Here is a 52362-nt window from a genome sequence, read left to right on the forward strand (position 1 = left end):
TTAAGACTCCGGTTTTTCACACCGGCATCCAGGGTTCGACTCCCTGATGAGCTATTGCTTTCATCGTTAAGCATTCAACAATTTCACGGCTCATTGGTCAAGCGGTTAAGACTCCGGTTTTTCACACCGGCATCCAGGGTTCGACTCCCTGATGAGCTATACTGATTAAAAAGGCGATTGCAAAAGCAATTGCCTTTTTTGTACTTTTGGGTATCTATCCCCAAATACCTTTGATACACTGTAAGTGACAAATGATAAGTAGAGGTGAACATAGATGACACGATTGTACGTAACTGACTTAGATCAAACTTTCCTACACGAGGATAAGACGTTTGATGATAATCGTTTTACGACTATTTTGGATAAGTTGGATGCGCAAGGCGACCAATTTGCCATTGCTACTGGGCGAGAAGCGAAGTGGGTGCGCACAAAGTTTGGTGCTTTAGCTGATCGTGTTCATCTGGTGACCAATAACGGTGCTGCATGGCACGTGCGTGGGACGGAAACGACGACATTGCGCACGATTGACCCAGACACACTAACTGAGTTGGAACAAATTTTGGTAGATGTTTCTCCAAAGGACGGTATTATTGCTTTTTCTGCCGACAGTATGTACCGCCTAAATGGGTATGGTGAGCTACGTGCTGACTTGCAAGACTATATGACGCAGGTCTATGGTCAAATTCATATGGTTGATCACTTACGCGACATTCCCCAAGCATTGGCTAGCGTGACGGCGATTTTTGATGTTGTCCATTCAAATGAGGCGATTGCCCGCATTCAAGCGACAACATTGCCTTTGCACCCGACCACGTCAGGGTATGGCGCGGTTGATATTTTAGCAGCAGGTGTCAATAAAGCAACTAGTCTATCGGCGATGATTGCCGAATTACAATTAACGCCTGAAGATTTGACGGTCTTTGGGGATGGTATGAATGATTTTGAAATGATGCAATTGGCGGGCGAAGTATATATTATGCCGAATTCAGATGAACGTCTCTTTGGCCGTGGCTACCGTGAGGCACTATTTGATAATGAGCATGATGGTGTCTTGGCAACGCTGGAAACAATTATTTAACTGATTATAGGAGCGAGCGCAGGTTCGCTCCTTTTTGCTAAACTTGTGCGTAGGGGGAATTAGCTGATGATTAATTATGAAAGTTATCCATTGTTAAATGGCATAATTACGCTATTCTATTCAACAAAGGGCGTGCAATTTGTCTCTTTGGCGGATGACCCGGTTTCTGAATATCAGGTTTGGTATCCAACCGGTCAACCAATGCCGGTAACCAAGCAGCACTATGCCAATCTGGTGGCCGCGTATTTAGCAGGACAGGCCTTACCGCCATATCAGGTGGATTGGCAATCGCATGGCACCGATTTACAACGGCAAGTTTGGCAATATTTGCAAACTATTCCGACGGGTACGACGATGAGTTATCAAGCGTTGGCCACGGCGATTGGGCGACCTAATGCTGTCCGGGCCATTGCCACAGCGGCTGCGAAAAATCCATTACTGATTTTAGGCGCTTGTCATCGCATCGTCCGCCAAGATGGCACATTGGAAAATTATCGGGCCGGTGTGACTTGGAAGCGAAACTTACTCGCATTTGAACACCAACTTCAAAATTCTGCGTTAGATTAATTTTTGAGTGAGGTGACATGATGAAGCAAACAAAATTTGTGGCAACTGATTTGGATGGTACGCTGTTAAAATGATCGGAAACGATTTAATCGGGAGTTATTTGCGCAGATTCTAAAAGAATACGAAGCAACTGGTGGAAAATTCATCGTGGCGAGTGATCGCGATTTAAAACACGTCCAAATGTTATTCCGCGTTTTCTTAGACCGGGTGAATATTGTGGCGGACAACGGCGCAACAATCATGGCTGCTGACGGTCAGATTCAAGAACGGCACATGATGACGCAGGAACAATTAAGCAATCTACCGCACAAAATCGATCACATGCCGACTAAACCCACATGGTGGTATCCTAGTGTTTAGTCCGGATGAGTTATTAGTTGTGCGTGATTACGGGGCCATACCAAGCGGCTTTTTAACGTGTTCCAAAATGCTGAACCCTTAATATAATGCCTTTTGTCTCACTCTCTATTCTGTTGGCGAATTTGGTCTAGTTGGGTGCGCTTATCAACGTTGATATACCCCATTAAGCCGTAGAAAAATAGTTGTTCAAGTTGCTGATCAAGTGTTTTGATATCGATTTCACCCTGAGCAAGAGCGAAGGTTTTTTGGCGATCGTACGACATGAACATATCGATGTATACGCGAATAGCGGCGGTGCTGACGTCAGCATTGAAGAAGCCTTCAGACCGACCTTGTTCGATAATGGTCGTAAAAAAAGTATCTCGGCGTGTGTCAGCAACCGTCCGAATGTGTGAATCATCCATTTCAAGCAAGGTAAGCATTTCTGGTCCGTATGTGGTCGCGATTTTCTTTTGTGCAGTTGCGGTGGTTGTGGCGAAGGCTTTAATTTTGTCTAAAATCGTCAAATCCGGTGATTCTGCAATCGCCATGATACGGTCAAAGAGATTATTTAGTTCATTGTTAGCGATTTCCCGGACAAGGGTATCCTTGCTATCGAAATACTTGTAGAAGGTCACCACTGAAACACCGGCATCAGCTGCGATACTTTTTAAGTCCGTATTGTGAATGCCGTTCTCGCGGAACAAAGCCGTTGCGCTTGCGATTAATTGTTGTTTCGTGAGCGCTTTTTTTGTTTCTCGGTTCATGATGTACCTCCTTGATTTAATTTTAATATACCACAAAAAGTTTAATCATCAATCGGCAGATTAAACTTTTCTTGACGTAGGTATGGGGGGACGGTACACTTATACTTAACTTAATGAAAATATGAATATGAAAGGCCGGAGGAAGAACAATGGCATTTTTGGAATTACAAAATATCCGCAAGTCATACTTTTTGGGTAAAGAAGAGTTCCCAGTTTTGAAGGGAATTGACTTGGAATTTGAATTGGGCGAGTTTGTTTCAATTCTGGGTGAATCAGGTGGTGGTAAGTCGACGCTGATGAATATCATTGGTGGTTTGGATCGTGAATTTGAGGGGCAGGTCACAATTGACGGTCAAGTTTTGGACCATAAAAAGGAAAAGCAACTTGATGCTTACCGCCGGGGCACGATTGGTTACATCTACCAAGCCTACAATTTGATTAGTCATTTGACGGTTTTGGAAAATGTATTGGTTTCATTAGAGATGACGACGTTGAGCCAAAAGGAGAAAGTGGCCCGCGCGACAGAACTGCTGACAAAGGTTGGTTTGCAAGAACAAATTAAGAAGCACCCGAACCAATTGTCAGGTGGACAAAAGCAACGTGTGGCCATCGCCCGTGCGTTGGCTTCTGATCCAAAGGTGATTATTGCCGATGAGCCAACGGGTGCGTTGGATGGTAAGAACACGGCCGAAGTTTTGGAAATTCTAGAAGGCATTGCCAAGGATGGTAAGCTGGTTATTGCTGTAACGCACTCACAAGACGTGGCGAACCACGGGACGCGGATTGTTCACTTAGCCGATGGTCAAATTGATGACGACCAACGTTTGCGTCCGTCATTCGAACTACCGTCTGATGATACGCGTTTGGCTGATCGACCATTGCCAGCGGCAGCGTCATTCCGTAATGCGTTTAAGCACTTAACATATAACTTCTGGCGTAACTCATTGATTATGATTGGAACAGCGATTGGCTTATTTGCGGTGATGTTGTTTACCGGGTTAGGAAATGGGGTTAAGGCCTACATTAATGACCAAGTCAATTCCTTGGCTAATCCAACGGCTGTGACGGTTGCCCGTCATCAAGGTGATAACGGCGGTGTTGGTCAAACTTCTGGGGCCACAGCCGGCGTCGATATGGATAAGACGACGATTTCGGATGACCAAATCAAGAAGATTAAGACCAACAAGTACGTGAAGACGTTGCAAAAGGGTTATCAAGCCGGTAACGTGCAAGCAACGTTAGATGGTAAGGCATACTCACTTGGAACGGTGCAAACGTGGTCAGCAACTTACCAAAAGAAGTTGATCAAGGCTGGTCATGTGCCTGGTAAGAACGAAATCTTGGTCGACAAGAAGACGGTTGCGAAGAAGTTCAATACCAAGAATTGGCAATCAGTCGTTGGTAAGACGATGACGGTTAAGTGGATGACAGTTAAGTCAGACGGGATGACACCAGTTGAAATTAATAAAACATTCAAGGTTGCTGGGGTTATCGATGCCGGCCAAGCCGGTACAGCTAACGTAACAACGGCAGGCACCATTGAAGATGCCTACAAGGAAGCTGGTGCGGATACGCGTGCCTTGTTCGTGACGGTTCGGGTGAAGCATACTGATGATGTGAAGGCCTTCCAAAAGGCAGTTAACAAGATGAAGGATGCAGATGGCAAGCGTTTGTACCAAGCGGTAACGGTTGGTTCAATCTTGGATACGATTAACACGATTGTGTCATTGGCAACGAATGTGTTGGCAGCGATTGCCGCTATCTCACTGATTGTGTCAGCCTTGATGATTATTGTGACGATGTTCATGTCCGTTTCAGAACGCACGAAGGAAATTGGTATCTTGCGTGCCTTAGGTGAAAGCAAGAAGGACGTTCGTAACTTGTTCACGTCAGAATCATTGTTGATTGGTTTGGCAAGCTTCATCTTGGCAGTAATCTTGGCGTTCGGTATTGGCGCTGGTTTGAACAGCGCCCTTTACCAAATTGCGAAGTTTGATATGATTCAAATTTCATTGGGCAATGTCGTGATGACGTTGATCTTAGCTTTGGTCATTTCATTCTTGGCGGCCTTGTTGCCAGCTCGTCGTGCAGCAAAGTTGAACCCAATTGATGCTTTGTCAGCAGATTAATAGTTAACTTTAAAAGCCGCCATTCCCGTTCGTCGTACTGGAAATGGTGGCTTTTAACTGTTACTAGAAAAAGTGACCTAGACCGTGTAAACTTATAAGCGATAAGAACATGATAGAGACGGTTAATTACCGCCTGTACCAATTTAGTATGTCACTTAAAGGGGAGTTAATCATGAGTACAGTTTTGACCCACGCAACCATTTATACCGGGGAACAAGAAAATCCAGTTATCAAGGATGCTTATATTCGTTTTGATAAGCAAATTGAAGCAATGGGACCGATGACCGAGTTGGTTTTGACATCTGCAGATGAAGTTGTCCGGTCCGACCGCAAGGTTATTGTACCTGGTTTTATTGATGTCCACACGCACGGTGCCTATGGATTTGATACCATGGACGGTGTGACAGAAGATATCGTTAAGATGGTACATGGGCAAATTTCAGAGGGAATTACGGCTGTTTTCCCAACAACCATGACTCAATCAGTTGAGAATATCTCAAAGTCGATGATGGCTGTTGATGAGGCGGCTCAACAAGAACCAGCGATTGTTGGTGTACACTTGGAAGGACCATTCATTAACCCACACTTTAAAGGGGCCCAACCAGAAGAACACATTATTGCGCCAAGTATTGACTGGGTGAAGCGATGGCATGAATTGTCAGGTAACCGTGTTCGTTTGATTACGTATGCGCCCGAACAAGCGCCAGACGTTCGGGCCTTCGAAGATTATTTGGCAGATAACAATATCATTGGTTCAGTGGGTCACTCAAATGCAACCCGTGATTTCTTACAGCACAATTCAAAGGCAAGCCACATTACCCACCTATATAATGCACAACGACCAATGTCTCACCGTGAACCAGGAGTTACAGGGCATGCGATGTTAGAAGACAACATTCGTACGGAGTTAATTGTGGATGGTTTCCACGTTTACCCAGATATGGTCAACGTCGCTTACAAGCTTAAGACTGCTAACCGGATTGATTTGATTACTGATTCAATGCGCGCCAAGGGGCTTGGGGATGGTGAATCAGAATTGGGTGGTCAGAAGGTTTGGGTTAAGGACAAGCAAGCCCGTTTGGCTGACGGCACGTTGGCTGGTTCTGTGCTTGAGTTTGATGACGCCTTCCGCAACATCATGGCGTTCACAGGTGCATCGATTGAAGAAGCTATCCAAATGGCCTCAGTTAATCAAGCTGTCGAGTTTGGGCTTGATACAAAGGGAACGTTGCGGATTGGCAAAGATGCTGACTTGAACGTCTTTAGCGCTGATTTGTCAGTGTTGGAAGCCACCTACAGTCTAGGACGTCATTTCTCAAAGTCAGACGCACCGACCGCGGAGGCATAATGTATGGCAGCACCTGTTTACATTCAGATTCATGATGAAATTCATGAAGCTATTGAAGCTGGGCGCTGGGTCCCAGGTGACAAAATCCCAGCTGAACGTGAATTGGCTGAACAATTTGGTGTTTCACGTATGACCTTGCGCCAAGCAGTCATGATGTTAGTTGATGAAGGTATCCTAGAACGTCGTGTTGGATCGGGAACTTACGTCGCAGAAGGTAAAGTGCAGGAACAATTAAACGGTGTGATATCGTTTACTGAAATGATGGTGGCGGCCGGCAAGGTGGCCACGTCACGCACGATTTCCTTCCATATTGGGAAAGCATCTAATTCAGAACAAGAACGACTACAATTGGGTGACGACGATCAAGTGTTACGCATGGAACGTGTGCGTTATGGTAATGACGAACCAATTGCATTTGAAGTGGCCTCAATTCCGGCTAGTCTAGTTGATGGGTTGGCTCGTGAAAGTTTAACCAATTCTTTGTACCGTGCATTGTCGGAGCAACGAGGCTTACGGATTGGTCAGGCGCAACAAACCGTGACAGCAGCTGCCGTTACAGAAAGGGTCGCTGAATATCTTGCTATCAAGCGTGGTGACCCAGTTTTAGTCATGCGCCAATTGACATTTGATACAGCGGGTAAGCCATTTGAGTATGTTCGTACCCAATATGTTGGATCAAGATTTGAGTTCTTTTTGGAAAAATAATCACAAGGAAAACGCCTATATATAGGCGTTTTTTGAGTTAGAATTAAAATTTGCACAAGCCGTTGAAAGGTGTGTAATATATTTTGGTTTTATAAAAGTTTATTTTTTGTAAGTGGAATTGAGAAATGCATAAGTTAAATCCAACGATTGCATTGGCATTATTTTTTGTAGCGATTCCATCATTATGGGCGGTGTAACTGTTGCCGCCGCAACGTTGTTCGTACTTGGTGGCTTGGCAGCCTTAATTTCATCAATGCCTGGTATTCGTTACTGGGGCGACACGGCTGCTCGGCTGACTGGTTGGGCCATTTCAATCGTTATCTTAAGCTTGAATGGTTGCCTAGCAAAGTCTGGCACGATGCCGTTGCAAATTGCTGGGGCGATGCTTGCGGGTATCTTTATTGTTGGTGTTCTTGGCCGGGTCTTGGTTGACGCACTCTCAAAGCAAAATTAAAGCGATGAAGTAGGGAAGAACAACTTGTAACTGTCCTTCCTTTTTGTTAAACTATTGGAAGTGTTGAAAACTGCAGCGGATTGTCCGCAAGCTCGTCAACAATTTACCGACCCGTTTCAATTATGGCGGAGAACACACCAGTACCCGCGCTGCAGCGGTGAAAGTTTGGGTGAATTGCACGAATGTGAGGCAATTCTCTAGAATTCAACAATAATAAAATTCTGGAGGACATTTAGTATGTCACGTTATACTGGACCTAAGTTCCGTGTTTCACGTCGTTTGGGTGTTTCTTTGTCAGGTACTGGTAAGGAAATTGCTCGTCGTAACTACGCCCCTGGAGATCACGGTGCCGGCCGTCGTGCAAAGATCTCTGATTACGGTATGCAATTGGCTGAAAAGCAAAAGGTACGTTTCACGTACGGTTTGACTGAGCGCCAATTCCACAACTTGTTTAACAAGGCTGGTAAGTTCCGTAAGGGTACTCACGGTGAAAACTTCATCGTATTGTTGGAGCGTCGTTTGGACAACATTGTTTACCGTTTGGGCTTGGCCTCAACGCGTCAACAAGCACGTCAATTGGTTAACCACGGCCACATCTTGGTTGATGGTAAGCGTGTTGACATTCCTTCATACGAAGTTACTGTAGGTCAAGAGATCTCAGTTCGTGAGAAGTCACAAAAGAACGTTTACATCCAAGCTTCACTGGAAGCGCAGGCTGGAACGTTGCCATTCGTTGAGTTCAATAAGGACGAGATGAAGGGTTCATTGGTTCGCTTGCCAGAGCGTTCAGAATTGGACCACGATTACAACGAAAACCTTATCGTTGAATACTACAACAAGTTGGGATAATTTTAATTATTTCGGACTTGTTGTTCACAAAGAAGCACAGGGCTTATGCCTTGTGCTTTTTTTGGTGCAGTCGTAAAGAATCATATAGTGGAAACGCTAGCGCACAATGTTGAAATACGTTAAAGTGGTTACTTTATGTGAGGTGTTGAGATGAGTAAATATTATAAAATTGCGATAGCGTTGGCGGTGTCGACCTTTGCAATTTGGACAACCGAATTTGTGCCAGTGGGGATGCTAACTGATATTGCGCAGGACATGCATGTATCAACGGGAATGATTGGTCTGCTGGTTACGGGTTACACGATTGCCCAGGCAATAGGCGCACCCATTGCAACTAGCTTTGTCGGGCGAATTGCACGACGACAATTGTTTGCCGGGCTGATGATGGCCTTTGCAGTGGTGAATTTGTTATCAGCAATCGCACCAACTTATGGCACTTTGCTGGTGACACGGGCTTTAACGGCGGTCGTGCATGGCGTATTTTTTGCTACGGCAGCGGTGTATTTAACCAAGTTAGCGCCAATCGATAAAAAAGGTGAGGCCGCTTCTTGGCTATTCGGTAGTTTGTTTGGGGTGCCGTTTGGGCCCTATTTGGGTGAGGCAGTCGGCTGGCGTGCCACCACGTTTGCCGTCGTTGGTTTGTTAGGTCTACTTGGGTGGTTTGGGGTACTAACGCAAGTACTTAAAACGTCTGCACCAATAGTGGCCGATAATCAACTGGCGGGAATTATTACGGTGATTCGTTATCCGAAAATTTCGTTAACATTATTAATGGCTACACTAGGTTTTGGCTCGTCGTTTGTGCTATACACATATATTCGGCCGTATTTGCACCAGGTGACTGGGGTTAGTACAGCAGGAGTTGTCGGTGTCTTGGTTCTATATGGTGCTTTCGTGACCATCGGAAACGTGATGGGTGGTCGGTTAGCAAATCGACAAGCGCTAGGGTTTGTCACTGGTATTCTGGTTGCACAAATTGTGGTGCAGTTGCTACAGCTGCTACTTTTGCCACGTCAGGGTTGGTATCTGTAGGAAATTGCTTTACTTGGGCTGGTGGCTTGCATGGGGAACGCCTCACTACAAAGCCGTATTATTATGACGACGACCAAGTTAGCGCCGGCGCATACGGATGTCGCATCCGCATTAAACGTGTCAGCGTTGAATTTTGGTATTGCTGGTGGATCGTTTGTTGGTAATGCGGTGATGAACGATGCTGGTGTGCAGATGTTGCCGTTAGTTGGCGCCATAATCGGTACGGTGGCTGTTTTAGTCGTCGTCTTATTAAGCCGTATTAACTAGTTTCTATGAAACGGACATTTCGATTTGAAGCGTCCGTTTTTTCTGATGTTCTAGAATCTTCGCATATTAGGTATATACTAAAATTAGATTTTTTTGCAGGAGGACAAAATTGTGGCAATAGAACCAGTTAAAGCACAGGATGTTTGGAAGGACGTCGGGAAGAGCGTGTCGTTCGTTGTGTTAAAGTTGCGACGAGATAATTTAGCAAATGACCAGGCGGCTATTGCGGAATTTGCAGATCGTTCGCAGGCAATTATCCGTTCAATGCACATCCGCGCAGCTGATGATCAATTGAAGGTGTCGATTGGGTTCAGCCGCACGGCATGGGATTATTTATTCCCAAGTGTACCGGTGCCCAAGCAGTTGGAAACTTATACCACATTGCAGGGACCAAAGTACAACATGCCGGCATCTGAAGGCGATGTCTTTTTGCACGTACGCGCCGTTTCTGAGGCGACGGTTTATGAAGTCGTTCGTCAATTTATGGTCTTTTTAGAGCCAATTGCAACGGTGGTTGATGAAACGAAAGGCTTCCGTTACTTTGAAGGGCGTGCCATTATTGGTTTTATCGATGGGACAGAAGCGCCGGGAGAATATGATGCGGCAGACTATGCCTTGGTCGGGGATGAAGACCCAGAGTATGAGAATGGGTCGTATGCCTTTGCACAAAAGTGGTTACACGATATGGACTTCTGGGGCAAGTTGAAGACTGAAGAACAGGAAAAGGCTGTTGGTCGTCATAAGTTTGATGATTTGGAACTTGAAGATGATGAGAAGTTCCACAACGCACACAATGTTGCCGCCAAAGTTGAAATCGATGGTGAGGAACAAAAGGTTGTGCGGATGAATGTGCCGTTTTCAGATCCGGCCAGCGGTAAAACAGGGACGTACTTTATTGGTTATTCACGGTACTGGTCGGTTACCAAAGCGATGTTACAGCAGATGGTGGATATGTCTGATTATTTGTTAACGTTCTCGACCATTCAGTCTGGTCAATTATTCTTCGTGCCATCACGAGATAAGTTAGCTGAGATCGCAGATGGTGAATTATTTTAATTTCTAACGGTTTTGACGCTTAAGTTGGCAGCAAAACCGTTTTTTTGAGGATAACTGGCTTACAAAACGAGAATCTCTTTATTTTTGTCGTAAAAAATTAAAGGTGAAACAGGTTTTTGTTCGTATGCGATTAGCCGATATGTGGATAACTTGTTCATAAGTATGTGGACTGACTGTGGACAAACTGTGGAAAAAACGCGTTCATAAACTCATCGTTTCCTCATAATTCAATGTGGTTATTAACATGTTATTCACAAACCTGAGGTTTATGAAAAACCCTTTTGTGGAAATGTGGAAAAGTTAAATCCGCAATTTAGCCTATTTTGGTGGATAAATGATGTCGTGTTTGTAAGCGGTTAATGTTGTCACGCCAATAAACCCTAAATGCGATTAAAAAAGGTTAAAGAACCCCAAGTAAACCCTAAAGCCTGTCTTGTTTTTAGAGTTAATGGTCGTTACAGTGATAATCTAGTAGGTAGATAATTCCCGATAGTAAGGAGTTTGGTGAATAGTGGATTCACCAGGGTGATAAAGCATGACACAGATTGGACATATCGTAATTGGCCTTATCGTTGTAGTAGCGGCCATTTACCTGATTATCTTTGTCTCGCAACGATTGACTGCGCGTAAAGTTGCCAAGTTACTTCGCAAGAAAGAAAAACTCGCTGAAATTCCAATGCGTGACCGACTTGTGAAGGGACGTCAATTAAGTTTGACTGGCCAATCTTTGAAACAGTTCCAATTGTTGGAAGGCAAATATGGATATCTAGAAACGACTGGGTTTAAGGATATTGAAGAGCAAGCAAATGCGGTTTTGTTTGAATCACAAGGATTAAACTTTGTGAAGACGGCGCAAGAGCTGAAAGAGTTGCAACAACAAATTCGTGATGCTGAAACGACCATTGAAGTTGTGAAGCAGGGTTTGGCTGACTTAGAAAAGTTAGATGAGGCACACAAAGACGCTCTTAAGGAACTAGAAGGTAAGTACCAAGAGTTGCGTAAGACGCTCCTATCACAGAACTTCAGTTTTGGGCCAGCGATTGATAAGCTAGAAGAAATTCTAGGATCGCTGGAAGATGATTTTGCAGAATTTGCCCGTTTAACTGAGGCAGGTGATCACGCAACGGCGGCCGGAATTTATGAAACGTTGGGGATGGAAACTAGCCAACTAGAACAACGTATTGAACAAATTCCCGCGTTGTATCAATCATTGGATGATACGATTCCTGGTCAACTGGCAGAATTACAAGATGCCTATGACAAGATGGACGCAGAAGGGTTCCAATTTGAAACGAATATTGCTGCTGAACTAGCGGATATTGAAGCACAACGCGTTGCAACGGTTGATGATTTAGCTGAATTAACCTTGAAGAAGGTGAGTGAGTCAATTGCGCAAATGGAAAGCCGTACAGAAGTGTTGTACGAAACTTTCGAAGGTGAAGCAACCGCTGCACAACAGGTTTGGGAAAATAACGAGCAGTTGACAGCATATGTGGTTCACAATAAGCGGCAAAATCATGACTTATATATCGAGCTAGATCGATTGAATCAAGATTTTGTCTTTACCAAGGACGAAGTTGGCCAAGTGCATAGCTGGGAGATGCAATTATCAAATGTTTCGGTTGGTTTGGAAGAACTAAAGGAAGCGATTGCGAAGCATGAAGTTGTCTTTTCAACTTTGGCTGACAAGCAAACGGCGCTTCGTGAAGAATTGGAACGCGTTGAGCATGAGCAGGTTGCCATGTGGCAAGACCTTAAGGAATTGCCAGTTGCTGTACAGCAATCACGCAATCGTGTGACCTTGCTTTCCGATAAAATTCGCCAAATCCAACGGTCATTTGAGCGTCAAGGCTTGCCTGGCTTGCCTAAGGATTACATGGACTTCTTCTTTGCGGTGAACGATGAGCTTGGTCGTTTGAAGCAACAACTTGATTTGTCACGTATCAATGTTGATGATGTTTTGCGTCAACTGAGCATTGTTACAGCTGACTTAGACACATTGCAAGAAAATACAGATAATTTAGTGGAAGCTGCGTCAGTTACGGAACGCTTGGTCCGTAAGGCGCTGTTATATCGGGATAACGCAGAAGTTGTGCAAGCGACGCAACAAGCGCGTTACTACTACGAAACAGATTATGATTACGTGCGAGCCATGACGATACTCGGCAGTGTTTTGGATCAGGTTGAACCTGAGACGACGTCACGGATTATCAATGCCTATCATCAAGAACAGGCAACGTTGCAAGCTGAATTTTCTGAACAAAATTAAAGACAACGTCCGATATGAGACGCCTTGTTACGGCCGTTAACAAAGCGTCTTTGATTTTGGATGAGTTCCTTTTTTATTGTAAGTGCATAGGTAAACGACTACACTTAAAGCAATAAATAAAGCAGGTCTTCGGAGGTAGAAATCATGGAATTTAAGGCAGAACAATTAGCAAGTACGTTAATCATCGGTTCTGACTACGTTGCAGATGTTGCAGGATTTTCAGATAAGGCTGTGAATGCCGGTGTGACGATGATTATTTTAAATGAAACTCGTTTAGAAGGCGTTGAAAAGCAAAACTTGGCGCAATACATTCGGAACATTACGCGTGCAAAGCAAGTTGCCTTCCTGATTGCTGATGATGTGAAGTTGGCTGAAGCAGTTGCCGCAGATGGTGTGTACGTGAGTGATCGTCACCAAGTCGCTGAAATTTCAGCGGCGGCCGTGGCAGCTGACTTGTACACCGGTGTGTCAATCAACAATCGTACGGAATTGTTGGAAGATGTGCCAGCGGGCTTGGACTTTTACAGCGTTAGTCCGGTTTACCCAAGCGCGCACGGTGATGAAACGCAACCAATTGAGCACTTGGCTGGTTTAACGACTGTTGTACAAAACAGCACGTTGCCAGTTGTTGCAATGGGCGGCATTACAGTGGCCCGTCTGAAGGATATTGTGCGCATGGGCGTTCACGGAGCTGCTGCGGTTGATGCTTTTGTGAAGGCTCAAGATTTGGATGCCGTAGTGAAAGCGTTCAATGATACATTTGGCAGCATGACGGTTGACCAAGCATTGGGAAACACCCGCTATGGTTTAGCGATTCCGGGTAAGCACACGAATGCTATCCAAGGTGAATTGCACTAACAAATAATACGAATCTGAAATTAGACCACGCTTTGTTCAAAGTTTGGTCTTTTTTTGTTGGCATAATGAAAACAATATTTGGTATCAAACTAATTATATTTGATATGATGTATATGAAATATATATTTAACAGGGAAATAAAATATGACACATGAATTTTTGCTTGAATTGGCTAAGATGATGGATGATCATTTTGATACAACATCAATTGAACGCCTAGTTAGCTATGAAACAACGGGGATGACGAAATCATCGAAGCTAGTGACATCGGTCATTGGGCTGACTGAATTGCGCGATCCAAATTGGTTGGAAGAAGCGAAGCCAGAATTGGTTGCAGCTGTTCAAGTGTTAAAGAACAGTAAGTAAAAAAGATATTGAGGCGTAAGACGTGAAAAGCCGCCAATCTCCTGATTAAAAATCGGGGGATTGGCGGCTTTTGTGTCGATTAATAATTAATGAGCGACGATAAATAAGAAAATCAAGAAGATAGCTGCCAGAGCGTACATCAGTGGGTGTACCTTGCCAGCTCGTTTAGTGGCAATCATCATGATTGGGTACAAGATAAAGCCAAGGGCGATACCATCTGAAATTGAGTATGTCAGTGGCATGCCAATCACAATTAAGAACGCCGGTGCGGCGATTGCAAAATCATCCCAATTAATATTACGCAAGTTTTCGGCCATCAAAACCCCAACCACAATCAACGCTGGTGCGGTGACTTGTGAGGTAACAACCGACAACAATGGTGAAAATAGTAGGGCGAAAACGAACAAAATACCAGTCGTAACTGACGTCAAACCCGAACGGCCACCAACCGCCATTCCGGCAGAAGACTCAACGTAAGCTGATGTAGGTGACGTTCCCAATACCGCACCAGCTGTCATACCAACGGCGTCAGCCATCAAAGCCTTACCGGCACGAGGCATCTTACCGTCCTTCATGAATCCAGCTTGAGTGGCTAAACCAATCATCGTACCGGCAGTGTCAAAGAATGTCACAATCAGGAACGTCAAGACAACGGTAAACAATTGAAATGTATTGATATCCGTAATGTGGTTAATTGACTCACCAAAGGTTGGGGCCAACGATGGAGCTGACGAAATCAAGTGTGATGGCAGATCAATTAAACCAGAAATAATTCCGACAATTGCCGTAATAATCATCCCAATAAAAATTGCAGCTGGTACGCGCGTGGCAATTAAGATAAAGGTCACGATAATCCCAAAAATTGAGAGCAATGAGGTACCTGAGGTTAGATGCCCTAATGAGACCATTGTTGAGTCATTGGCCACAATCAAGCCAGCGTTTGCTAACCCGATAAAGGCAATGAACAGACCGATTCCAGCGGCGATGGCGACCTTTAAATCTTGTGGAATCATGTTAATGATGGTTTCACGGATTTTAAAGAATGTGAGCAACAAGAAGATAATGGCAGCGACCAAGACCCCGGCCATTGCTGTTTGCCAAGGAACCTTCATTCCGATGACAACAGAATATGCGAAAAATGCATTAACCCCTAAGCCGGGTGCGATAGCAATTGGATAGCGCGCGACTAAGCCCATGAAAATTGTGGCAATGGCTGTGGCGACACCAGTAGCGGTGAAAACAGCGCCCTTGTCCATACCTGCTGCACCCAAAACAGTTGGGTTAACAAACAAAATATAGGCCATTGAAACGAAAGTCGTTAAACCGGCAATAATTTCAGTTCGGAAATTAGTTCCGAGCTCATCAAAGCGGAAGTATTTTGCAACAGAGTTCATCTGTGCCCCCTTTAAATGTAAAAAATAATAAGTTCTTCCTAACGTTTCATAGTTTAGGGGATCAAGTTTCAAACGTCAACCGAAAAACCGAACAAATTACGTTTTGTAAGTTTTAACATACGTAAAAAGCGAACTTTATTTTCCAGTTGATACATTATAAGCAAAATTTTTGGCTTCAGTTACGAAAATTGTTATACTTTAACTGGGTAGCGATATGCCGACAGCAAACAGAGGGGAGCCGACATATGATATATCAAGAAATGTTAACGAAGGTAATTGAAAAATTACAGAGCCAACCCGATCGCGGGTTAACGCAGGAACAGGTGGTACAATCCCGCCAAAAAAATGGGGATAACCAGTTTGTTGAACCGCCGAAAGAGGGTTTGATAAAACGGGTGTTACGCAGTCTAAGCGATATTACAACAATTATTTTGATTATTGCTGCCATCATTTCACTAATTACGACGATCATTCAAGGCCATGGCGATTATTTTGAAAGTTTTCTGATCATTGCGATTGTTGTAATCAACTCCGTCTTATCGATTGTGCAAGAGGGGCGGGCTGAAAAAGCGCTTGATTCATTAAAGGGGTTGGAGCGCGAAGAAGCGAAAGTCCGACGCGACGGTGACATACAATTTATTCCGATGACGGATATCGTGGTCGGGGATATTTTGGTACTTGAGAATGGGGTGAAGATTCCGGCGGACGCCCGCTTGTTGACGACCGCAGATTTACGGGTGGAAGAATCACCACTGACTGGTGAAAGTCATCCGATTGAGAAGGATGAAGACTTTATCACTGACGAGCAAGTGCCGTTGGGTGATCGACGGAACATGGTTTACCGCGGCACAACGATTGTGAATGGACGTGGTGAAGCGTTGGTTGTGGCGACGGGGATGAATACCGAAATGGGTAAAATTGCTAGCTTACTAGGACGTGAAGAGCGCGAAATGACGCCGATGCAGAAGCGTCTGGCTCAATTAGGCCGTCAATTGACTGTCGTCGCAATTATCGCGGCAATTATTGTGATGATTTTGGGAATTATGCAGGGTGATCCGCTGATGGAGCTGTTTATGACGGCTGTATCGTTGGCCGTGGCCGTGGTACCAGAAACCTTGATGGTGATTGTCACGATTACATTAGCGCTAGGTGTGCAACGGATGGCAGATCGGCACGCAATTGTGCGTCGACTACCGGCAGTTGAGACGCTGGGTTCGGCGAGTGTGATTGCCTCGGATAAGACGGGGACTTTAACTCAAAATAAAATGACAGCCCGTCAAGTTTGGGATGCAACAACTGATACCATTATGGCCGTCGATGAGGTTGAGGACTTGCCGGATGCTTTGAAATTTGGGGCATTGTCAACGAACGTTACAGATCAAGACGGCACACTAGCAGGCTTGCCAACTGAGATGGCCTTGGTTGGTGGTGTCGGGGGCTATTCAGCATACGAGGCCTTGCAAGCCGAATATCCGAAGGTCTATGAGATTCCATTTAACTCAACGCGTAAGCGAATGACGACTGTTCATCGGGTGGCTGATGGTTATTTGGCGATTACGAAAGGGGCTTTTGATGTCCTGTTACCCAAGTTGCCAGTCGTGCTGCAAGAGCGTGCAAAAGTTGTTAACCAGGCTTTTGGCGATCAAGCGTTGCGTGTAATTACGGTAGCTGTCGCAAAACTACCGACGTTATCAGCGGAACCAACGGCTGAAGAATTAGAACAAAATTTGCAACTATTGGGCTTGGTTGGGATTATTGATCCGCCGCGTCCTGAATCTGCTCAAGCTGTTGTCGAAGCCCGGGCAGCTGGCATTAAAACAGTGATGATTACTGGGGATCACGTCGCCACAGCGAGTGCTATTGCCAAAGAAATCGGTATTTTATTGCCGACCGACAAGGCGCTGACTGGAGCTGAATTGCATGATATGTCAGATGCCGAATTGGATGACACCGTGCAAGACTACGCCGTTTACGCCCGGGTGACGCCCGAAGACAAGATTCGTATCGTCAAAGCTTGGCAGAAACGTGGCGATATTGTCGCAATGACCGGTGATGGTGTGAATGATGCACCAGCTTTGAATGCTGCTAACGTCGGGATTGCAATGGGACAAACCGGGACTGACGTTGCCCGTGAAGCTGCTGATATTGTTTTGACTGATGATAATTTTGCGACCATCGTGCATGCAGTTGAAGAAGGTCGTGGTATTTATGGCAATATCCGTAAGACAATTAACTTCTTGATGAGTGCCAATATGTCTGAAATTATCGTCATTGTGGTTGCTATGATTCTGGGCTGGGGTAGTCCATTGATGGCCGCCCAACTGTTGTTCATTAATTTGGTGGCCGATGGATTACCAGGCTTTGCGCTTGCTAAGGAACCACCCCACGGTGACGTGATGCGGGATAAGCCGGTTAACCCTCGGGCAAGCGTCTTTGCCCATGGGTTAGGACGCCGTATTGTGTTTAACGCCACTTTGTTTGCGGTGATTACATTAGCAGCACAAGGATATGGTGTTTACACGGACAATAATTCGGCGGGGCACACCATGGCGTTTATCGTCTTGTCGATTTCATCAATCTTGCATGTCTTTAATATTCGCAGTGATGCCTCGATGTTCCGTGTGAAGTTCTCAGCTAACCGTAGTTTGGTGATGATGGCGATTTTGTCACTGGTGTTAACTATTTTGGTTGTAACAGTCCCTGTTACCCAAGACATTTTCCACTTTATGCCGTTGACGGTTGGCCAATGGCTACTGACGATTATTCTATCGATAATTCCGAATGTTATTTGGGAAGTAATCAAGATGAACAATCGTAAAATGCAATAGCAATTAGACGATATATTTCGGTATATCGTCTTTTTATTTTAAATAAGAAAATAGTGTTAACTTAAAAGACGAATAAAAAACATGTGATGACGACTTATTTTGATAAAAGTCGAACTTTGTGTCGCAAAAGCATTGAAAACGAAAATGTTAGTTGATACAATAGTTTTTGTGATAAAACGTTTTTAAATGTTCGTGTTTTCACGCATTTAACGTAAAAGGGAGGCCATCATGGCAGGAATCGTAGTAGTTGGTAGTCAGTGGGGAGATGAAGGAAAGGGTAAGATCACGAACTTCATCGCACAGGAATCAGACATGGTTGTTCGTTACCAAGGTGGAAACAACGCTGGCCACACGATTTACGTGAATGGACAAAAATTTGAATTATCAGCAATTCCATCAGGAATCTTTAACCCAGCTCGGTTGGCGGTGATTGGCAATGGTTCAGTTGTGAACCCCAAGGCGCTATTGGAGGAGTTGCGTGCTATTCAAGATAAGGGTGTGACAACTAATAATCTGCGTATTTCAGACCGCGCGCACGTTATTTTTCCATACCACATTTTAATTGATAAACTAGTGGATGCTAAGAAGGGTGACGGTAAAATTGGAACAACGGGTCGTGGTATTGGGCCAACTTACATGGATAAGGCTGCGCGTACAGGAATTCGTGTCGTGGATTTGCTTGATGAAAACGTGCTCCGCGAACGCTTAACGACCGTCTTGGCTGATAAGAATGAACTTCTTGAGAAGATTTATAACCATGAGCCATTGGATTTGGATAAATTGGTTGCCGAATTCTCGGGTTATGGTGACGCATTACGACCATACATTACAGATACGACGGTCATCGTGAATGAATATTTGGATGCGGATAAGCGAGTGCTTCTTGAAGGAGCGCAAGGCGCAATGTTGGACATTGACCACGGGACGTATCCCTATGTGACATCATCATCACCAGTAGGTGGTGGCGCAACGATTGGTGCTGGTATCGGGCCAACCAAGATTGATCGCGTTGTGGGGGTTGCAAAGGCCTACACATCACGTGTTGGGGATGGCCCATTCCCAACGGAACTGTTTGATGAAGTCGGGGCCACGATTCGTGAAGTTGGCCATGAATATGGTGTTGTGACCAAGCGACCACGTCGAATTGGTTGGTTGGACACGGTGGTGCTGTGTCACGCGGCCCGCATTGGTGGTTTCACACACTTGTCTTTGAATTCATTGGATGTTCTGTCAGGCTTGAAGACGCTGAAGATTGCCGTCGCCTACGAGTTAGATGGTCAACGCATTGAACATTATCCAGCGAGTTTGGCGGATGTCCGTCGCGTGACGCCAATTTATGAAGAGTTACCTGGCTGGGATGAAGACATTACACAAGTTAAGTCACGTGAAGAGTTGCCAGCAAATGCGGAAGCTTACTTGAAGCGCGTGGAAGAATTGATTGGTGTACCACTTTATACTTTTGCGGTTGGCCCATCAAACGAACAAACGATTATTCTATTTGATATCTGGAACGAGGGATAAGTCATGCCAACAATGACGTTACGACGGACTGTTTTAGGAACTGAAGAAATTGCGGCAATGGTGGAACGCGTCGCCGCTGAAATCAACGCCGCAACGGCAGACGTTGAGCGTCCTGTATTTGTGGGCGTGATGAAAGGTGCGTACATCTGGATGGCTGATTTGCTACGAGCAGTTGGTCGCGATGTTGAAACGGACTACATTGATGTGTCGAGTTATGATGGGGATGCGTCGACTGGACGTATTACCATTCAGCGTGATTTGAAAGTCGATTTAACTGGTCGCACGGTCGTTGTCCTCGATGAAGTAATCGATTCAGGATTAACATTGCGCTATCTGAAGCATGATTTCGAAGCGCGTGGGGCTGAACAGGTCTTGATTGCGGTCGCCGTTGATAAGCGTGAAGACGTCTCAGCTGGAGGCGTTACACCAGACTTTATTGGCGCGAGGGTACCTAACGAGTTCCTCGTCGGGTATGGCATGGACTATAACAACCATCATCGTAATTTGCCTTACGTTGCGGTACTTGAATTGTCTGAATAAATTGATAAATTGCCCGGATGAATAGTTAATTCACCCGGGTAGTTTGCTTATTTACAATATTTTCTATATACTAATTAAACTATCAAACACGAATGGAGATGATAAAGATGCCAGTATTTGGATCATTTTCTGTATGCCGAACGAAAGTTAATTCTCAGTTATAACATCGCCGGCTAAAGTCTGTGCGATGTGTACTCTAAAATTGGAGCATAAACATGGACAAACAACTACAACCGCACGAATTCGTCGCAATTAAAGAACAAGTCATCATCCTGAATAAAGCGTTCAATTCAGTTAATGATAAGAATGTAAAATCTGTCGTTCAGGCTGATGTTGTTGAAACAGTTAAAAGTATTTTGCCAGACACTGAAATTGCCACTGATTTCCTGAATCAATTACCTGAAATTGCCACCGCTAAACAGCGTGCCGGACATGCATTTAAGCAGCTAGCGGAATTGGTGACGCCTTTCCCAGAGTTAAGTGCCAATCAACTCGGTAAGCTGTTCAAAAAGGTGAAAAAACTGCCTGAGCCAAAGTGGGAGAACTTAGACCGTCATGAAATGACCTATCTGGGCTGGAACGATAACGGTAGCCAAAAGAAGTACATTGTGGCACCACGTGATGGTAAATTGGTCGGTATATACGGTGACTTTGACCCCAAGCCCTTGAACGGATTGTGTGCAATTTGCCACCAGTTAGGGACCGTCTCAATGTTCTTGTCCAAGGTGAAATCACGTGGCGCAGATGGTAATTATACCAAGCGCGGTAATCTAATTTGCCGTGATAGTTCACTTTGCAACGCACAATTGAGCAGTCTTGATCACTTGGCAAGTTTTGTGGAAACAACGTTGGTTAAGTAAACAAATTACTAATGCAAAATCCGCCTAACCAGTAAATCAGTTAGGGGGATTTTTTCAATGCTAATCTTCAAGATAGATATCAATTGAAAGCTCGCCGGCCAGTGAATTATTACCAGCACGAGTTTCAGCATCAATCTTTTTACCGGCGTCCATCAAACGAGCCACAATATGGTTTTGCCTCCGTGGCACCCACCCGATGTGGTGTTCAGCTGAATCAAGAACCTTGATGGCGTAGTCGTCAAATTGATTTGCCTTATCACGACGTAAAATCAGTGCGGTACCTGGTAACCCAGCAGCGCGGTGGTAGGCCTGGTTTTTCTCTCAGAGATAATAATAGCCGCATACTTGCCACATGAGTTAAGTAAATGCGTTCACCAAATAGGTCATCAACTAAGTCTGTGAGAGCGGTTGAATTCGTTTTCAATTCAATTGGTAATGTTGAACCGCTGTTTAACGGATTTAATTCAAATTTTTCAGTCATGCTGGACCCATCCCATTTGAGCTAAATCTGTCAGCAATTGACTACGTTTCGCCATTAGTCGCGTGGTTTGTTGCTGAATACGCAAGACCTGTTCAGTGATGTAGTGATCGTCCTGAAAGGCGTCGGCCAAATACATTGGAAAACTGGACATGATGTGATCAATTTCGGCTTGTAAAGTATCAATTTTACTAGCGAGGTGGTCGCCTTGCTCCTGTAGATCTTCGATAGGCATGACAACTTCATGTTGCTCCGCCGCTTGGCTATTCAGTTGCACGATTTCTAAGAGAAGCGCCAGATCTTGCAACTGGCCGGCTTTATAGGTCGTGATGGCAGCTTGAAACCATTCTCTTTCAACTGCTGTTTGGTCGGGATTGAGATCTGGGTGCAACAGACGAACGAGTTCCCGATAAATCATTTTTAAGCTTTGGGTATCTTTTGCGGAAAGTAGCTTGGCATCCCAAATGGGTTGTGCTCGGCGCAATCGGTCGGCCAGTTCTTGACGTTTAACAAATTAATTTCAATTTCTATGGCTTCCAAACCAGGTGTCTCACCTTAATTAATTACTTGTAACATTAATTCGTCATGTATAATTCATAAGCTGTTAATTCGTAACGGCCAATGGTTGCCACATAACGTGCCTCAGTGAAGGGGACTTGGGTAGTTTGTAAACCATATAGTCGAGAATAGGCGGTTGCTAAGGTTAATTTTAAATCTTCAATTCTTATGATGGTCGCTTCATGCGAGGGACGTAAGCGAATGTCCATTAACCGACTCCTTTGGCGAGGTAATAATTATTATTGTACTGCTTTTGATGGTGGACTGTGCAACGTTTTGGATGAGTTGTATTATTTCCATAATCGACAAGTTAAGTTGGCAATTTAGTCAATTGTGAGACGTGATTTAAATATCGGATGGGTTAAAAATGTAGATATGGGGGATAAGAAAATGAGAAAATACGACAGCAGGTGAAAGCCGATGGATTAGACGCACATCAAAATACGGATTGGTATAGTAGTTTTGAAAAGTTATTACCTAAAATAACCTATGCGGCTGTTCAGTATCCAAATATACAGAGCGTTACACTTCAAATTGTTAAAGTACTAGTATCGTCATCTACGACTGATAGCAACAATCAGTCACTCTTTAGGTCTGATCTTAAGTTAGTATTGACATATGTTACTGATGCGCATGACAGTAACCAACCAGAACAAGTATCGTTTGTTGAGAATGTGCCAGATACGAATGCAGATATGACGGATGAAATTATTGCTTCTCAATTTGTCAGGCGGTTATTAGGTGAGTATATTTTTGGCGGCCAAGTGAGATTTACTCGTTTGACGAAAAATACTATTATATTGCGCGGAATTAAACTAGTAAAAAGTAACTGACAAGGTCTATCTTGGAGAAAGGGCATGTGAAACTATAAATGCAAAACCAGCTTGCATAGGTATTGTGGCTGGTGGATTACACGGTAAGCTAATCGTTAAACAAATTATTTATCACATTGGTATGACGCAAGACGTGAACCAACCGTTTACGGAAGCAAATGGTTTGCTGGTGCAAGCGTACAGACCAATTGGGACGGGCCGTCTGATCTGAATGCCTGAACTGCAGGAAATTGCGGCGCACTACGACCGTTCTGTTTCGCAGTTGGCCATTCGGTATGCCTTGGCCAAGGGGACGTTGCCACTACCAAAGGATAACCATCCTGAGTATGTGGCGCAAAATGCGGATGTTGATTTCGAGATTACAGTTGCTGATATGGCCGTACTCGACGCCATTGAGATGCCGTACTAATCATGAAAATTTAAAAGAGAGTGATACGAAAGGCGTGATATTAAGGGGGTCAGCCTTTCGGAACACGGTTAAAAGCCACTTGGTTCGCGAAACATGCGAACTAGGTGGTTTTTTCGTTGACGTATTTTTTAAAAGTGGGTTGCTAGGTTTTGCTTACAAAAAACGTTGTAAAAATCGGTCTTTATGTGATGCGGTTTTAGATACTAGATGAATAAGTTTTAAAAACGAAATAACTTACAAATATTTAGTAACGAGGGAAAACGAGATGACTAAAGTAAAAATTATTACTGATTCAACAGCACGCTTGACGCCTGAAGAAGTCGCGCAGTACGATATTTCAGTTGTGCCGCTTACCGTGACGATCGACGGCACTGTTTATCACGATGGGGTGTCAATCAAGCCTAGTGAATTTATTGAGAAGATGGCCGCATCTAAAAGTTTGCCAACGACATCGCAACCTTCGTTGGGGGTGTTTACGGAAGTTTACGAAACAGTACCAGAAGACGTCGAAGTCCTTTCACTGCATTTGACGCACCATTTGTCTGGAACGGTTCAGGCGGCTGAACAAGCAGCGCGTTTGGTGCCTCATGACATTGTAGTCCGTAATTCTAAATACATCGACCGTGCTTTGGCTGCACAAGTGTTGGTAGCCGGCCGGATGGCCCAGGCTGGTGCAACGCGTGATGAGATTTTGGCCGAATTACAACGCGTTGAGGATAATACTGAATTATATTTGATGGTGACGACACTGAAGAATTTAGTCGCTGGGGGGCGCTTGTCGAAGGCCTCTGGGCTAATTGGTATGTTGCTGAACATTAAGCTGGGTACCCACGTACCATTGGGGAAAATTACGATGGAAGTTAAGGGCCGCGGTAAGAAAACAATTCAGGGATACCAAGATTTGATTTTCGAGCGGATGCACGCCGAGCCGAACGCCATTGCGGTGATTGGTATTTCGCACGCGGATGCAGCCGAAGAGGCCGAGCGATTAGCTGCCCGGGCACGCGCTGAATTCCCAAAGGCGATTGTTGATATTACAGAAACGACGCCAATTGAATCAACCCATGCTGGTCCAGGTGCGATGGGGATTTCATATCTGAAAAATTACGCATAATAATAAACGAGGAGAACTGGGTATAATCAGTTCTCTTTTTTTGCGTGTATTGCTGGGGAGAGTATTCAAAAAGGTTTCCTAAAATAACCAAAGCGGGTGCGATACGGCAGTAGAATTAAGAGTAGGATGGCAAGTAGCTCATGCATGGGGGACCTTTTTAACGTCGTGAGGGTAGCAAACGTCTTATGATTAGAGTCTCGGAGGGGGTGTGACACGTGCCAGATGATGAATTAGACCGCAAAATTTATGAACTGTATGGCATTAATGAACAGGGTCCCCCGCAACCTGAGCCACGGAAACGGCGGGGATGGCGCAAAATTGTTTATATGGCCATTATTTTGTTGTTGGTGTTTGGATCGCTTGGTAGTAGTATCGACCCCATTATGAACGCTATTAACTATCAGTCACGTCGCCGTCAGTTAAATGACGTGACCATTACGCAGGCCGACCGGGAAAATCGGCAATTGCGTCAGGCTGGTAAGTTTGGACCAACAAGTGATAGTTACGGTATGTATGTTGGCCACAATGATGAACTAACCGTCGCCATTATGACCAGTGATTTTCAAACGACGACCCCAAATGTTGAAAAGGCGTTGCACGGTGCAATCAAGTTTTGGCGCCAACAATCTGATCAGCAAATTCATATTAAGTTAGTCCCTGTGACGCAGAATGCAGATGTGATTGTTCGCGCCGGTGAGATGGGGGACGAAGGGACGGATTCAGGAACCCATGCACTGGCTTGGATGAATTCGCAGTCGGGTGAGTTACGCGTGTCGGGTGATATTTTGACGCTGTCCAATCAGAATACGTTAACCAAAACACTGGCCCATGAATTAGGGCATGCACTTGGCCTAGGTCATAGCATGAACGGTCATAATATTATGAGCGCAATTCTGTCTCCGCAGGCGGATAATGTGACGCACAAACAACTGCAACACATTACTGACTATCAACGATTGTCGGACACTCGCCAATAAGACAGGACTGATTATGTGCTAGAATAAGGTCAAAATACGGATGAGGTGAAATGTGATGGATGAAGCATTAGCAAACGATATAAAGCGATTTATTTTAGCGCAGGACGAAGCCAATAGTTTTCAAACGGCAGTAGATGAATTAACGGCGGGTAAGAAGGACACCCACTGGATGTGGTGGGTGTTCCCCCAATTGCGGGCCTTGGGAACCAGCGAACGCGCGGTTTACTATGGGTTGGCTGATGCTGATGAAGCGCGGGCTTACTTGGCGAACGATACGCTGCAAGAGCGTTTGCTCAAGGTAACTAATATTGTGTTGGGCCTGACAACAACTGATATCGAAGCAGTGTTTGGGGATGTGGATGCCCGAAAGTTGCAAGCAGCTTGGACACTGTTTGAAGCGGTGGCCACTGATAAGACACCATTTGCGACTGGTTTAAATCGTTATTTTGATGGCGAACGCCACTCCGCTACGCTAGCTGAAATTTAAATAAATGCTAAAAGACTGCTGGTATATCTGGCGGTCTTTTTTGTTCGGAAGTGTTTCATGATCATCAACCTAACGGAAAGTTATGTTCGTTATTTAAGAATTAAACCTGTGACACGCTAACCGTGAAAGCGGTTTTTGAAATTAGAAAGCGAACATTCGTTAAAAATGTCCGGTTTATCGTTTGGCGACGGCGCTTGCAAAATCGGCAAAAGCGCGTAAACTAAATCGAGTTAAAGATAGTTTTTGAGGTGAGTTGGATGTCGCAATTAACGTTTGTATATGGCACGATGGCTTCGGGAAAGTCCATCGAAATTTTGAAAGTGGCACACAACTATAAAATACAAGGGCGTCACCCGTTGTTATTGACGTCGGCGCTAGATGATCGTACAAAGATTGGCGAAGTATCCTCACGTATCGGGTTGCGTGAGTCTGCTGGCATCATTCATGATACGGACGATTTAGTGGGGCTAGTAACGTCGACTGATAAGTTGCCAGATATCGTCTTGGTTGATGAAGCGCAATTCATGACGCGCCAACAGGTTATTCAGTTGGCAAATGTGGTCGATGATTTGGACATTCCTGTAATGGCCTTTGGTTTGAAAAACGACTTTTCAAATCGTCTCTTTCCAGGGTCTGAAGCATTGCTGATTTTTGCTGATAAGTTGCAAGAAATGAAGACGTTGGATTCGTTTGGTACTAAGAAAGCGACGATGAATTTACGTATTCACGATGGTAAGCCGGTGTATGAAGGGAAGCAAATCGAAATTGGGGGCGATGAGGCTTATTTACCAGTTTCGCGCTATCACTATTTTCATCCAGATGAGCAAGCTTTGGCGGAACGGTTCGGTAAGTAGGGAGATATGATGAAACAGGGAATGACAACATACGTGGTTCGCGATCAATTAGGCACGCATTTTTACGAAACGAATACCATTAGTAATGCTGAAATGTTTGCGCGGACGCATTCAAATAATGTGCACCGTATGAGCGTTGTTGAGCGCAAAGTTTACTAAGCTGACCAGCACTGCTCTGTTATTCAGATCGAAATTAGCCGAAATGGCACAGAAACTAGTATAATAATCACATTAAGATAAGTGATTAGGAGCAAAAGCATGTTAAAGAATCCGTGGCTCAAGATTATCTTGGCAATTGGTTTTGAAGATGGCTGGGTTGTGGGTATTAAACATGCGCACACCCCATTGATGTGGGTCGCAACGCTAATTGCATTGGGATTGTCAATGTTACTGTTTTTAACAGCTAGCGAACAACTCCCGGTTGGCACCGCCTACGCAGTTTTTGTCGGCCTTGGTACCGTGGCAACGGTGGTAACCGGTTGGGTCGCATTTGGTGATGGCATGACAATCGCGGAATTAGTTTTCTTGGTCATTTTATTAGGCGGCATTATTGGTCTGAAATTATTGGCGGAGGAAAAGGCGTAATGGCATGGGTATTTTTAGTCTTAGCAGGCTTGATGGAAGTGTCAGGTGTCATCATGATTAATGAGTGGCAGAAACGACGCGCCTGGTGGGCCGCCGCAGGTATGGCGGTGGGCGGAGCGCTTAGCATTGGTTTACTCACACTGGCCTTGCGTGATATTTCGATGGGTACAGGATATGCAATCTGGACAGGAATTGGGGCCGCTGGTGGGACAATTGCCGGCATGTTGCTGTACAATGAGTCCCGTGATTGGAAACGCATTCTGTTTATTAGTATGATTATTATCGGAGCTGTTGGTCTGAAGTTAACGACTGGTCGCAGTTAACTAATTTAAAAAATAATGAATAACGTTGAAGTACCGGTATGACTGCTTTTTAGGGGGTCGTGCCGGTACTTTTTGTTAGGTGCGTCAAAAAATAAAGGTTTACAAATTATTCATGAGAACTGTATGATGTCTGTGTTAAATAAATAATCAATAAATCTTCGGGGCAGGGTGAAATTCCCGACCGACGGTGATGGCGTATGCCTCAGTCCGTGACCCGGGTTGCGATTAAGCAACCCGGTTGATGCAGTGTGAATCTGTAACCGACAGTAAAGTCTGGATGGGAGAAGATATCAAAATTTATCGCGTTAGTGGTTTATTTTTTTGGCCCCTTTACGCAGTTTTTTCGATACCCAAAACGAGGTGTCAGACCGATCAAAGCTTGATCGGACCTGGCAACAGCCTCAAGTTTGCTGATATAGCAGACTTGGGGCTTTTTTACTACCCGGAGTAGTTAGGGGAAACATGGATGATTTAACAATGATGAGATTAGCGTATCAAGCCGCGCAACAAGCTGATCCGGCCGAAACATGGGAAAATCCGCGGGTTGGGGCGGTTATTGTGAAGGATGGCGCCGTTATCGCGACAGGGTACCATCACCAATTTGGTCATCAGCATGCGGAGGTCGCGGCGATGAATCAGGTGGAACATCAGGCGAATCTGGTTGGGGCCACGATGTATGTCACGCTAGAACCATGTGCGCACGTCGGTAAGGTCGGTGCTTGTGCAGATGCACTCGTGGCGGCGAAGCTTGGGCGGGTCGTCATTGGGCAAGACGATCCTAACCCGCACGTCAGTGGCCGTGGTGTTGCCAAATTACAACAGGCTGGTATCGCAGTCACGCTACTGGATCAACAAGGTAGTGTGTTACTAAACCCAGCCTTTCATCATTTTTTTGGAACGCAACGGCCATATGTCACGTTGAAGTTAGCGCAAAGCGCCGATGGGTTTATTGCTGCCAAGGCGGGGCACCCCACCAAATTAACCGACAATCGAGCGGACGTAGCGATTCATCAGCAGCGTGCCCAAATGAGCGCCATCATGGTTGGCAGCGAGACGGCCTTGGCTGATGCACCACAACTGACCGTGCGCCATGTCCCAATCACACACCAACAACCATGGCGCGTGATTGTCGATCGGCGGGGGCGTTTGCAGCATTATCCGGCCTTTTTTGATGATCGAACGTTGATTTATACGACAAACAGCACTTTTGCCCAGCAGGTGCCGCAAGCGGTGTCTTTCGACGGTGACCTAGGGCCGTTGTTGGATGATTTGGGACAACGTGGCGCCCAATCGTTGCTGGTTGAAGGCGGCGGGGCGCTAGTGCGTGCTTTTCTAGCGGCTAATCTCTGGCAACGTTTTGATATTTACCAAACGGATGCTGTGTTAGGAACTGGCATTAAAGGCGTGGTGGGCAATCAAGGCCCCATTGCAACACAGACACGTGTTGGTAATGCGCTACATCAAGTCATTTACAGGGAGGCGAAGTAATGTTTACAGGAATTGTATCTGAAGTTGGCCAAGTGGTTGCCTTGACTAAGCGAAATGAAAAAGAACGCCGTTTAGCGATTAAAACAGCATCTGCTTATTTTGCAGACGCAAAACTAGGCGACAGTATCATGGTGGACGGCGTTTGTTTGACGATTACGACATATAACGATCACGAGGCCACTTTTGATGTCATGGTACCAACAATGGCTGTCACCCGGATGCAAGACTTTCAGGTTGGTGAAGTCGTTAACTTAGAGCAAGCCATACGGGCAGGTGATCGATTTGATGGTCATTTTGTGTTAGGGCATGTTGATGGGACTGGAACGATTACAACAATGTCACAAACTGACGAAACAGTCTATTTAACGATTACTCCGGCAGACCAGACATTGATGCGCCAAATTGTTACGAAAGGGTCAATTGCGGTCAATGGTGTGAGCTTGACGGTTGTGACGGCTAGTGCGACGTCGTTTGTGATTGCGTTAATTCCGCATACCTTAACGCATACGATGTTGCGTACTGTTCAAACTGGTGACGTAGTTAATTTGGAAACTGATGTGTTAGCGAAGTATTTGACGAAGGAGTAAACAAAATGAATCAAGAAATCCGACAGCGTGTCGAGCGCGCAATTACGGTGCTTAAACAAGGCCAATTGATTATTTTAACGGACGATACCCAGCGTGAGCATGAGGGCGATTTAGTGGGGTTAGCCTCATTTGCAACAACTGAAAACGTTAACCAAGCTTTGCGAGTTGGACGTGGCGTGTTGTGCGCACCGATGTCTGCCGAACGAGCGGCACAATTACAACTCCCACAAATGGTCGCGATTAATACGGAAAAATTTGGGACCCAGTTTACGGTGAGCATTGATCATAAAGGGACGACAACGGGTGTATCTGCGGTCGATCGGGCGCAGACGTTGCGGAAATTAGCAAATCTGTCAGCGCAATCAACAGATTTTGAACGCCCAGGCCACATTTTTCCGTTAGTTGCCGTTCCCGATGGCGTGTTAGCGCGAGCTGGTCACACTGAAGCGGCCGTTGATTTGGCTAAGTTGGCAGGGGTACCACCTGTTGCCTTTATTATAGAAATTCTAGACGCAGATGGTCGGATGGCACGTGAAACGGCGTTGGCTGATGTGGCATCAGCAGAAGAACTAGTGACATTGACGATTGCGGAATTGATTGCGTATTGCCAAGCGTTAGTGGAACGACCGAATCGGATGGGGCCAACGATTAAGCTTCCAAGCGCGTACGGCGAATTTCGTGTAACGAATTATACAGTGGCTGACCGTGAACCAGATTTGTTAATTCAAAGTACTGTGGCGAGAGATGAAGTGCCGTTAGTTAGATTACACTCCGAATGTCTAACCGGTGAGGTGTTGGGGTCATACCGATGTGAATGTGGGCCACAACTACACGAAGCGCTCCGCCAGATTGATCAGCAGGGTGGCACCGCTGTTTACATGCGCCAAGAAGGGCGTGGTATTGGACTCGCTGAAAAGTTGCGTACCTATGTGTTGCAAGAAAATGGCTATGATACGTTCCAAGCGAACGAACACCTCGGCCATCAACCTGATGAACGCGATTATGCCCAGGCGGCTCAAATCTTAAAAGATGCTGGTTATCAAAAAGTACGTTTATTGACGAATAATCCAGCTAAAATTGATGATTTAGCCAAGCACGGTATTGAAGTAGTTGAACGCGTACCATTGATTGTCGGCGTTAATGAAGTCAATGCCGGGTACATGGCCACGAAGCGCGATAAGTTTTCGCACATGATTTAAAAGGAGTAAATTCAGATGACAACAGTTACAGGAACGCTAACGAAGCACAAAGGACGTCATATTGCCATTGTGATGAGTCGATTTAATACGTTAATCACTGATCTACTGCTAGCGGGGGCAAAAGAGGCACTGACGATGCATGGGGTGAACATGGCAAATATCGATGTTTACATCGTACCTGGAGCATTTGACATTCCACTAGTAGCCGAGAAAGTGGCTAACACCGCTAAGTATGATGGCATTGTCACATTGGGGGCCGTTATTCGTGGTGAAACTGATCATTATGATTTGGTGATCAACGGGGCAATGACTGGGATTGCCCAAGCTGGCTTGAAGACTGGTGTGCCAACAGTTTTTGGTGTGTTAACTGCTGATACACTTGAGCAAGCCCAACATCGTGCTGGGGGTAAGGCCGGTAACAAGGGGAGCGAAGTTGCGTTGGCATTACTTGAATTATTAGCAGTTGTGGATGCATATCTAATGCACGTGTTTTTTTCTGAAATGACTCTTTTGCGTTGTTGAACGTTATTAGATAACGCATAGTATTGTGTGTTAGTGAGTAAGAGTTATTTTTGAGGGGGATGTACAATGCTTGGCCACGTGGTCGCATCTATTTTTCTGTTCTTGGCGTCAAGGGGTAACGTTTTGGCAAAGCGCACAACATGGTTTCTCAGATATTCAGTGGATGATGATCTTTGTGCTACCGTTACTTGCGCTGTACAACGGTAAGCAAGGACGCAAAAATAAGTGGTTCTTCTATATTTTCTATCTAAGTTACTTGGCAGTGTTGTATATTATTTCGACGGTGTTCTTCAATAAGTAGAAAATTAGAAAAAAGAGGTTGAGACGGATAATAACGTCTCAACCTCTTTTACTTACTGGAATAATGATTTGTACTCACCGTAACCAAACTTTTCAAGGTCAGCGACGGGCACAAACCGCATCGCAGCTGAATTGATGCAGTAGCGCAGACCGCCGGCAGCCATTGGGCCATCAGTGAAGACGTGGCCGAGGTGCGAGTCGGCATCAGCGGATTTAACTTCCGTCCGGAACATACCGTGCGAGGTGTCGAGGTGGCGCTTCACCCGCTTTTTTTCAATGGGTTTGGTAAAAGAAGGCCAACCACAACCAGCGTCGTACTTGTCAGTTGAGCTAAACAAGGGTTCACCGCTAACGACATCAACGTAAATCCCGTCATCAAACCAAGCGTCATATTGGTTGTTAAAGGGTGCCTCGGTCGCCGCTTCCTGCGTTACAGCATATTGTTCGGGGGTCAAACGATTTCGTAGTTCATCTTGATCGTATTTAGACATAATGTTCACACTCCTTTGGTGTCAATTGTACTGATTTGCTGGTAGGATGCAAGTTTTATAATATGGATAAACGACAACTGAATAATGAGAATTCCGCTAACCATTTGTAAAAAAATTGAGTTAGCGGTACCATCAGAATATTGATTAACGGAAAGTGGGTGTGGATGAGATGATTGAGTTTCGACATATTTCGAAGATTTATCAAGGTCAAGCGGCGGTAAATGATTTGAATTTGACGATTAATGCAGGTGAACTATTCGTCTTAGTTGGGCCGAGTGGTAGTGGAAAAACGACAGCCTTAAAGTTGATTAATCGTTTGGTGGAGCCAACGGATGGCGATACCTATGTTCGAGGCACGCGGGCAATTGACTATAAATTAGAAGATCTTCGTGGCGGCATTGGGTACGTTTTACAGAATTCGGCGTTGTTTCCGAACATGACGATTTTTCAAAATGCAGGGATTCAATTGGAAGCTAGCGGGGTCGCATTGACTGACCGTCAAAGGCGGGTAAATGAGCTCTTAGACCGGGTCGGCTTAGACCATACGAATTATGCACAACGCATGCCAAATGAATTATCTGGTGGTGAGCAACAACGAGTCGGGATTGTCCGTGCGTTAGCAGCCAAGCCAGATATTATTTTAATGGATGAACCGTTCAGTGCATTAGATCCTTTGTCACGTCGCTCTTTGCAAGATTTGGTGCTAGAATTGCACACAGATTTAGGGACGACGATTTTGTTTGTGACCCATGACATGGGTGAGGCACTACGTTTGGGAAATCGTATTGGCGTCATGTATGATGGCATCTTGCAACAAGTCGGTTCACCACAAGAAATTACGATGCATCCGGCGAATGAACTAGTAGAAACGTTGTTTAGTGATCGGCGCATTGCACTTATTCAAGACGTCTTGGATGCTGGTTTCGGCCAAGCGGTAACCATGCCAGCCGAAATCACATTGGCACCAACTGATTCTGTTGCAACTCTGTCAGAAGTGTTATTGGCGCATGATACCGTGACGGTTGCGGATGTCAGTCTGACAACAGCTGATTTATTGCGCTTTGTCGCAAGGGGGTAGTGACGAATGTTTAATGATATGATACACATTTTAACGACCCAGTCTAGTGATATTTTGGCGGCTTTGCGGGAACATATCCTCTTATCGTTGATGGCAATCGTCATCGCGACGGTGATTGCGTTGCCACTCGCCATTGCGTTGATGAATCATCGCCGCGCTGGTGAGTGGGTCTTGCAGGTAGCAGGTGTTATTCAAACCATTCCAAGCCTTGCCATTTTAGGCGCGCTGATTCCGTTGGTTGGTATCGGGACATTGCCAGCTGTAATTGCGCTGGTATTATATGCAATTATGCCGATTTTTCAAAATGCTTATGCGGGCTTGACTGGGCTTGATCCAATTTTGTTAGAAGCTGCGGATGCCTTCGGGTTGTCAAAGCGTTTCAAATTATTTCGGGTCCAATTACCATTAGCGTTACCGATGATTATGTCTGGGTTGCGAATCGCGATGGTCATGATTATTGGAACGGCCACGTTGGCTGCGCTAATTGGTGGTGGTGGTTTGGGTACCTTTATCATGTTGGGAATTCAGACCAATAATAATGCTGAATTGTTGATTGGGGCCATTTTATCGGCCGTGCTGGCGTTGGCTTTTTCATGGGGCATTCGCTTGTTGAGCAAGTTATCAGTCCGCCGTATTGGGGTACTGTTAGTCAGTGCAGTCGTCATTATCGGCGGCTCTGTTGGTTACCGGGCGATCAACCAACCGGCAGGAACAATTACAATTGCTGGTAAGCTAGGTGGCGAGCCAGAAATTTTGATTAATATGTATAAAGACCTCATTCAAGCCGATAACCCTAAAATGGCTGTCCAATTAAAGCCAAACTTTGGCGGGACAACCTTTATTTTTAAGGCACTTCAAGGTGGCCAAGTGGATGTGTACCCAGAGTTTACGGGGACTGTTTTGCAGTCGTTGGTTAAGGTTAAGGGGTCAATTTCGCATGATAAGCAGACGGCTTACAAGCAAGCAAGGACATTGATCAAGCAACAGCACAACTTGGATTTATTGGCACCAATGAAGTACGAAAATACTTACAGCTTGGCGGTCCGTCAAGCTGATGCCAAGCGCTATCACTTGCAGACAACTTCAGACTTGTTGCGTCATAGTACGCAGATGACAGCCGGGTTCAATCCCGATTTCTACAAGTTGTCAGATGGCTATCCTGGTCTAAAGAAAGCGTATGGTTTGAACTTCAAGAACATCGTCCAAATGGAGCCAAGTTTGCGGTATGAAGCGTTAGCCAATAAGCAAATCGATGTGACGGACGCTTACACGACGGATCCGCAATTGAAGCAAGATCACTTGGTAACATTGACAGATGATAAGCACTTCTTCCCGCCTTATCAGGGAGCACCGTTGGTTAACAATAAAACGTTACAAAAGTATCCAGGGATTGCTAAGAGTTTGAATAAGCTATCTGGTAAAATTACCAACCAAGATATGATTGAAATGAATTATCAAGTTACGGTGCAACATAAGAAGGCGGCCCAAGTCGCCCGAACTTATCTTGTGAAACACGGTCTGATTCAAAAATAGGCAATATGAAAACCCGCTATTCGGATAGCGGGTTTTCATATTGCCTATTTTTGAATGTGACGACCGTGCACCAGGTAGTAGAGTGGTAGGCCGATGATGGCGAATAGGGCAACCATCGTAAATAAACCACGGTAACCGAGGGCTGGCACTACCAATCCTAGTAGGCAGGGGCCAAAACCTAGAGCCATATCAAAGAAAATAAAGTAGGTTGAAGTGGCTTGCGCTAAGCGGTCGGAGGCCACAACTTTGGTAACGATTTCCTGGATGGCTGATTGGAAGTTACCGAAACCTAAGCCGACTAGTACGGCACTGAGTAGCATGACCCAAACGGAGTGCATTCGGGCAATTGCGCACAGACCTAAGGCGGTCGTGATTAAGGTTGGATAAATGACGAAGTTCTCGTTATGTTGATCCATCAAATGACCCATGAATGGACGGGAAAGCAAAATCACGACAGCATAGACCAAGAAGAAATATGACACAAACGGCAATTGGAAAAACACGGGGCCCTAATAGCTGACTGAAAATGGACCAAATGCCGTTCCCAAAATGGTTGCTAATGAGAAGTAGGCAATCCCTTCACTAAGGCGCGATTCTGGAATGACTCGGGCGGCAGCATTGTTCGTGACGGTGCCAGTAAAACCAGCTGAAATGCCTTGCCAGAAACGAACAAATAGGAGATACCAAATGCCCAATTCAAGCTGGTAGGCTAACAGTGAGGGCAAGAGAATCGCCATGCTGAGGATCGTTATTTGCTTAGCCGTGAGATGCTGGGTAATGAGACCAGAAAAAATGCGGGCAATCATCGTCCCGATAATCATCATGACAGCCACTAAACCAGTTGTCGCGGTACTGACGTGATAGGTTGCGACGGCATACGGACTGATGGCAACAAACAAACTATAAAAAGTCACCATGCTAAGTAACTGAATTAAAAATAATTGCATAAATGGGCGATTAAATAACCGTTCGCTCTGTGTGGATATTGGGTGGAACTTCCTTTTACTTCTATCTAACTGAACGTTGCGTGTAAAAGGCGTAACGTGAAAAACAACGTATCTACCTTATTAATGCCAGGGAAATTAGCGCAAATGAAAAGGACCGGTGCAGTAAATTTTTTCGTAAAAACGGTAACAATTAATCTGTTAAGGATGTATAGTATCAGCTATAAATGAGAAAAATAACAACTTATTTGGAGGATGCTATCCATTGAAGATTTTCGTTTTGTAAACAAGACAGACATTCGTTTTGGTAAGAATCACATTGATACGGAGCTGCATGATGCGGTTGCGCAATTCGGACAAAATGTCTTGTTGGCATACGGTGGTGGTTCAATTAAGCGTTCAGGTTTGTACGAACGTGTGATGAAGGCTTTGTCAGGCTTGAATGTTGTTGAGTTGTCAGGTATCGAACCTAACCCAAAGATTGATTCAGTTCGTGAGGGACAACGCCTTGTTAAGGAGCACAATGTTGATGTTGTGTTGGCTGTTGGTGATGGTTCTGTTATCGATGCGTCAAAGGTGATTGCTTCTGCCAAGTTCTACGAGGGTGATCCTTGGGACTTGGTACTGGATGCTGATAAGCGTTATGCCATCGATCAGTTGCCATTAGTCGATATTTTGACGTTGTCAGCTACTGGAACTGAGATGAACTGGGCATCGGTGATTTCAAACCCTGAGACGAACCAAAAGATTGGGACGTTTGGTCCTAACACGCCGGCTGTTTCATTCTTGGAACCACAATTGACGTACTCAGTATCAAAGTGGCAAACGGCGGCAGGCTCAATCGATATCTTCTCACACTTGACGGAGCAATATTTCGATCAAGCGAACGATACGGATATTCAAGATGGTCAAATCGAAGGCCTATACCGTGCGGTTATTAAGTGGGCACCAATTGCATTAGTAACGCCAGACAATTATGAAGCACGCGCAAACTTGATGTGGGCATCAACGATAGCATTGAATGGTTTGGTTGGATTGGGTAAGCAAAACGCTTGGACGGTGCCCCCTATTGATCACGAATTGTCAGCGTTCTATGACATTACACACGGTGTCGGCTTGGGTATTTTGACACCACGTTGGATGAAGTTTGTCTTGTCTGATAAGACAGTGGCGAAGTTTGCCCGCTTTGGTCGTAATGTCTGGTCAATTCAAGATGACGATGATCAAGTTGTGGCTGAAAAGGCTATTCAAGCAACGTATGACTGGGTGAAGTCATTGGCGGTATCAACAAACTTGCCTGGTGTTGAAATCATTAATGATGAACACTTCCAAGAAATGGCTGAATCAGCGGTAACGTTTGGTTTGAACAATGGTTATGTGCCAATGACGCCAGCTGATGTGGTGGCTTTGTACAACGCGTCAATGACGTCAGACGACTTTGAAAAGTAAGCTTAATCAATAGCGGTACCGCTTTTTTGCTAATTCTATCAAAATGGGTATATATTGGTTATATTGTGATTTTTGGTCTGGCGTCGATGACGATGGGAATAATCGCGATTGCACCGACCAAAAATATGGCCGCAGTCATTTTGCTTTGATTATTGGAACCGCGGTTGGTTTATTACTACATGTAAGTGCGTGGATTAACCGTGGGGCTTTCCAAATGCAACGCATCATTGCCCGATTTGTCCCAGCTCACAAGACGCTTTCTGAGGAAGAGTTTTCTGCATCCTTATTAACCGGCATTGTGTTGTTTGTTTCATCTGATACCGGTATTTATGGGGCACTGGTGAACGGGATGACTGGGGATGCAACCATTTTGATCACAAAATCGATTTTGGATTTTTTTCACGGGCGCTATTTTTGCAGCCAACTTGGGATTTGTTGTGTTGATGATTCTGTTTTTGTTGGCTAGGGTGATTTATCCGCTCACGACGCCAGCCATGATAATTGACTTTAAGGCGGTTGGCGGTACCCTTATGTTAGCAACGGGGTTCCGAATGATTAAGGTGCGCATGTTCCCGACGGCTGACATGATTCCAGCAATGCTGTTTATTATGCCGATTAGTTGGGCGTGAACGACCTGGGTCTTGCCGTTGCTAGCAAAGTAATAACAACTTAAATGAGGGTGATGGCAATGAACAAGACGATTTTGAAGGCAATTGAGCGGATTCGTTGGAATTCGGAGCATCATTTCTTGCACATCAAGAATCAGCATGAAATTGCGCCCCAAATTGGGGTACAATTCAGCATGGGCTATACAGATACTCGGTTTATCCAATTTTTTTGGAAGACCAAGAAGATCAAACTGATTTGTGGGATGGATTCACGAAGACGTTCGAAGAAATTTTAGAATATGAATTGACGTTCATAAAAAGGAGCTTGGCCTGTTTTAACGAACAATAAGGTTCGGAAGACCAAAAGAAGCACTATGAAGCAACGCAAACGGCGATGTTATTAATTTTGGACAAAGTTCGTTTCCTTGCGCTGACATACTAAAATAACGTTTAAAGCACTGACCATGATGGCCGGTGCTTTTGTTTTGGTGTGGGAATCTAGATGACACCTTTTGGGGCCCTATTTTTTCTATCGTTGCTGACAAGTGCTATTATTATCCGTGAATAAAAGACTTCATGAGATAAGAGGGGATTTACATCATGTTTGATTACAAAGCATTTCTAGCAGAACGTTCTGATCGTGAGATTACTGTTGCCGTTGTTTTGCGATCAATGGCTGATCATGGTTGCTTGGGTGAGCGAGCAACGCAGGTACTATCTGAAACAACTGCCGAACTTGCTTCAGAGCCAGTCCCAGGCGAGGCTGGAATGCGTCAATTGTATTTGCACTTTAATGGTCAACAGCTGGTGACGCGGTTCAAAATTAATCGTGAAACTGGTGTCGTGACATTCCGTGACAGCTGGATGAATGATGAAGAGTCGCATGTAGATGATATGGATATGATTAACTATTGGTATCCAACTTACTTCCCAGATGGCAAGGTGAGCGATCGTGTCGCAGCGGGGTATGCTATGGCGGATGAGAAATTGAATTACAAAGCATAAGTATAAGAGGCTGAGACAGAAATTTCTGGATCAGCCTCTTTTTATATTATGTAATATGCATATTGATTGTACAAAATACTGGCTCTCGCTTGTGAAAAAATACCACCTGTCGGACATTCACGAAATGGACACAGAAAACAGAAAGAAAAAGTGAAAAGTTCGATAGTTCGGACACGTAAAATGCAAATAAGTGCCCTAAATTAGAAGAAAATCACCGTGCAATATGTTTATCGGGAATGAACAGCGTAAAACATGTAACTTTCTGAAGTAATGGGGAGGCAATGGTTACGGCTGGGCATTGTTCGTTGTTACAGAGGAGAGTATGAAGTGATTAAAAAAATAAGGACGGCATCTCTAATCGCAACGTTATTGATGACGGTGTGTATGGGAACAGCAGTCAACGGGGAGCCATTCAGGCCAGCACGGTTTTATCGCAGAAATCGTTCATGGCCAGTACGCTGGTAGCTGCTTGGAATGTGACTGATGATAATCAGGACATTGTTACAAATGTTATACAGTCTCTCAAAGAGACGTTGTCGAATTTGGCTGGGACGGGGAACGGATCATGCTGAACCAATTGTGTTGGTGCCGGAAAATGAACATGATGAACCGGTGATTGTTGGCGCAGTGGAGACACCAGAGTTAGGTGAGCGCCGCTGGGCTAGGGATGTGAACGCCGGGCGTACTGAGGGAACTGCGATGAGACCAGTCAATTTTGTCAAAAATCATCCGTATCAATTCTTATTTGGGATGTTATTGGCCGGAAATTTATTGGCAGTGGTTGCCTACCGGTTAAAAAAGTCACTTTTTGCAATGAGTGAACAGGAAGATACAGACTAACGGCGTATGAGATGAATGGCGTCATATGAAACATGTAACCATTCAGTACATAGTTTAAAAGCCGCAAATCCTCGATTTAATCGGGTGATTTGCGGCTTTTAACGATATTGGTTGTTATTTTTGCTGCAAGAAGATAACCAGGACGGTAATTGCTTGGAGCAATGAAAAGACGCCCATCCGGTACTTAGCCTTGAGATTAAGGTTGATTAACACCATCCAGGTAAAGACGATGATAATAATGGCTAACAACGTCCACGGATTCCAAGGCAATGTCAACACATCTAACAGTAAAATGATGCCAAAAGCTAATGAAGTCGCCCGTTTATCGCGACCAGTGGTCACAAAAATACTGCTCATATAGAACAAATAACTAAACAACAACGGCAACAAACTCCAAATGAAAGGTGCTGTTAGGAAGGTGTTTTGCTGATAGAAAATCACAACTGGCAAAGCGAGGGTAGCGATACCAGAGTATAGCACCAAGCCCAAGATGTTTTGTAGATTTAACCATTTGAGATTAATGAGGAGCAATGAAAGCGGTAGCAATGCTAACAAAATAATCTGCTGCATAGTGATTTGCTGATAGAGAAAGTACAGGAATACCATTGGAATTAAGATAACGCCAAAGTTCAACCAACGTGAGAACCCACGGTTGAAAGTTAAACAGATGGCCAGGGCCAAGATGACGCTATAGGTCATCAATAGGGGATTGTGTTGCCACTGTCCTCCCGCTAAATTTTTTGAATAGATTGCTGGGTAAATCCACCAAATTGCAAGCTGCGATAGGACTGCAATTAAAATTGAGACCCATTGAATTTGCTGCCATTGTGGGCGGGTGCCTTTTCGTCGTTGGGTTGTTCTGGTTTGGGGAGGGACGTTATCCAAACTGGTGAATGACGCTGATGTGGGATTGTCTGCCAATTGATTAAGACGGGTAAGACTATTTTGATAATCGTTCGCCATGAGAGCTCCTTTCGCTGATATTTATTCTGCCAACTCAAGCTGAGTTAGGACAATTTGTAAAATCTAACTACATAATTGTAGCAAACTAACCGGATTACTGGGCAGTTTGTTATAATGCTTTAAAGATAAAAATGTGACGAAATTATGTCCTAGAGAGTTGAGAGTTTACTGATGAAGTCAGTCATGACAATTTTTACTAAGTATCGCGCCCAAATTTTATACTTGTTTTTCGGTGGCTTAACCACGATATTTAACATCATTTTGTATGGTGGGTTGCGCTTAGCCCAAGTGACGATTATGGCGGCGTACGTCATTGCCTGGTTCTTTACGGTGTTGTTTGCTTATTTAACCAATCGTGTGTGGGTCTTTGACAGTCAGGCGCATGGTTTCCGTGAATTGCTAAATGAGGCTGTTAAGTTCTATGTTGCGCGAATCGCGACTGGACTGATTGGTATGGCGATTTTATGGTTCGGAACGAGTCTGCTCCACCAAAACGATATATTATGGAATGTTATTCAAAACGTATTCGTGGTGGTCTCTAATTACGTATTGAGTAAGCTCATTATTTTCAAAGCGAAGGAGAAATGGGAACGATGACAATTAAGTTAATTGCAACAGATATGGATGGCACATTGTTGCGTGATGATCGCACATTTGACTATGCCCGGATGGAAGATTTGCTCGATCAATTAGATGAAAAGGGCATCCGATTTGTTGCAGCTAGTGGGAATCAATACAAGCAATTACGGTCATACTTTGAACCGGTCAACCCCGACCGTATCACGTATGTTTCAGATAACGGTGCTTTGATTACGCACAATAATGAGGTTTTGGCAGAATCATCATTGTCTCGCGACCAGATTGCACGCGTCATGCAATGGAATAGTGAGACACATGCTAATATGGATAATTTGATTATCCTGTCAGGTAATGATGGCGCCTATGTGTCAAACCATGCGACGCCAGAAATGATTGCGGCGGTTAAGACGTTCTACCCAACTGTCCACCAAGTTGAGAAGTTTATGGATGTTGACGACAACATCTTCCGATTCTCATTGGTGTGGGATCCATCGGTTGATGTCCATGGGCACGTCCAACAATTACGCGAGGTCTTTGGCGAAGAGCTCCATACAACCGGATCAGGTTTCGGGTCGGTTGATATTTTGGCGCCTGGCGTAAATAAGCGAACTGGTTTGGAACAGTTGGCAGCTAAGTGGGATATTAAGCCTGAAGAGATGGCTGCTTTTGGTGATAACGGTAACGATTTGGAGATGTTGCGTTATGTGAAGTATCCATTTGTGATGCCAAATGCGGAAGACTTCATGAAGGTCCGCGTGCCAAATCTTGCCGTTAACGATAATAATCACAATGGTGTGTTAGACACCATCGAAGCGTTACTAGCGGGTGCTTATGATGATGAGTCTGTTTTTGATAAGTAATAGTTAAAGCAGGGGATTTTACCATACACGCTATGTGACAAACTGCTATAATAAAAGGATTGACATGCGTGACTTTAAGCCAGTCACGTATTTTACATTTATAGAGGCGGAGGAAGCATCGTGTTTTTCAAAAAGCAAAAAACGGTCGTAACGGGTCAATTGCCACAATTAGATAAGACGCGAACCCCAAACCACGTTGCGGTTATCATGGACGGTAATGGTCGCTGGGCTAAGCAACAGAATTTACCACGTGTGGCTGGTCACCAACGCGGGATGGAAGTAGTGAAAGATATTACCAAGGCAGCCAGTGATTTGGGTGTTAAGGTATTGACGCTCTACGCTTTTTCAACAGAGAATTGGAAGCGACCTGAGACGGAAGTTGGTTTTTTGATGAAGCTACCCGGTAAGTTTTTTGACACGTTTGTCCCAGAACTTATCGAAAAAAATGTGCGTGTGAACGTAATGGGATACATTGACCAATTACCAGTGGACACGCAACGTGCGGTTAATGACGCCATTGCCCAGACGGCAAACAACACCGGCATGGTGCTAAATTTTGCTTTAAACTATGGTAGTCGTGCCGAAATCGTGACAGGTGTGCAGCAGATTGCTGCGCAGGTAGCGGCGGGCGAATTGCAACCTGAGCAAATTAACGATGCGACAATTGATGCTGCGCTAATGACGGCACCATTGGGCGAATTCGCCGATCCAGATGTCTTGATTCGAACGAGTGGTGAAATGCGGTTGTCGAACTTTTTGCTTTGGCAACTTGCGTATGCCGAATTTGTATTCATTGACGAACATTGGCCTGAGGTAACCCCAGCGGTCTTTGAAAAGGCATTAGCAATGTACCAAGCCCGTGACCGACGGTTTGGTGGCATTGCTGAAAATCAAAGCGATAAGAAGTAGGAGTGTAGTAATGAAGACACGTGTTATCACAGCCGTTGTGGCTCTGACTATCTTTGTGCCGATTTTGATTGCCGGGGGCTTGTGGATTCAAGCCGCTGCCTCATTGTTGGCCGTGATTGCAGCGAGTGAAGTCGTCTTGATGCGCAAGACGTTGTTGGTTGACTTTGGTGCAATATTGACAATGTTGGGTGCGCTAGTAATGACGTTACCAGCGACGCTATGGGACAATATCCATGCACCAATTGCCTTGCACCGGACATCATTGTTGTACATCTTTATTTTGTTAATGTTGTTACACACGGTGATTGCCAAGAATAAGTTCAGTTTTGAGGATGCCGGTGTTTTTACCTTGACGATGATGTATGTCGGTATGGGTTTCAGCATGATGGTCGCTGCCCGCAATGCCGGGTTGGACACCTTGATGTTTGCCTTCCTGATTGTTTGGATTACAGATTCAGGTGCTTACATGATTGGTCGCAAGCTTGGTAAGCACAAGTTGACTACAATCTCACCTAACAAGACATGGGAAGGCTCAATTGGTGGGACGGTTGTGGCTGTGCTTGCAGCAGCTGTTTACCTAGTCTTTTTCCCACAAGCCTATAGCTGGCCGGTGATGGTTGTTATCGCCATAGTTCTGTCAATCGCAGGACAGTTTGGTGACTTGATTGAGTCTGGCTTGAAGCGTTTCTACAAGGTGAAGGATTCTGGTACGGTGCTGCCAGGTCACGGTGGCATTTTGGATCGCTTTGATTCAATGTTGATTGTTTTGCCATTGATGTTCTTGTTAGGCTTGATAAACTAATAGAAAATAGTAAAACTCTGGGCGATTTTAACGTATCAATCAGGGTTTTGTTGTATACTAGGGCCTATTGAAAAGGGAACGCTGGAGAAATTATGACAACAATTATTACTTTTATTATTGTCTTTGGTATTTTGGTGATTGTGCATGAATTTGGGCATTTCTATTTTGCCAAGAAGGCAGGTGTCCGTGTCCGGGAGTTTGCAATCGGCATGGGACCTAAGCTGTTTCAAACCCGGCGCAACGGGACGACGTACACGGTTCGTGTGTTGCCAGTCGGGGGTTATGTGCGGATGGCTGGGCGTGCTGAGGCTGAAGAAGAAACAATTCGGCCGGGGATGACAATTGTGGTCGTGCAACAAGATGATGTGGTGACACGCTTAAACGTGTCTGATCAGACCGAATTAGTTGGCGGCCGCACGTTAACAGTTAATCGGGTTGATTTAGTTGACGATATGTTTGTGGAGGGTTACTGGTCAGACGATGATCAAACGTTGGTTAAGCTGCCGGTTGATCATGAAGCGTCGGTGATCGAAGCTGATGGGACTGAAGTGTTGGTTGCCCCACGGGATATGCACTTTGAATCGGCCAAGCTTTGGCAACGGGCATTAATTAATTTTGCCGGACCAATGAATAACTTTATTTTAACGGTCGTCTTGTTCATGGGGTTGGCTTTTGCTATGCCGGGTGTGACAACGACAACGTTGCAAGATGTTGCGCAGAATTCACCGGCAGCGACGGCTGATTTGAAAAAAGGCGATACAATTGAAAAAATCAATGGCGTGAAAATGTCATCATGGCAGAAAATGCAAACGACGATCCAAGCTTTGCCAAAAGAGAAGACCACGGTAACGTATGAGCGAAACGGTCAATTAAAGACGACAACACTGACGCCGGAAGCCGTTAAAAACGGAGGCATGCTGGTTGGTCAGATTGGGGTGACGCCGACAACGACCAAGGCATTTATGCCACGTGTACAATATGCCTTCCGTGCGACTGGTCAAGCCATGACGCAGATATTCCGTGCAATTCAGAACTTGATTCAAGGGTTCTCGCTGAATAAGTTAGGTGGCCCAGTTGCCATTTATAAGAATACTGAGCAAGTAAGTTCGTATGGCTTCTTAGCGATTGTGTCATTCATGGCAATGCTCTCAGTTAATTTGGGGATGATGAATCTACTCCCAATTCCAGGGTTGGATGGTGGCAAGTTGCTCTTGAATGCTGTCGAAGCTGTTGTGCGGCGTCCCCTTCCGGAACGGGTTGAAACGGCCGTTACGCTAGCGGGTGTTGCATTCTTGTTTGTGTTGATGATTGCCGTTACAGGAAACGATATTATCCGATATTTCTTCAAGTGAACACCGATGAATTAATAGGATCGGCCAAATCGGCTGGTCCTTTTTCTATTCCAGGTGAAATGACCCCGAATTGTAAACCGCGGGCCTAGTGATATGTGTTACTATAATATAAGAATTTTTAAAGTGCGCTTTGTGCGCTAAGAATAGGGATGAGGTTATTATCCAATGAAACAGTCGAAGGTATTTATTCCAACGTTGCGCGAAACGCCTGCTGATGCAGAAGTTATCTCGCACCAAATGATGTTGCGTGCTGGTTACATGCGTCCGGTTTCAGCTGGTGTCTACGCATACTTGCCAATGGCACAACGCGTGTTGAACAAAATCAACGGCATTATTCGTGAAGAAATGGAAAAGATTGATGCGATTGAAATGTCGGCACCAATGCTTTTGCCAGCTGAAATGTGGCAAGAATCAGGTCGTTATGAGACATACGGTCCAAACTTGTTTAAGTTAAAGAATCGTCACGACCGCGACATGATTTTGGGACCGACACACGAAGAGACGATGACGACGTTGATTCGTGATGATATCAAGTCATACAAGCGTTTGCCACTAACGGTTTACCAAATCCAAACTAAGTTCCGTGATGAAAACCGACCACGTTTTGGTGTCTTGCGTGGTCGTGAGTTTATCATGAAGGACGCATACTCATTCTCTGTTGATCAAGATGGTTTGGATGAGTCATACAAGAACATGGAATCAGCATACATCAATATCTTTGACCGAATTGGCTTGGATTACCGTGTTATCGTGGGTGATGCTGGTGCAATGGGCGGTTCCGATTCCAAGGAATTCTCAGCGCCAGCTGAAGCCGGTGAAGATATCATTGCTTACTCAGATGAATCAGATTACGCAGCTAACTTGGAAATGGCGAAGGATTTGTACACGCCAAACAAGTCACACGCGCAAATGGCTGATTTGGAAAAGATTGCAACGCCTGAAGTCAAGACCATCGATGAGTTGGCTGAGTATTTGCAAACGACGCCCGATCAATTGGTGAAGACGTTGTTTATGTACGCTGACGGTGAACCAGTGATGATTTTGGTTCGTGGTGACTTTGAAGTTAACGAAGTTAAAGTCCAAAACTACTTGCATGCTGATGAATTGCGTATGGCAACCGAAGAAGAAGCGCAAGCGATTTTGGGAGCGCCATTCGGTTCATTGGGACCAGTCGGTGTTGGTGAAGACGTCAAGATTATCGCTGACGAATGGGTAACCGACATGGTTAACGTGACGGTCGGCGGAAACGAATCAGGCTTCCACTACTTGAACGCAAATGTTGACCGTGATTTCCGTATTGATGAAGTGGCAGATGTCCGTACAGCCCGTGAAGGTGATTTGGCTATTGATGGTAAGGGTCACTTGAAGTTTACAAAGGGTATTGAAATTGGCCACATCTTTAAGTTGGGAACACGTTACTCAAAGTCAATGGGTGCCCAAGTCTTGGATGCCAATGGCCGCCAAGCAGATGTCATTATGGGATCATATGGTATTGGTGTGTCACGTTTGTTGGCAGCAATTGCTGAGCAAAATGCGGATGAAAACGGTTTGGCTTGGCCAACGTCTGTTGCACCATGGGATGTTCATTTGGTGCCAATGAAGTATTCAGATGAAACGCAACGTGCTTTGACGGATGAGTTGAACGACAAGTTGGATGAAGCTGGTTACGAAGTATTGGTCGATGACCGTAACGAGCGTGCCGGTGTTAAGTTCAATGATTCAGATTTGATTGGTTTGCCAGTTCGTGTCACAATTGGTAAAAAGGCCGGCGAAGGCATCGTTGAAGTGAAGTTGCGTAAGTCTGAAGAAGCGATTGAAGTCCGGACTGAAGAACTGGTTTCAACGCTACAAATCTTGTTGCAACCAGAAGCGGATGCGCAAGCTTAATCTTAGATATAAGCGATACGGGTACGCGTCGTATAATATATCTAATGAAAGTCGGGGAATTTCCTCCGCTTTTTTATTAAGAAAAAGTTAGCGCGAAATCGCTTTCATAAAATAGGCACATTTTTCTGGGATACTTATTGTATGAATGAATAAGTGAAAGCGGAGATGACGATGCGCAAATTCTTATGGGTCATCATTGCCGTCTTGACTGTTTTAGCTTTTACCCACTTTTAAACCGAAAGCAACTTTATTCTTATTTTAAGGTTGGGTCGTTATGATTATCACTGTTGATAAGGGATACAGAGATATCCAGTCAACAGCCCATAAAACCTACTCATAACCCGCAGGTTTAACCAACCTGCAACCTTCTCCTTAAAAATCGATGATGTGCGAGACATATCATCAGAATAGAATGCGGTAAAAGCCCATTTACCGCGATCCGAAAAGATCGTTAGTGTTGTTCACTAGCGGTCTTTTTGTTTTAGTTATCGTCCTGTAATCAGAAGAGGGTATAATAGATACAGATTGTGAAAATGAGAGAAGGGAGTACCTATCCATGGCGTTGACCGCACAAGAACAATTCCAAACATTGTTGCAGCAATTGCAATATGAGGAAGTCCCAGCAAGTTTGCAGGAAGCTTCGCTAACCAAGCTTGCTGTGCACAAGCAATCAAAAATCTGGCAATTCCATTTTGAAATGCCTCAGTTACCTCCAGTGCAGGAGCTGGCTGCTTTGGTTGCCCGGATGCAGACAGCGTTTGCCAATATTGTGCAAACAACTTATCAGCTTCATTTGACTGAACAACCAACAGCACAACAAATTGTGGATTATTGGACGTGGGTACTGCAACAACATCAAAACGAACCGGGCGCTTTCCGGCAGGCGTTTGCGCATGTGTTGCCACAAATCACTGGTAACAAATTAGACTTAACGTTTGATACCGCTGTTTGGGCCAACTATGCCCGACAAACAGGGTTATCAATTATTGAAGGGACTTATAAAAAGTTGGGAGTTGGTTATCAGCTGCCGTTCAACATTTTGGTTGATGAGCAGTTGGCGGCCGAATCACATGCTCAGGTTATGGCACAACGCGCTGCGCAAGATCAACAGCTAGCCGAGATGGCTAAGGTTCAAATTGAGCAGGCAGCTAAGCAACGCCAATCAGTCCCACGTAACGGTGGCGGTGCTGGTAATAATCCAGGTGCGTTGGGTCGTAGAATTGCCGCAGATGCAGAAATCACCAAAATGGGCGATATTGAGACCGAAGAACGTTCTGTAATTGTTGAAGGATATGTGTTTGATGTGGAAGTCCGCGTGTTGAAGTCTGAACGTCAATTGCTAACGATGAAGGTGACCGACTACACGAGTTCGTTTATTTTGAAGAAGTTCTCACGCGATGAAAATGATGAGGCATTCTTTGCTGATATGAAGCCTGGCACATGGATTCGTGCTCGTGGTCCAATTCAACAAGATGACTTTGTGCGTGATTTGACGATGACGGCGTATGATATGGAAATTATCAAGCATGCGCCACGTCTCGATCCGTATGAAGGTGAACAAAAGCGAATTGAATTGCATACGCATTCTGTGATGTCGACTATGGATGCCACAAATGGGATTGGCGATTACGTGAGGCAAGCAGCTAAGTGGGGCATGGATGCGATTGCTGTTACTGATACAGCTGGTGCGCAAGGATTCCCAGAAGCGGCGTCTTCAGCTGCTAAGAACGGCATCAAAATGATTTATGGGGTCGAGGTGAATTTGGTTGAAGATGGTGAACCAATCATTTTCAACCCTGATCACACGAAACTTGATGAAGCTGAATTTGTGGTATTTGACGTGGAGACGACTGGTTTGTCAGCAGCTTATGACAAGGTGATTGAATTATCAGCCGTCAAAATGGTTAAAGGGAATGTGATTGCAGAGTTCTCAGAGTTTATCGATCCTGGGTTCCCATTGAGCCAGACAACAGTGAATTTAACGTCGATTACAGATGATATGGTGCGCGGTTCAAAACCCGAAAGGCAAGTCTTTGAAGAATTCCGTGAATTCTACGGCGACGCAGTTTTGGTTGGACACAATGTGACGTTTGATATGGGCTTCATGCAAGAAGGGTATGCCCGTCATCAATTAGCACCAATTACAAATCCAGTCATTGATACGTTAATTTTGGCCCGATTCTTGTACCCAAGCATGCGGTCATATCGTTTGAATACGTTGGCTAAGCACTTTGGGATTGTTTTGGAACAACACCACCGTGCCATCTTTGACTCTGAAACAACGGGTCATTTGAACCGCGTTTTCTTGGAGCAAGCGCGTGAGGAGTATGGTATTGAGTATGCGGATCAATTGAATGACCACATGATGGAAAATGATGCTTGGCGTCACGGTCGTCCAAATCATGCGATTGTGTTGGTTCAGACGCAAACTGGGGTGAAGAACCTTTATAAGATGATTTCAGAATCAAATACCACGTATCTGCAGCGTGTACCACGTGTACCGCGTTCATTATTGAATAAATACCGTGAAGGCTTGTTGCTGGGTACTGGAGATAACACTGGTGAATTCTGGGAAGCCTTGATGCAGAAGGGGTATGCGGCAGCCAAAGCAAAGGCGACGTATTACGATTACATTGAAATACAACCATCAGCTAACTACGTACCGGCTTTGGAAGCTGAACTTATTCAAGATGAAGCCCGTCTGCGTGAGCTAATGATGCAAGCGGTACAAATCGGCGATGAATTAGGTAAGCCGGTGGTTGTGACGGGGGATGTTCACTATCTAAATCCCGAGGACGCCATTTACCGTAAAATTTTGATTAGCTCACAAGGTGGGGCAAATCCCTTGAATCGTTATTCATTGCCAGATATACATTTCCGAACGACTCAGGAGTTGTTGGACGACTTTGCTTGGATGGGGGAGGAGCTGGCTAAAAAGTTAGTTATTGATAATACACACGTTGTGGCTGACATGATTGACGATGTTGAAGCGATTAAGGGTGGAAATTATCCACCTAACATACCTGGCGCTGATGATGAAGTGCGTCAGAAGTCATATGAAACAGCCTACCGTTTGTATGGGAATCCGTTACCTGAAATTGTCGAAGCCCGTATTGAGCAAGAATTACGTTCAATTATTTCCAACGGGTTCTCGGTTATTTACTTGGTTGCGCAACGTTTGGTGGCTAAGTCAAATAAAGATGGTTATTTGGTTGGATCCCGTGGTTCGGTGGGATCGTCACTGATTGCTCTGTTAATCGGGATTACTGAAGTGAATGCGTTGCCACCACACTATCGCAGTGTTGCTGGTGACTATGTTGAATTCGTTGATCCGCGTGAGTACGAGTCAGGCTATGATTTGCCTGAAAAGTTGAGTCCAATCGATGGGACGAAGTTGATTGGGGATGGACACAACATTCCGTTTGAAACTTTCTTGGGCTTCAAGGGTAACAAGGTGCCGGATATTGATTTGAACTTCTCTGGTGACTATCAGCAATTTGCTCACAACTATATGAAGTCTTTGTTTGGTGAGAATAATGTGTTCCGTGCCGGTACGATTGCGACGGTGGCGGATAAGACCGCGTTTGGATACGTAAAGGCGTATGAGCGTGATCATGATGTTAGTTTCCGTGGTGCAGAAATTGAACGGCTGGCTTTGGGCGCTACTGGGGTTAAGCGAACTACTGGTCAGCACCCGGCAGGTATCTTGATTGTGCCGGACAATATGGAAATTTTTGATTTCACGCCAATTCAGTTCCCCGCCGATGATTTGTCAGCTACTTGGCGGACGACCCACTTCGATTTTCACTCAATTCACGATAATATCCTAAAGATGGATATCTTGGGTCACGATGATCCCACGATGATTCGTGCCTTACAGGATATGTCCGGTATCGATCCGCAAACGATTCCGATGAATGATCCAGGGGTGATGAGTCTATTTTCATCACCAGAAGCACTTGGCGTAGACGAGGACCAAATATTCTCAAAGTCAGGTACATTGGGTGTTCCCGAATTTGGAACGGCGTTTGTTCGTGGTATGTTGGAAGAAACGCACCCAAAGAACTATTCTGAATTACTACAAATTTCCGGTTTGTCCCACGGAACTGACGTGTGGCGCGGTAATGCGGATGAATTAATTCAACGCGGGATTGCGACAATCGGTACGGTCATCGGAACGCGTGACAAGATTATGACCGACTTGATTAACTATGGGGTACAACCGGAGTCATCATTCCAGATTATGGAAAAGGTACGTAAGGGTAAAGGAATCTCGGACGAGTACCAAGCTGAAATGCGCGCAGCGGGCGTACCGGAGTGGTATATCGAGTCAGGGTTAAAGATTAAGTACATGTTCCCACGTGCCCACGCGGCTGCTTACGTTTTGATGGCGTTGCGAATCGCCTACTTTAAGGTCTACTTCCCGACGTTGTATTACGCGGCGTATTTCTCAGTTCGCGCAAGTAACTTTGATATCGTTGCCATGTCACGTGGTTTGAATTCAACTAAGGCGCGAATTCAAGAAATTAAGAAAATGGGAAATGAAGCTTCAGCTAAGGATAAGGACTTATTGACTGTGCTTGAATTAGCTAATGAAGCCCTTGAACGTGGTATTAAGTTCAATATGGTTGATTTGTACAAGTCTGACTCAGAGCAGTGGGTATTAGATGGTGATACGTTGATTGCACCGTTTAATGCGGTACCCGGTCTGGGGGATAACGTTGCGAAGCGGATCATTGCTGCACGTGCAGAACGTGAATTCCTTTCAAAGGAAGATCTTGCACAGCGCGGTGGTGTGTCAAAGACGTTGATGGATTACTTAGATGAGAACGGCGTACTCGCCGGCATGCCAGATGAGAATCAACTGGCACTATTCTAATAACATGTAACGAAAGCGTTTCGTGATAGTTAGCTATTATGGAACGCTTTTTTCGTCGACTGAAGGGGTATTGAATGTTCGGAAAAAATTTTGAAAACAAAGCAGTTGACGAACATTATGAAAAGCGGTATATTAAATAGGCTCCCGAGCAAGGGTGCGTTGATAATGAGAGTCTTGTTAAGACTCGTTGTTGACATATTGAAAAGCATTCTGTATTATATATTAAGTCGTGTCAGAGATAT

55 protein-coding genes, 1 tRNA gene, 1 pseudogene and 1 riboswitch are annotated in these 52362 nt (G+C 44.9%); of the genes and pseudogenes, 48 read left to right on the forward strand and 9 right to left on the reverse strand.

The genetic code is table 11. The features are described 5' to 3' along the window. Positions 1-87: 87 nt before the first annotated feature. The 4 genes from EST42_RS02000 to EST42_RS10875 all read left to right on the forward strand — a co-directional run bounded on the left by EST42_RS02000 (position 88) and on the right by EST42_RS10875 (position 2005). Positions 88-159 (forward strand) — tRNA-Glu (locus EST42_RS02000). A 115-nt stretch (positions 160-274) separates the two neighbouring features. Continuing rightward, the gene (locus EST42_RS02005; protein ID WP_134643991.1) at positions 275-1078 is read left to right on the forward strand and encodes an HAD-IIB family hydrolase; all 804 of its coding nucleotides are present in this window, start codon (positions 275-277) and stop codon (positions 1076-1078) included. Positions 1079-1144: 66 nt separating this feature from the next. Next, a complete protein-coding gene (locus EST42_RS02010; protein WP_134643992.1) occupies positions 1145-1645 on the forward strand; it encodes a methylated-DNA--[protein]-cysteine S-methyltransferase in 501 nt (166 codons plus the stop codon). 147 nt (positions 1646-1792) lie between these two features. Further along, positions 1793-2005 (forward strand): hypothetical protein, encoded by a 213-nt coding sequence (locus tag EST42_RS10875; RefSeq protein ID WP_245150328.1) that lies wholly within the window; start codon positions 1793-1795, stop codon positions 2003-2005. 98 nt (positions 2006-2103) lie between these two features. Here the strand turns inward: EST42_RS10875 and EST42_RS02020 are convergent, their stop codons facing one another. Further along, positions 2104-2751, reverse strand: a complete 648-nt coding sequence (locus EST42_RS02020; RefSeq protein WP_134643993.1) for a TetR/AcrR family transcriptional regulator — start codon at positions 2749-2751, stop codon at positions 2104-2106. Positions 2752-2900: 149 nt separating this feature from the next. Here EST42_RS02020 and EST42_RS02025 point away from each other — a divergent pair, with 149 nt between their 5' ends. The 11 genes from EST42_RS02025 (at position 2901) to EST42_RS02070 (ending at position 14084) form a co-directional block, all read left to right on the forward strand. Further along, positions 2901-4880 (forward strand): ABC transporter ATP-binding protein/permease, encoded by a 1980-nt coding sequence (locus tag EST42_RS02025; protein ID WP_134643994.1) that lies wholly within the window; start codon positions 2901-2903, stop codon positions 4878-4880. 172 nt (positions 4881-5052) lie between these two features. Next, positions 5053-6228, forward strand: coding sequence for an N-acetylglucosamine-6-phosphate deacetylase (nagA, locus tag EST42_RS02030; RefSeq protein WP_134643995.1), 1176 nt, complete (start codon positions 5053-5055; stop codon positions 6226-6228). A gap of 3 nt (positions 6229-6231) precedes the next feature. Further along, a complete protein-coding gene (locus EST42_RS02035; RefSeq protein WP_134643996.1) occupies positions 6232-6933 on the forward strand; it encodes a GntR family transcriptional regulator in 702 nt (233 codons plus the stop codon). A gap of 184 nt (positions 6934-7117) precedes the next feature. Further along, a complete protein-coding gene (locus EST42_RS02040) occupies positions 7118-7387 on the forward strand; it encodes a hypothetical protein (protein WP_245150329.1) in 270 nt (89 codons plus the stop codon). 237 nt (positions 7388-7624) lie between these two features. Beyond that, positions 7625-8236, forward strand: a complete 612-nt coding sequence (gene rpsD / locus EST42_RS02045; RefSeq protein WP_134643997.1) for a 30S ribosomal protein S4 — start codon at positions 7625-7627, stop codon at positions 8234-8236. 150 nt (positions 8237-8386) lie between these two features. Continuing rightward, the gene (locus EST42_RS02050; RefSeq protein WP_245150330.1) at positions 8387-9268 is read left to right on the forward strand and encodes an MFS transporter; all 882 of its coding nucleotides are present in this window, start codon (positions 8387-8389) and stop codon (positions 9266-9268) included. A gap of 30 nt (positions 9269-9298) precedes the next feature. Continuing rightward, a complete protein-coding gene (locus tag EST42_RS10880) occupies positions 9299-9535 on the forward strand; it encodes a hypothetical protein (RefSeq protein WP_245150331.1) in 237 nt (78 codons plus the stop codon). A gap of 111 nt (positions 9536-9646) precedes the next feature. Continuing rightward, on the forward strand, positions 9647-10591 hold the full coding sequence (locus EST42_RS02055) for a Dyp-type peroxidase (RefSeq protein WP_134643998.1): 945 nt from the start codon (positions 9647-9649) through the stop codon (positions 10589-10591). A 535-nt stretch (positions 10592-11126) separates the two neighbouring features. After that, positions 11127-12860 (forward strand): septation ring formation regulator EzrA, encoded by a 1734-nt coding sequence (locus EST42_RS02060; RefSeq protein WP_134643999.1) that lies wholly within the window; start codon positions 11127-11129, stop codon positions 12858-12860. A gap of 144 nt (positions 12861-13004) precedes the next feature. Then, positions 13005-13718: a thiamine phosphate synthase gene (locus EST42_RS02065; RefSeq protein WP_134644000.1), complete on the forward strand. Its 714-nt coding sequence runs from the start codon at positions 13005-13007 to the stop codon at positions 13716-13718. Between the two features lie 144 nt (positions 13719-13862). Continuing rightward, on the forward strand, positions 13863-14084 hold the full coding sequence (locus tag EST42_RS02070; protein WP_134644001.1) for a hypothetical protein: 222 nt from the start codon (positions 13863-13865) through the stop codon (positions 14082-14084). An 86-nt stretch (positions 14085-14170) separates the two neighbouring features. On the opposite strand, the gene EST42_RS02075 is transcribed toward EST42_RS02070, so the two are convergent. After that, positions 14171-15478, reverse strand: a complete 1308-nt coding sequence (locus EST42_RS02075) for an NCS2 family permease (RefSeq protein ID WP_134644002.1) — start codon at positions 15476-15478, stop codon at positions 14171-14173. A gap of 245 nt (positions 15479-15723) precedes the next feature. On the opposite strand from EST42_RS02075, the gene EST42_RS02080 reads away from it, so the two are divergent. The 4 genes from EST42_RS02080 to EST42_RS02095 all read left to right on the forward strand — a co-directional run bounded on the left by EST42_RS02080 (position 15724) and on the right by EST42_RS02095 (position 21227). Then, positions 15724-18306, forward strand: coding sequence for a cation-translocating P-type ATPase (locus tag EST42_RS02080; protein ID WP_134644003.1), 2583 nt, complete (start codon positions 15724-15726; stop codon positions 18304-18306). A gap of 228 nt (positions 18307-18534) precedes the next feature. Next, on the forward strand, positions 18535-19827 hold the full coding sequence (locus EST42_RS02085; RefSeq protein ID WP_134644004.1) for an adenylosuccinate synthase: 1293 nt from the start codon (positions 18535-18537) through the stop codon (positions 19825-19827). A gap of 3 nt (positions 19828-19830) precedes the next feature. Next, entirely contained in the window at positions 19831-20367 is a 537-nt protein-coding gene (locus EST42_RS02090) for a phosphoribosyltransferase (protein WP_134644005.1), read from the forward strand. A gap of 215 nt (positions 20368-20582) precedes the next feature. Beyond that, the gene (locus tag EST42_RS02095) at positions 20583-21227 is read left to right on the forward strand and encodes a FusB/FusC family EF-G-binding protein (RefSeq protein WP_245150332.1); all 645 of its coding nucleotides are present in this window, start codon (positions 20583-20585) and stop codon (positions 21225-21227) included. 60 nt (positions 21228-21287) lie between these two features. Here EST42_RS02095 and EST42_RS11320 read toward each other — a convergent pair whose 3' ends face one another. From EST42_RS11320 to EST42_RS02110, 3 genes are all read right to left on the reverse strand, one after another. Further along, positions 21288-21500, reverse strand: coding sequence for an HIRAN domain-containing protein (locus EST42_RS11320; protein WP_134644007.1), 213 nt, complete (start codon positions 21498-21500; stop codon positions 21288-21290). A 200-nt stretch (positions 21501-21700) separates the two neighbouring features. Beyond that, positions 21701-22189 carry a hypothetical protein gene (locus tag EST42_RS02105; RefSeq protein ID WP_134644008.1) on the reverse strand — a complete coding sequence of 163 codons (489 nt, stop codon included), beginning with the start codon at positions 22187-22189 and terminating at the stop codon, positions 21701-21703. A gap of 91 nt (positions 22190-22280) precedes the next feature. Continuing rightward, entirely contained in the window at positions 22281-22472 is a 192-nt protein-coding gene (locus EST42_RS02110) for a hypothetical protein (protein ID WP_134644009.1), read from the reverse strand. A gap of 201 nt (positions 22473-22673) precedes the next feature. Between EST42_RS02110 and EST42_RS02115 the strand changes: the two genes are divergently transcribed. The 15 genes from EST42_RS02115 (at position 22674) to EST42_RS02175 (ending at position 31942) form a co-directional block, all read left to right on the forward strand. Continuing rightward, entirely contained in the window at positions 22674-23096 is a 423-nt protein-coding gene (locus tag EST42_RS02115) for a hypothetical protein (RefSeq protein ID WP_134644010.1), read from the forward strand. A gap of 64 nt (positions 23097-23160) precedes the next feature. Further along, positions 23161-23307 (forward strand): hypothetical protein, encoded by a 147-nt coding sequence (locus tag EST42_RS10885; RefSeq protein WP_245150333.1) that lies wholly within the window; start codon positions 23161-23163, stop codon positions 23305-23307. Further along, a complete protein-coding gene (locus EST42_RS10890; protein WP_245150334.1) occupies positions 23308-23505 on the forward strand; it encodes an aldo/keto reductase in 198 nt (65 codons plus the stop codon). A gap of 265 nt (positions 23506-23770) precedes the next feature. Next, a complete protein-coding gene (locus tag EST42_RS02125) occupies positions 23771-24619 on the forward strand; it encodes a DegV family protein (protein WP_134644011.1) in 849 nt (282 codons plus the stop codon). A 215-nt stretch (positions 24620-24834) separates the two neighbouring features. Next, entirely contained in the window at positions 24835-25596 is a 762-nt protein-coding gene (locus tag EST42_RS02130) for a matrixin family metalloprotease (RefSeq protein WP_134644012.1), read from the forward strand. A gap of 55 nt (positions 25597-25651) precedes the next feature. Continuing rightward, complete coding sequence (locus EST42_RS02135; protein WP_134644013.1) at positions 25652-26083, forward strand: DUF1810 domain-containing protein; 432 nt, start codon at positions 25652-25654, stop codon at positions 26081-26083. A gap of 257 nt (positions 26084-26340) precedes the next feature. Further along, on the forward strand, positions 26341-26937 hold the full coding sequence (locus tag EST42_RS02140; protein WP_134644014.1) for a thymidine kinase: 597 nt from the start codon (positions 26341-26343) through the stop codon (positions 26935-26937). 6 nt (positions 26938-26943) lie between these two features. Continuing rightward, the gene (locus tag EST42_RS10420) at positions 26944-27096 is read left to right on the forward strand and encodes a hypothetical protein (RefSeq protein WP_167711030.1); all 153 of its coding nucleotides are present in this window, start codon (positions 26944-26946) and stop codon (positions 27094-27096) included. Between the two features lie 99 nt (positions 27097-27195). Continuing rightward, the gene (locus EST42_RS02145; protein WP_010371283.1) at positions 27196-27522 is read left to right on the forward strand and encodes a DMT family transporter; all 327 of its coding nucleotides are present in this window, start codon (positions 27196-27198) and stop codon (positions 27520-27522) included. After that, on the forward strand, positions 27522-27845 hold the full coding sequence (locus tag EST42_RS02150) for a DMT family transporter (protein WP_134644015.1): 324 nt from the start codon (positions 27522-27524) through the stop codon (positions 27843-27845). Before EST42_RS02145 ends, EST42_RS02150 begins: the two co-directional genes overlap by 1 nt. 150 nt (positions 27846-27995) lie before the next feature. Beyond that, positions 27996-28138: riboswitch (FMN riboswitch) on the forward strand. 169 nt (positions 28139-28307) lie between these two features. Then, entirely contained in the window at positions 28308-29333 is a 1026-nt protein-coding gene (gene ribD / locus EST42_RS02155; RefSeq protein ID WP_134644016.1) for a bifunctional diaminohydroxyphosphoribosylaminopyrimidine deaminase/5-amino-6-(5-phosphoribosylamino)uracil reductase RibD, read from the forward strand. Further along, the gene (locus tag EST42_RS02160) at positions 29333-29920 is read left to right on the forward strand and encodes a riboflavin synthase (protein WP_134644017.1); all 588 of its coding nucleotides are present in this window, start codon (positions 29333-29335) and stop codon (positions 29918-29920) included. Before ribD ends, EST42_RS02160 begins: the two co-directional genes overlap by 1 nt. Before the next feature lie 5 nt (positions 29921-29925). Next, complete coding sequence (gene ribA, locus EST42_RS02165; protein ID WP_134644018.1) at positions 29926-31119, forward strand: GTP cyclohydrolase II; 1194 nt, start codon at positions 29926-29928, stop codon at positions 31117-31119. A gap of 15 nt (positions 31120-31134) precedes the next feature. After that, on the forward strand, positions 31135-31641 hold the full coding sequence (gene ribH / locus EST42_RS02170; RefSeq protein ID WP_134644019.1) for a 6,7-dimethyl-8-ribityllumazine synthase: 507 nt from the start codon (positions 31135-31137) through the stop codon (positions 31639-31641). 70 nt (positions 31642-31711) lie between these two features. After that, positions 31712-31942, forward strand: a complete 231-nt coding sequence (locus tag EST42_RS02175; RefSeq protein ID WP_245150335.1) for a TraX family protein — start codon at positions 31712-31714, stop codon at positions 31940-31942. Between the two features lie 52 nt (positions 31943-31994). On the opposite strand, the gene msrB is transcribed toward EST42_RS02175, so the two are convergent. Then, positions 31995-32432, reverse strand: coding sequence for a peptide-methionine (R)-S-oxide reductase MsrB (gene msrB, locus EST42_RS02180; RefSeq protein ID WP_134644020.1), 438 nt, complete (start codon positions 32430-32432; stop codon positions 31995-31997). Positions 32433-32601: 169 nt separating this feature from the next. Here msrB and EST42_RS02185 point away from each other — a divergent pair, with 169 nt between their 5' ends. Further along, entirely contained in the window at positions 32602-33510 is a 909-nt protein-coding gene (locus EST42_RS02185; RefSeq protein WP_134644021.1) for an ATP-binding cassette domain-containing protein, read from the forward strand. A gap of 6 nt (positions 33511-33516) precedes the next feature. Next, a complete protein-coding gene (locus EST42_RS02190) occupies positions 33517-35043 on the forward strand; it encodes an ABC transporter permease/substrate-binding protein (RefSeq protein WP_134644022.1) in 1527 nt (508 codons plus the stop codon). Between the two features lie 44 nt (positions 35044-35087). On the opposite strand, the gene EST42_RS10895 is transcribed toward EST42_RS02190, so the two are convergent. Continuing rightward, positions 35088-35546: an MFS transporter gene (locus tag EST42_RS10895; RefSeq protein ID WP_342365127.1), complete on the reverse strand. Its 459-nt coding sequence runs from the start codon at positions 35544-35546 to the stop codon at positions 35088-35090. Between the two features lie 6 nt (positions 35547-35552). Further along, on the reverse strand, positions 35553-35990 hold the full coding sequence (locus EST42_RS10900) for an MFS transporter (RefSeq protein WP_280633858.1): 438 nt from the start codon (positions 35988-35990) through the stop codon (positions 35553-35555). Positions 35991-36251: 261 nt separating this feature from the next. Here EST42_RS10900 and EST42_RS02200 point away from each other — a divergent pair, with 261 nt between their 5' ends. From EST42_RS02200 to EST42_RS02220, 5 genes and pseudogenes are all read left to right on the forward strand, one after another. Next, the gene (locus EST42_RS02200) at positions 36252-37436 is read left to right on the forward strand and encodes an iron-containing alcohol dehydrogenase (RefSeq protein WP_134644033.1); all 1185 of its coding nucleotides are present in this window, start codon (positions 36252-36254) and stop codon (positions 37434-37436) included. 65 nt (positions 37437-37501) lie between these two features. Beyond that, positions 37502-38065: pseudogene (locus EST42_RS02205) on the forward strand (DUF554 family protein); the annotation flags it as partial. Between the two features lie 59 nt (positions 38066-38124). After that, entirely contained in the window at positions 38125-38340 is a 216-nt protein-coding gene (locus EST42_RS10905; protein WP_245150337.1) for a hypothetical protein, read from the forward strand. A 304-nt stretch (positions 38341-38644) separates the two neighbouring features. Next, complete coding sequence (locus EST42_RS02215; RefSeq protein ID WP_134644023.1) at positions 38645-39049, forward strand: hypothetical protein; 405 nt, start codon at positions 38645-38647, stop codon at positions 39047-39049. Between the two features lie 507 nt (positions 39050-39556). Further along, the gene (locus EST42_RS02220) at positions 39557-39889 is read left to right on the forward strand and encodes a hypothetical protein (RefSeq protein ID WP_134644024.1); all 333 of its coding nucleotides are present in this window, start codon (positions 39557-39559) and stop codon (positions 39887-39889) included. A gap of 114 nt (positions 39890-40003) precedes the next feature. Here the strand turns inward: EST42_RS02220 and EST42_RS02225 are convergent, their stop codons facing one another. Next, a complete protein-coding gene (locus EST42_RS02225) occupies positions 40004-40852 on the reverse strand; it encodes a hypothetical protein (protein ID WP_134644025.1) in 849 nt (282 codons plus the stop codon). 171 nt (positions 40853-41023) lie between these two features. On the opposite strand from EST42_RS02225, the gene EST42_RS02230 reads away from it, so the two are divergent. The 7 genes from EST42_RS02230 to EST42_RS02260 all read left to right on the forward strand — a co-directional run bounded on the left by EST42_RS02230 (position 41024) and on the right by EST42_RS02260 (position 52120). Beyond that, positions 41024-41449 (forward strand): GtrA family protein, encoded by a 426-nt coding sequence (locus tag EST42_RS02230; RefSeq protein WP_134644026.1) that lies wholly within the window; start codon positions 41024-41026, stop codon positions 41447-41449. Next, entirely contained in the window at positions 41446-42291 is an 846-nt protein-coding gene (locus EST42_RS02235; protein ID WP_134644027.1) for a Cof-type HAD-IIB family hydrolase, read from the forward strand. The genes EST42_RS02230 and EST42_RS02235 overlap by 4 nt, the downstream gene beginning before the upstream one ends. Positions 42292-42411: 120 nt before the next feature. Further along, on the forward strand, positions 42412-43200 hold the full coding sequence (locus EST42_RS02240) for an undecaprenyl pyrophosphate synthase (RefSeq protein WP_134644028.1): 789 nt from the start codon (positions 42412-42414) through the stop codon (positions 43198-43200). Between the two features lie 10 nt (positions 43201-43210). Next, positions 43211-44002: a phosphatidate cytidylyltransferase gene (locus EST42_RS02245; RefSeq protein WP_134644029.1), complete on the forward strand. Its 792-nt coding sequence runs from the start codon at positions 43211-43213 to the stop codon at positions 44000-44002. Between the two features lie 92 nt (positions 44003-44094). Then, positions 44095-45354, forward strand: coding sequence for an RIP metalloprotease RseP (gene rseP / locus EST42_RS02250; protein WP_134644030.1), 1260 nt, complete (start codon positions 44095-44097; stop codon positions 45352-45354). A 165-nt stretch (positions 45355-45519) separates the two neighbouring features. Further along, positions 45520-47241 carry a proline--tRNA ligase gene (locus EST42_RS02255; RefSeq protein WP_134644031.1) on the forward strand — a complete coding sequence of 574 codons (1722 nt, stop codon included), beginning with the start codon at positions 45520-45522 and terminating at the stop codon, positions 47239-47241. Between the two features lie 556 nt (positions 47242-47797). Then, on the forward strand, positions 47798-52120 hold the full coding sequence (locus EST42_RS02260; RefSeq protein WP_134644032.1) for a PolC-type DNA polymerase III: 4323 nt from the start codon (positions 47798-47800) through the stop codon (positions 52118-52120). Positions 52121-52362: the final 242 nt, after the last annotated feature.

Source organism: Weissella cibaria (genome assembly GCF_004521965.1).
In the GTDB taxonomy this organism is placed as follows: Bacteria; Bacillota; Bacilli; order Lactobacillales; family Lactobacillaceae; genus Weissella; species Weissella cibaria_A.

Bases quoted from the DNA above. Each gene is read 5' to 3' on its own strand.
- EST42_RS02005 (WP_134643991.1), top strand. From the start codon at position 275: ATGACACGATTGTACGTAACTGACTTAGATCAAACTTTCCTACACGAG.
- EST42_RS02010 (WP_134643992.1), top strand. From the start codon at position 1,145: ATGATTAATTATGAAAGTTATCCATTGTTAAATGGCATAATTACGCTA.
- EST42_RS02020 (WP_134643993.1), bottom strand. From the start codon at position 2,751: ATGAACCGAGAAACAAAAAAAGCGCTCACGAAACAACAATTAATCGCA.
- EST42_RS02025 (WP_134643994.1), top strand. From the start codon at position 2,901: ATGGCATTTTTGGAATTACAAAATATCCGCAAGTCATACTTTTTGGGT.
- nagA (WP_134643995.1), top strand. From the start codon at position 5,053: ATGAGTACAGTTTTGACCCACGCAACCATTTATACCGGGGAACAAGAA.
- EST42_RS02035 (WP_134643996.1), top strand. From the start codon at position 6,232: ATGGCAGCACCTGTTTACATTCAGATTCATGATGAAATTCATGAAGCT.
- EST42_RS02040 (WP_245150329.1), top strand. From the start codon at position 7,118: ATGGGCGGTGTAACTGTTGCCGCCGCAACGTTGTTCGTACTTGGTGGC.
- rpsD (WP_134643997.1), top strand. From the start codon at position 7,625: ATGTCACGTTATACTGGACCTAAGTTCCGTGTTTCACGTCGTTTGGGT.
- EST42_RS02050 (WP_245150330.1), top strand. From the start codon at position 8,387: ATGAGTAAATATTATAAAATTGCGATAGCGTTGGCGGTGTCGACCTTT.
- EST42_RS10880 (WP_245150331.1), top strand. From the start codon at position 9,299: ATGGGGAACGCCTCACTACAAAGCCGTATTATTATGACGACGACCAAG.
- EST42_RS02060 (WP_134643999.1), top strand. From the start codon at position 11,127: ATGACACAGATTGGACATATCGTAATTGGCCTTATCGTTGTAGTAGCG.
- EST42_RS02065 (WP_134644000.1), top strand. From the start codon at position 13,005: ATGGAATTTAAGGCAGAACAATTAGCAAGTACGTTAATCATCGGTTCT.
- EST42_RS02070 (WP_134644001.1), top strand. From the start codon at position 13,863: ATGACACATGAATTTTTGCTTGAATTGGCTAAGATGATGGATGATCAT.
- EST42_RS02075 (WP_134644002.1), bottom strand. From the start codon at position 15,478: ATGAACTCTGTTGCAAAATACTTCCGCTTTGATGAGCTCGGAACTAAT.
- EST42_RS02080 (WP_134644003.1), top strand. From the start codon at position 15,724: ATGATATATCAAGAAATGTTAACGAAGGTAATTGAAAAATTACAGAGC.
- EST42_RS02085 (WP_134644004.1), top strand. From the start codon at position 18,535: ATGGCAGGAATCGTAGTAGTTGGTAGTCAGTGGGGAGATGAAGGAAAG.
- EST42_RS02090 (WP_134644005.1), top strand. From the start codon at position 19,831: ATGCCAACAATGACGTTACGACGGACTGTTTTAGGAACTGAAGAAATT.
- EST42_RS02095 (WP_245150332.1), top strand. From the start codon at position 20,583: ATGGACAAACAACTACAACCGCACGAATTCGTCGCAATTAAAGAACAA.
- EST42_RS02110 (WP_134644009.1), bottom strand. From the start codon at position 22,472: ATGGACATTCGCTTACGTCCCTCGCATGAAGCGACCATCATAAGAATT.
- EST42_RS10890 (WP_245150334.1), top strand. From the start codon at position 23,308: ATGCCTGAACTGCAGGAAATTGCGGCGCACTACGACCGTTCTGTTTCG.
- EST42_RS02125 (WP_134644011.1), top strand. From the start codon at position 23,771: ATGACTAAAGTAAAAATTATTACTGATTCAACAGCACGCTTGACGCCT.
- EST42_RS02135 (WP_134644013.1), top strand. From the start codon at position 25,652: ATGGATGAAGCATTAGCAAACGATATAAAGCGATTTATTTTAGCGCAG.
- EST42_RS02140 (WP_134644014.1), top strand. From the start codon at position 26,341: ATGTCGCAATTAACGTTTGTATATGGCACGATGGCTTCGGGAAAGTCC.
- EST42_RS10420 (WP_167711030.1), top strand. From the start codon at position 26,944: ATGATGAAACAGGGAATGACAACATACGTGGTTCGCGATCAATTAGGC.
- EST42_RS02145 (WP_010371283.1), top strand. From the start codon at position 27,196: ATGTTAAAGAATCCGTGGCTCAAGATTATCTTGGCAATTGGTTTTGAA.
- EST42_RS02150 (WP_134644015.1), top strand. From the start codon at position 27,522: ATGGCATGGGTATTTTTAGTCTTAGCAGGCTTGATGGAAGTGTCAGGT.
- ribD (WP_134644016.1), top strand. From the start codon at position 28,308: ATGGATGATTTAACAATGATGAGATTAGCGTATCAAGCCGCGCAACAA.
- EST42_RS02160 (WP_134644017.1), top strand. From the start codon at position 29,333: ATGTTTACAGGAATTGTATCTGAAGTTGGCCAAGTGGTTGCCTTGACT.
- ribA (WP_134644018.1), top strand. From the start codon at position 29,926: ATGAATCAAGAAATCCGACAGCGTGTCGAGCGCGCAATTACGGTGCTT.
- ribH (WP_134644019.1), top strand. From the start codon at position 31,135: ATGACAACAGTTACAGGAACGCTAACGAAGCACAAAGGACGTCATATT.
- msrB (WP_134644020.1), bottom strand. From the start codon at position 32,432: ATGTCTAAATACGATCAAGATGAACTACGAAATCGTTTGACCCCCGAA.
- EST42_RS02185 (WP_134644021.1), top strand. From the start codon at position 32,602: ATGATTGAGTTTCGACATATTTCGAAGATTTATCAAGGTCAAGCGGCG.
- EST42_RS02190 (WP_134644022.1), top strand. From the start codon at position 33,517: ATGTTTAATGATATGATACACATTTTAACGACCCAGTCTAGTGATATT.
- EST42_RS10900 (WP_280633858.1), bottom strand. From the start codon at position 35,990: ATGCAATTATTTTTAATTCAGTTACTTAGCATGGTGACTTTTTATAGT.
- EST42_RS10905 (WP_245150337.1), top strand. From the start codon at position 38,125: ATGAACAAGACGATTTTGAAGGCAATTGAGCGGATTCGTTGGAATTCG.
- EST42_RS02215 (WP_134644023.1), top strand. From the start codon at position 38,645: ATGTTTGATTACAAAGCATTTCTAGCAGAACGTTCTGATCGTGAGATT.
- EST42_RS02220 (WP_134644024.1), top strand. From the start codon at position 39,557: ATGTTATACAGTCTCTCAAAGAGACGTTGTCGAATTTGGCTGGGACGG.
- EST42_RS02225 (WP_134644025.1), bottom strand. From the start codon at position 40,852: ATGGCGAACGATTATCAAAATAGTCTTACCCGTCTTAATCAATTGGCA.
- EST42_RS02230 (WP_134644026.1), top strand. From the start codon at position 41,024: ATGAAGTCAGTCATGACAATTTTTACTAAGTATCGCGCCCAAATTTTA.
- EST42_RS02235 (WP_134644027.1), top strand. From the start codon at position 41,446: ATGACAATTAAGTTAATTGCAACAGATATGGATGGCACATTGTTGCGT.
- EST42_RS02245 (WP_134644029.1), top strand. From the start codon at position 43,211: ATGAAGACACGTGTTATCACAGCCGTTGTGGCTCTGACTATCTTTGTG.
- rseP (WP_134644030.1), top strand. From the start codon at position 44,095: ATGACAACAATTATTACTTTTATTATTGTCTTTGGTATTTTGGTGATT.
- EST42_RS02255 (WP_134644031.1), top strand. From the start codon at position 45,520: ATGAAACAGTCGAAGGTATTTATTCCAACGTTGCGCGAAACGCCTGCT.
- EST42_RS02260 (WP_134644032.1), top strand. From the start codon at position 47,798: ATGGCGTTGACCGCACAAGAACAATTCCAAACATTGTTGCAGCAATTG.